At 43.9% G+C, this 57,671-nt stretch carries 49 protein-coding genes (1 of these 49 cut by a window edge); 26 read left to right on the top strand and 23 right to left on the bottom strand.

Annotated features, from left to right (window positions below; all coding sequences use genetic code 11):
- The first annotated feature begins 480 nt into the window (after positions 1-480).
- Both VA249_RS23775 and VA249_RS23770 read left to right on the top strand, forming a co-directional pair.
- Positions 481-1,524, top strand: coding sequence for an alpha/beta hydrolase (locus VA249_RS23775; protein ID WP_221072444.1), 1,044 nt, complete (start codon positions 481-483; stop codon positions 1,522-1,524).
- A gap of 338 nt (positions 1,525-1,862) precedes the next feature.
- On the top strand, positions 1,863-3,533 hold the full coding sequence (locus VA249_RS23770; protein ID WP_225927163.1) for a mechanosensitive ion channel family protein: 1,671 nt from the start codon (positions 1,863-1,865) through the stop codon (positions 3,531-3,533).
- 103 nt (positions 3,534-3,636) lie between these two features.
- Here VA249_RS23770 and VA249_RS23765 read toward each other — a convergent pair whose 3' ends face one another.
- The 7 genes from VA249_RS23765 to secD all read right to left on the bottom strand — a co-directional run bounded on the left by VA249_RS23765 (position 3,637) and on the right by secD (position 11,830).
- The gene (locus VA249_RS23765; RefSeq protein ID WP_221072441.1) at positions 3,637-4,563 is read right to left on the bottom strand and encodes a LysR family transcriptional regulator; all 927 of its coding nucleotides are present in this window, start codon (positions 4,561-4,563) and stop codon (positions 3,637-3,639) included.
- Between the two features lie 382 nt (positions 4,564-4,945).
- Positions 4,946-5,596: a MarC family NAAT transporter gene (locus tag VA249_RS23760; RefSeq protein ID WP_221072439.1), complete on the bottom strand. Its 651-nt coding sequence runs from the start codon at positions 5,594-5,596 to the stop codon at positions 4,946-4,948.
- Positions 5,597-5,632: 36 nt separating this feature from the next.
- Positions 5,633-7,024, bottom strand: coding sequence for a magnesium transporter (locus tag VA249_RS23755; RefSeq protein ID WP_221072437.1), 1,392 nt, complete (start codon positions 7,022-7,024; stop codon positions 5,633-5,635).
- Between the two features lie 44 nt (positions 7,025-7,068).
- Complete coding sequence (locus VA249_RS23750) at positions 7,069-7,725, bottom strand: DedA family protein (protein ID WP_221072436.1); 657 nt, start codon at positions 7,723-7,725, stop codon at positions 7,069-7,071.
- Between the two features lie 57 nt (positions 7,726-7,782).
- Positions 7,783-8,874, bottom strand: coding sequence for a calcium:cation antiporter (locus VA249_RS23745; protein ID WP_221072434.1), 1,092 nt, complete (start codon positions 8,872-8,874; stop codon positions 7,783-7,785).
- 266 nt (positions 8,875-9,140) lie between these two features.
- On the bottom strand, positions 9,141-10,043 hold the full coding sequence (gene secF / locus VA249_RS23740; protein WP_104029171.1) for a protein translocase subunit SecF: 903 nt from the start codon (positions 10,041-10,043) through the stop codon (positions 9,141-9,143).
- Positions 10,043-11,830 carry a protein translocase subunit SecD gene (secD, locus tag VA249_RS23735; protein WP_221072432.1) on the bottom strand — a complete coding sequence of 596 codons (1,788 nt, stop codon included), beginning with the start codon at positions 11,828-11,830 and terminating at the stop codon, positions 10,043-10,045. The genes secF and secD overlap by 1 nt, the downstream gene beginning before the upstream one ends.
- A 209-nt stretch (positions 11,831-12,039) precedes the next feature.
- Between secD and VA249_RS23730 the strand changes: the two genes are divergently transcribed.
- The 6 genes from VA249_RS23730 to VA249_RS23705 all read left to right on the top strand — a co-directional run bounded on the left by VA249_RS23730 (position 12,040) and on the right by VA249_RS23705 (position 18,691).
- Complete coding sequence (locus VA249_RS23730; protein ID WP_225927162.1) at positions 12,040-12,345, top strand: hypothetical protein; 306 nt, start codon at positions 12,040-12,042, stop codon at positions 12,343-12,345.
- Positions 12,346-12,417: 72 nt separating this feature from the next.
- Positions 12,418-13,872 (top strand): DUF1214 domain-containing protein, encoded by a 1,455-nt coding sequence (locus VA249_RS23725; protein ID WP_221072428.1) that lies wholly within the window; start codon positions 12,418-12,420, stop codon positions 13,870-13,872.
- Between the two features lie 128 nt (positions 13,873-14,000).
- Positions 14,001-14,795 (top strand): hypothetical protein, encoded by a 795-nt coding sequence (locus VA249_RS23720; protein ID WP_221072427.1) that lies wholly within the window; start codon positions 14,001-14,003, stop codon positions 14,793-14,795.
- Between the two features lie 328 nt (positions 14,796-15,123).
- Complete coding sequence (locus VA249_RS23715) at positions 15,124-16,170, top strand: alpha/beta hydrolase (RefSeq protein WP_225927161.1); 1,047 nt, start codon at positions 15,124-15,126, stop codon at positions 16,168-16,170.
- 244 nt (positions 16,171-16,414) lie between these two features.
- Positions 16,415-17,635 carry an acyl-CoA dehydrogenase family protein gene (locus tag VA249_RS23710; RefSeq protein ID WP_221072425.1) on the top strand — a complete coding sequence of 407 codons (1,221 nt, stop codon included), beginning with the start codon at positions 16,415-16,417 and terminating at the stop codon, positions 17,633-17,635.
- Positions 17,636-17,662: 27 nt separating this feature from the next.
- Positions 17,663-18,691, top strand: a complete 1,029-nt coding sequence (locus tag VA249_RS23705; RefSeq protein WP_221072423.1) for a ferredoxin--NADP reductase — start codon at positions 17,663-17,665, stop codon at positions 18,689-18,691.
- A gap of 18 nt (positions 18,692-18,709) precedes the next feature.
- On the opposite strand, the gene VA249_RS23700 is transcribed toward VA249_RS23705, so the two are convergent.
- On the bottom strand, positions 18,710-19,633 hold the full coding sequence (locus VA249_RS23700; protein WP_221072421.1) for an AraC family transcriptional regulator: 924 nt from the start codon (positions 19,631-19,633) through the stop codon (positions 18,710-18,712).
- Between the two features lie 108 nt (positions 19,634-19,741).
- Between VA249_RS23700 and VA249_RS23695 the strand changes: the two genes are divergently transcribed.
- The 6 genes from VA249_RS23695 (at position 19,742) to VA249_RS23670 (ending at position 25,582) form a co-directional block, all read left to right on the top strand.
- Positions 19,742-20,935 carry an MFS transporter gene (locus VA249_RS23695; protein ID WP_221072419.1) on the top strand — a complete coding sequence of 398 codons (1,194 nt, stop codon included), beginning with the start codon at positions 19,742-19,744 and terminating at the stop codon, positions 20,933-20,935.
- A 70-nt stretch (positions 20,936-21,005) separates the two neighbouring features.
- Positions 21,006-21,485, top strand: a complete 480-nt coding sequence (locus tag VA249_RS23690; RefSeq protein WP_221072417.1) for a P-loop nucleotide/nucleoside kinase family protein — start codon at positions 21,006-21,008, stop codon at positions 21,483-21,485.
- Positions 21,486-21,699: 214 nt separating this feature from the next.
- Positions 21,700-22,446 carry an Npun_F0296 family exosortase-dependent surface protein gene (locus tag VA249_RS23685; protein WP_221072415.1) on the top strand — a complete coding sequence of 249 codons (747 nt, stop codon included), beginning with the start codon at positions 21,700-21,702 and terminating at the stop codon, positions 22,444-22,446.
- A 178-nt stretch (positions 22,447-22,624) separates the two neighbouring features.
- Positions 22,625-23,374, top strand: a complete 750-nt coding sequence (locus VA249_RS23680) for an electron transfer flavoprotein subunit beta/FixA family protein (RefSeq protein ID WP_221072413.1) — start codon at positions 22,625-22,627, stop codon at positions 23,372-23,374.
- Between the two features lie 9 nt (positions 23,375-23,383).
- The gene (locus tag VA249_RS23675) at positions 23,384-24,343 is read left to right on the top strand and encodes an electron transfer flavoprotein subunit alpha/FixB family protein (RefSeq protein WP_221072411.1); all 960 of its coding nucleotides are present in this window, start codon (positions 23,384-23,386) and stop codon (positions 24,341-24,343) included.
- 75 nt (positions 24,344-24,418) lie between these two features.
- A complete protein-coding gene (locus VA249_RS23670) occupies positions 24,419-25,582 on the top strand; it encodes a helix-turn-helix transcriptional regulator (protein WP_317984259.1) in 1,164 nt (387 codons plus the stop codon).
- A gap of 170 nt (positions 25,583-25,752) precedes the next feature.
- On the opposite strand, the gene VA249_RS23665 is transcribed toward VA249_RS23670, so the two are convergent.
- Entirely contained in the window at positions 25,753-26,529 is a 777-nt protein-coding gene (locus tag VA249_RS23665; RefSeq protein ID WP_221072408.1) for an enoyl-CoA hydratase, read from the bottom strand.
- 145 nt (positions 26,530-26,674) lie between these two features.
- On the opposite strand from VA249_RS23665, the gene VA249_RS23660 reads away from it, so the two are divergent.
- Genes VA249_RS23660 through VA249_RS23625 form a run of 8 tightly spaced genes read left to right on the top strand, consistent with a single transcriptional unit; the run spans position 26,675 to position 34,689 of the window.
- Positions 26,675-27,439 (top strand): SDR family oxidoreductase, encoded by a 765-nt coding sequence (locus VA249_RS23660; protein WP_221072407.1) that lies wholly within the window; start codon positions 26,675-26,677, stop codon positions 27,437-27,439.
- Positions 27,440-27,478: 39 nt separating this feature from the next.
- On the top strand, positions 27,479-28,450 hold the full coding sequence (locus VA249_RS23655) for an OB-fold domain-containing protein (protein WP_221072405.1): 972 nt from the start codon (positions 27,479-27,481) through the stop codon (positions 28,448-28,450).
- The gene (locus VA249_RS23650) at positions 28,450-29,559 is read left to right on the top strand and encodes an acyl-CoA dehydrogenase family protein (protein WP_221072404.1); all 1,110 of its coding nucleotides are present in this window, start codon (positions 28,450-28,452) and stop codon (positions 29,557-29,559) included. Before VA249_RS23655 ends, VA249_RS23650 begins: the two co-directional genes overlap by 1 nt.
- On the top strand, positions 29,540-29,962 hold the full coding sequence (locus tag VA249_RS23645; protein ID WP_128813593.1) for a MaoC family dehydratase: 423 nt from the start codon (positions 29,540-29,542) through the stop codon (positions 29,960-29,962). The genes VA249_RS23650 and VA249_RS23645 overlap by 20 nt, the downstream gene beginning before the upstream one ends.
- A gap of 11 nt (positions 29,963-29,973) precedes the next feature.
- Positions 29,974-31,149, top strand: coding sequence for a lipid-transfer protein (locus VA249_RS23640; RefSeq protein ID WP_221072401.1), 1,176 nt, complete (start codon positions 29,974-29,976; stop codon positions 31,147-31,149).
- Between the two features lie 8 nt (positions 31,150-31,157).
- Positions 31,158-32,324, top strand: coding sequence for an acyl-CoA dehydrogenase family protein (locus tag VA249_RS23635; protein ID WP_221072399.1), 1,167 nt, complete (start codon positions 31,158-31,160; stop codon positions 32,322-32,324).
- A gap of 16 nt (positions 32,325-32,340) precedes the next feature.
- On the top strand, positions 32,341-33,549 hold the full coding sequence (locus VA249_RS23630) for an acyl-CoA dehydrogenase family protein (protein WP_221072397.1): 1,209 nt from the start codon (positions 32,341-32,343) through the stop codon (positions 33,547-33,549).
- 12 nt (positions 33,550-33,561) lie between these two features.
- Positions 33,562-34,689, top strand: a complete 1,128-nt coding sequence (locus VA249_RS23625) for an acyl-CoA dehydrogenase family protein (RefSeq protein ID WP_221072395.1) — start codon at positions 33,562-33,564, stop codon at positions 34,687-34,689.
- A 129-nt stretch (positions 34,690-34,818) separates the two neighbouring features.
- Here VA249_RS23625 and VA249_RS23620 read toward each other — a convergent pair whose 3' ends face one another.
- The 3 genes from VA249_RS23620 to cysD form a co-directional block, all read right to left on the bottom strand.
- Entirely contained in the window at positions 34,819-36,543 is a 1,725-nt protein-coding gene (locus VA249_RS23620) for an SLC13 family permease (RefSeq protein WP_221072393.1), read from the bottom strand.
- Positions 36,544-36,607: 64 nt separating this feature from the next.
- A complete protein-coding gene (gene cysN / locus VA249_RS23615; RefSeq protein WP_221072391.1) occupies positions 36,608-38,059 on the bottom strand; it encodes a sulfate adenylyltransferase subunit CysN in 1,452 nt (483 codons plus the stop codon).
- 45 nt (positions 38,060-38,104) lie between these two features.
- Positions 38,105-39,013 carry a sulfate adenylyltransferase subunit CysD gene (gene cysD, locus VA249_RS23610; RefSeq protein ID WP_221072389.1) on the bottom strand — a complete coding sequence of 303 codons (909 nt, stop codon included), beginning with the start codon at positions 39,011-39,013 and terminating at the stop codon, positions 38,105-38,107.
- Positions 39,014-39,569: 556 nt separating this feature from the next.
- Here cysD and VA249_RS23605 point away from each other — a divergent pair.
- The 4 genes from VA249_RS23605 (at position 39,570) to VA249_RS23590 (ending at position 45,145) form a co-directional block, all read left to right on the top strand.
- Positions 39,570-42,470, top strand: a complete 2,901-nt coding sequence (locus VA249_RS23605; RefSeq protein WP_225927160.1) for a PEP-utilizing enzyme — start codon at positions 39,570-39,572, stop codon at positions 42,468-42,470.
- Positions 42,467-43,096, top strand: coding sequence for a gamma-glutamyl-gamma-aminobutyrate hydrolase family protein (locus VA249_RS23600; RefSeq protein WP_221072386.1), 630 nt, complete (start codon positions 42,467-42,469; stop codon positions 43,094-43,096). Before VA249_RS23605 ends, VA249_RS23600 begins: the two co-directional genes overlap by 4 nt.
- Entirely contained in the window at positions 43,093-43,872 is a 780-nt protein-coding gene (locus tag VA249_RS23595) for a phosphocholine cytidylyltransferase family protein (protein ID WP_221072385.1), read from the top strand. Before VA249_RS23600 ends, VA249_RS23595 begins: the two co-directional genes overlap by 4 nt.
- A 190-nt stretch (positions 43,873-44,062) precedes the next feature.
- On the top strand, positions 44,063-45,145 hold the full coding sequence (locus VA249_RS23590) for a CDP-glycerol glycerophosphotransferase family protein (RefSeq protein WP_221072384.1): 1,083 nt from the start codon (positions 44,063-44,065) through the stop codon (positions 45,143-45,145).
- Between the two features lie 26 nt (positions 45,146-45,171).
- On the opposite strand, the gene VA249_RS23585 is transcribed toward VA249_RS23590, so the two are convergent.
- The 11 genes from VA249_RS23585 to VA249_RS23535 all read right to left on the bottom strand — a co-directional run.
- Positions 45,172-45,786: a 3'-5' exonuclease gene (locus tag VA249_RS23585; RefSeq protein ID WP_221072383.1), complete on the bottom strand. Its 615-nt coding sequence runs from the start codon at positions 45,784-45,786 to the stop codon at positions 45,172-45,174.
- Between the two features lie 125 nt (positions 45,787-45,911).
- A complete protein-coding gene (locus tag VA249_RS23580) occupies positions 45,912-46,925 on the bottom strand; it encodes a glycosyltransferase (protein WP_221072382.1) in 1,014 nt (337 codons plus the stop codon).
- A 34-nt stretch (positions 46,926-46,959) separates the two neighbouring features.
- The gene (locus VA249_RS23575; protein WP_221072381.1) at positions 46,960-47,829 is read right to left on the bottom strand and encodes a glycosyltransferase family 2 protein; all 870 of its coding nucleotides are present in this window, start codon (positions 47,827-47,829) and stop codon (positions 46,960-46,962) included.
- 12 nt (positions 47,830-47,841) lie between these two features.
- Positions 47,842-48,939 (bottom strand): glycosyltransferase family 4 protein, encoded by a 1,098-nt coding sequence (locus tag VA249_RS23570; RefSeq protein ID WP_221072380.1) that lies wholly within the window; start codon positions 48,937-48,939, stop codon positions 47,842-47,844.
- A 15-nt stretch (positions 48,940-48,954) separates the two neighbouring features.
- On the bottom strand, positions 48,955-50,124 hold the full coding sequence (locus tag VA249_RS23565) for a glycosyltransferase family 4 protein (protein WP_221072379.1): 1,170 nt from the start codon (positions 50,122-50,124) through the stop codon (positions 48,955-48,957).
- 23 nt (positions 50,125-50,147) lie between these two features.
- Positions 50,148-51,377 carry a glycosyltransferase family 4 protein gene (locus VA249_RS23560; protein WP_221072378.1) on the bottom strand — a complete coding sequence of 410 codons (1,230 nt, stop codon included), beginning with the start codon at positions 51,375-51,377 and terminating at the stop codon, positions 50,148-50,150.
- A gap of 5 nt (positions 51,378-51,382) precedes the next feature.
- The gene (locus VA249_RS23555) at positions 51,383-53,263 is read right to left on the bottom strand and encodes an XrtA/PEP-CTERM system amidotransferase (protein WP_221072375.1); all 1,881 of its coding nucleotides are present in this window, start codon (positions 53,261-53,263) and stop codon (positions 51,383-51,385) included.
- Between the two features lie 14 nt (positions 53,264-53,277).
- Positions 53,278-54,702 (bottom strand): exosortase A, encoded by a 1,425-nt coding sequence (gene xrtA, locus VA249_RS23550; RefSeq protein ID WP_221072373.1) that lies wholly within the window; start codon positions 54,700-54,702, stop codon positions 53,278-53,280.
- 4 nt (positions 54,703-54,706) lie between these two features.
- Positions 54,707-55,924 carry a TIGR03087 family PEP-CTERM/XrtA system glycosyltransferase gene (locus VA249_RS23545; protein WP_221072371.1) on the bottom strand — a complete coding sequence of 406 codons (1,218 nt, stop codon included), beginning with the start codon at positions 55,922-55,924 and terminating at the stop codon, positions 54,707-54,709.
- 3 nt (positions 55,925-55,927) lie between these two features.
- Positions 55,928-56,971 carry a FemAB family XrtA/PEP-CTERM system-associated protein gene (locus VA249_RS23540; protein ID WP_221072370.1) on the bottom strand — a complete coding sequence of 348 codons (1,044 nt, stop codon included), beginning with the start codon at positions 56,969-56,971 and terminating at the stop codon, positions 55,928-55,930.
- A protein-coding gene (locus VA249_RS23535) for an XrtA system polysaccharide deacetylase (RefSeq protein ID WP_221072368.1) crosses the window boundary here: on the bottom strand, positions 56,901-57,671 show its 3' portion. Its footprint extends 168 nt past the window's final position; the window shows 771 of its 939 coding nt (coding positions 169-939); its start codon lies off the right edge, out of view; the stop codon is at positions 56,901-56,903. Before VA249_RS23535 ends, VA249_RS23540 begins: the two co-directional genes overlap by 71 nt.

Raw genomic sequence — 57,671 nt, 5'->3', positions numbered from 1 at the left:
GTTTATTTTGTTCGGGTCCATTATGGAGAGCACTTTTGATTACCAAGGGCATTTCTAACTCGAAAGTGCCCCATTCCATACATCAAGCTAGAGTACTCGCTAATCGCAAAACAATTACGCTGACATAAGCCTACATTTTCTAATGTTTTGAACCAATATAAACTCAGCTTTTTGATAATGAGTTCGCCTAGCTTGTAATGTCTCAGAGCTAACTACTTAGTCTGATGACCAAGAAGAAAAAGAAGGCTAGGTAACTTACAAATATCATGGTTACAGGTAAATACTTCATGCTCAATCCTCACTTTTAATGGGTTGATTATGAATAATGCGATAGTTATAGAATAGGAATTAGAGAAATTCATAATTGGTCATAAGTGGCGTACAAATTTGAATTTCTCTAATTCATAGTCGCTATTATTTGAGCAGTTAATAATAGTTCCAGTTAGCCAACAGCGGCTTTAAAAGACAACTGGAGTTATTATGAAACTTAAACCACTACGCACTATCATTCCTGCATTGCTAATTGGCCTATCAAGCACAACGGTTCGGGCTGATATGGTAATGAAAGAGCGAACACTGCCAACCCCGGCAGGGATTTCGTCAGAGTTTGCTCAAATTTTAGAGAACAGAACGGTTCCAGCCCCATTGCCAGTGCCGACTAACACAGAAGAGTGGTTAACGCTGCAAACCCAGTTTGATGCGCCAGGAATCGAAGTTACCCGTAAAGCGCTAGAGCGTTCGGATGTTACTTATGAAACTAAACAAATTGCAGGTGTTGATACATTCTTTGTAACTCCAAAGAACGTAGCACCAGAGTATCAAGATAAATGGTTAGTTCACATTCATGGTGGTGCATTCGTTTTCGGTGGTGGAGAGGCTGCACTGCGTGAAGCGATATGGGTCGCTGATGGACTTGGGGCACAAGTGATTTCCATTGACTACCGTCAACCACCTTTACATCCATTCCCTGCTGCAGTTGATGATGCAGTCGCCGTTTGGAAAGAACTGATTAAAACCCAGTCTCCAGAGTCAACCGCTATGTTTGGTACCTCTGCTGGTGGTAACTTGACCTTGGCGACAACACTCAAATTACAAGAGTTAGGCGTGCCGACACCAGGAGCACTATTTGCTGGTACGCCTGCGGTTGATTTGAAAGAGACATCAGATTCGTGGCTCACTCTTCAAGGGCTTGATCCTCTTGGTCAGCGAGCTGGGATGATTGACGGAACATTTAAACTTTATGCTGCTGGAGAGTCACTTGATAACCCAATTATCTCCCCAATTTATGCTGAGATTGATGAGTTCCCACCAACGATCTTTATTTCGGGCACTCGTGATCTATTGCTCAGTGACACCGTTCGCATGCACCGCTTATTGCGCAGCGTGGACGTAGAAACCGATCTTCATATCTACGACGGCCAATCTCATGGTGATTATATGAATAGCCTTTTATTTGATATGCCGGAGTCAGATGATGCAATTAATGAACTAAGGAAGTTCTTTAATCAGCACATTAATCATTAATTAAAGAGATCTTAAGCAGACAACTATTCACAGGGATGTGGCTTCTTATTTTAGGAGGCTGTGATGACCAAAGTATTCACTTCTATTTTCAGGTGTATCGTTTCGCTATTACGTGCGAGTTACCATTATTCTCAACATCAATCCACATCTGATCATTCATATTCAATAGCGCCGATGCTGGACTTATCCGAACAGACTAGCAGGAGAAAAAGGTGATCAGAATACTATTCAAAACACTGTTTGGGTTGTGCTTAACGATATTCAGTTCATTAGCGACTTCAAGCACAGTCCTGGAGCTATCAGACACCTCAAGCCCAAAAAAGACTCTTGCAAGTTTTATGAGAGATTCTAACGTTGTCATTGAACACTGGCAGCAAGAGACATTAGATTCCAAAGAAGCCCAATACGCCTATTCACAAGTTCAACGAACCATGGATCTCTCTATGGTGCCAAATCGCAGTAGAACCGTTGTGGTGATGGAAAAAGTGATTTTACTGAGGGAATTACTTGACCGAATAGACCAAAAGACTCTATTGCTTTCTCCTAGTCTTGATCAAGTTGTAGAGCAAGGGATTGATCACTGGCGATTTGGAAATACGGAAATCGTCATCTCACGTCAGTTGGAGGAAGACCGTAGTGACCAGTTTTTATTTAGTTCAAGTACCATCCAGAGTTTACCTCGTTGGTATCGTTCGATGTCAGCGTCACCGTATTATGAAGAGCACCGTTCCGATTATTATCAAGAGTTTCTGATTAGCCCAGGCCCACTATTTTCAAAGCAATTTATCTTATCGTTACCTCAATCGTTTAAAAAGCTTCATGGCCCTTTACCTTTATGGCAATGGTTTGCTCTTGGTGGAACCCTCATCGTGTGTCAACTGCTAATGAAAGTCAGTTTTCATTTGGGGGAGCGTTGGAATCAGCGCTGGGAGAGTAGGGGATTGAAGTGGCGTATGGGGAGATTGTTCGCACTCGTTGGTGTTGTGAACTTACTCTTTATCGCAAGATGGATAATTGACGATGGTGTATGGATTACAGGGGGTGTTTACCAACTGTTCACCACCTTATTTTTGCTTGCACAATTTTTCTTTGTTTCATGGCTTATCATGGCGATATTTAACTATTTAGCCAACATATACGCGTTTAAAAAGCATCAAGGTAAGCATGTGGATTCATCATTGATTACGGTACTTGCCCGTATCTTTGGTGGCCTTACAATTGTTATTCTTGGTGTTTATGTTATTGAGTTCATGGGTTTTTCTATATCACCAATTCTTGCTGGTTTAGGTGTTGGTGGTTTAGCTGTTGCTTTGGCGGTTCGACCGATCTTAGAAAATGTAATTAATGGTTTAACGCTCTATGCGGATGGTGGCGTGAAGCTTGGTGAGTTTTGTCGATATGGGGATAAGCTTGGCACCATAGAGAGTATTGGTTTACGTTCAACACGTGTCCGAACCTTAGAACGCTCTTTGATTACTATCCCCAATTCTGAATTTGCCAATATGGAAATTGATAACTTAGAACGACGTGATAAACGACGTATGGATCATATTATTCGGCTCCGTTCAGAAACGACACTTGAACAGCTGCGGGTACTTATTGTTAATATTCGCCGTTTGTTATTGCAGCACCCTATGATTGAAGAAGAACCAGTTCGGGTTCGATTGATGGGCGTAGGGGAGTACTCCATTAATATCAATATGATGGCTTACATTAGTTGTCGTGACCATGAGGAGTTTATGGCCGTGCAAGAAGATATTCTGTTCGCAATGCTGACTCAGGTCGATAGCGTTGGCGCGAAGATTGCGCATTCAACGCAGTACCAGTTGTTTGATAAAGTATCAGCAGATAACCAAGAACAGAAGCAGAAAGCGGAGCAAGTGGTTGCTCAGTGGCACGAAGACCAAACTTTCCCGTTCCCTGATTTCAGTTATGAATATAAGTTCGAAATTAAAAATACCATCATGTATCCAGCAGCAACCTCTGCGGTACGCCCATCTTCGGCTTAATGTAATCTAGGTATTGTGTACCGAAAGCGATCTATTGGTCGCTTTCGGTAATAGATATCTTAGTGGATAGTAAACGTAACCCGCTGAGACTGATGAGCCAGTATTAGTCTGGTTGCACTACGCTATCAAAGAAACTTTGCATGGTTTGATGAAGTAGTTGATGGAGAGGGAAGCCTCTTTTGGATTGGAGGTAGCCCCCTTCAATTCCAATTTGGCGTAACTCTTTAGGCAAATTAGGAAGTGGATAACAGCTCAACTCGGGTTCATTTTCGGTCATAATGCGGCTACCAAAAGAGATGGCGTCAGTATTTCTAAGTTTGCTGAGTAGAACGGTTAGGCTGTGCGTGGAAAGTGCCATGTTTGCTTTGTAACCCTTAGAAATGTAAACATCTTCCACAGGGGCTCTTTTGGTGTTAATGCCATCAATCATTATTCTAGTGAGTGGTAAATGATGAATGTCTTCCCATTGACTACTTTTTTGCAATACAGGGTGATCTTTGCGCGCGATTAAACACAACTTTACTTCCTGGAGCTTATGTAAGTAGATATCTTGTGGTAAAGGGATACCCGCAAGCTGTAACAAATAGTCCACTTGACCATTTAACATTTCAGCCAGGTTTTTGTCTTGCCAATACACCATTTTGAAGCTTGCACGCGGTAAGGCTTTTTGTAGTGCTTCAAAGATGCGATCCCCATACAGTTCGAGCAAAAATATGTTCAAGGCAATGGTGATTTCACCAGTAAATTCTTTTGGATCAAAGTTGTGATAGGACTCAACCACTTTTATCAAAGGGGAGTACATTTCATCTGCCGCTTCGGCTAGTTTCTCTGCTAGCTCAGATGGCTCAACCCCGTGAGCTTTACGAATAAAAAGTTGATCGCCAAACGTCTCTCTTAACTTAGCCATCCCTCTACTGACACTAGTTTGTGATATACCAAGCTTGTCTGCTGCGGCATGAGTATTACGAGTTTCAACAACCGCCTTGAGCAACTTGAGCAGATTTAGGTCTAAGTCTTGAAGTTCTTTCATGAGTTACCCTTCGTAATGATGTTTGAAAGCATTATTTAAGAATAAGGGAAATTGGTCTTTGTTCAATAGTTTAGGGATGACATAGGTTAAAGAATATTTGACTCGCCCCGCAGGATGAGCTGTGAACAGAAGTTCGCTTTCAAATAAAGGTGTGATTTTACGAGGGTAAGCAAAAGGAGGGCTAACAACACCCGTGTTACAAAAGGAATATTAGGATTTTTAAGTGGAATATGAGGGTTGAGTTAGAGAACATAGGTTTTGTTCGGCACATTTAAGTGATTAATGAACCAAGTATATGGAGCGTCGATAGATAATAGAATCAATAGACATAAAAATCCCCAACCACAATTGGCTGAGGATCAAAACTGGGCTGTTTGTTTACTTATAAAAGTTCGTTGATCTCAAGAACGATTTCTTGAATCCCGAGAGTGAAAAACTGCACTCCCATACAGATCAATAGGAAGCCCATAATTCGGGTAAATGCGTTAATGCCATTTTGACCAAGCGCTTTGAGCAGAGGGTACGCCATAGTTAATGTGAAGGTCGCAGTAAGTGCGACGAGAGCAAGCCCTGCGACGACACCACCATAGACGCTAGTCATACTTGTATGGTTTTCATAAGTAGCAATTTGAGCGGCTAGGCTGATGATCATCGCCATAGAACCTGGGCCACACAATGAAGGAATGGTTAAAGGTACCAGTGCAATTGAATCTTGTCCGGAGGGGGAGGCTCCATTGTCGGGGCGAGGAAACAGCATATTGAAACCAATCGCGACAATGATGATGCCACCACCTAAACGTAAGCTCGGTATTGAAATACTGAAGAGTTCGAGTACCGATGCACCAATGAAGAAGGTGATGCACAAGGCAATGAAAAGATAGATTCCAGTTGTTTTGGCTTGCGACACAATATAGCTCTTATCTCGACCTTTGCTCAAACCGAGTAAAACCGTTGCTGCTGCGGGTGGGTTCATGATGGGTAACAGGCCAAGAACCGTGAGTGTCATATAGGTGAACAATGTTTCTAAATGCATAGGAATCCCCATTTTGTGGTGGAAAAGCAAGTTAAATCACAGCAAAAAGGCGTGTGCTAGATACAGAACACTGAAGAACGAAATTGCGTCGGTTAAGGTTGTCAGCATTGGGCTTGACAGCATGGCTGGGTCGAAGTTGAGCCGTTTTAGTAGCAATGGCAATGTACCTCCAATCACGACAGCAAGAGTGGAAGAAAGTGTGTAAGCAATCGCGATTACCATTGGCAATCCGGAATGACCCCCGCCAAGCGTGAATAGCGTAAGCAGAGCCAAAACTCCACCAATTAGCATTCCATTGATCGCGCCGATTGGAATCTCTTTCACCACTACATACAGCAGATCTTTGGCTGAGATCTGTCCCATCGATAATTCACGTATTGATACTGCAACGGATTGATTCCCAGCTGCACCAGAAAGATTGGCGACAAGCGGCAACACGGCCGCTAAGACGGCAATTTGTTCAATGATGGGTTCGTAAATCGCAATGATTGAAATCGCGGCATAACTTAAAGCGACTGAAGGCAATAAAAAGGCGAGTCGACGTAGGTTACGTTTTAGTACTGGCATGGTGCGAGACTCATCACCACCGAATACTCCAGATTGCTCCAGCATTTGCTGCTTAGAACGTTGATACAGAGCTTCATTGAGATGCTTAAATCCGACGATCCCAATTTGGAACCCTTGTTTGTCAACGATCGGAATAACGGGATGCAAAGTTGTATCCAAGGTGCTTTTTATCGTATTGAGGTCAGTTTCAGGGCTGATAGTTGGCAATGTGGCATCGATATACTCCTTTAGGAACGCACCGCGTGGTAACAGCAATACATCTCGAATCTTAAGTCCACCCAAATAGCCACCTTTAGTGTCATGCAAGTAAACGTAGCGCCACTCTAGACGATCTAAGCTGTGTTCTTCCGTGTTTAATATGGCGCTCAAACTATCAACGGTTGCGTCTTCTTCCAGTTTGAGGACTTCGCTCTTGCAAATCCCTCCCGCAGAGTCTTGTGGGTATTTCAGCGCAGCACGCTCCTCGTCTTTCCATACTGGTGGTAGCGCATGTTTGAGGAGTTTTGTTAGATCGCTGGGCAGTTCATTGAGCAGTAAACGACGATCAGCAGAATGTAAATGCTGAAACAATACAATGGCTCGGTTTTCTGGCAACTGGCTGAACAACCATAGCAGTTCAGAGTCTGAAAAGTGATCAAGTAAGTTGGCAGCAAGGCTTGGGTTTACTTCGCTTAAGAGAGTCCAAGTGGCGATACGTTGCTGGTCAGAGAGTTTCCTTAATACTGATGGCAGTTCGACGGGTTCAGCCTCTAGAAGTGTTTGATTCAGTCGTTTCGCCTTTCTTAGAGTGAGAGACTCCAGTATTTTGAGGTACAGCTTTTCCGCCCCTTCTGATGAAAAAGCTAATGTGATTAATGTCATATGTTAGACCTTTGACAATAAGTGAGAATACGATTGAAGCGATTTCACTCGGATGTTTGTGGTTGTCGCCTCTTGGTCACAAGCCGAATAAAGAGGGCGATAAATGCGGTGACCATCAGGATTAAACTGCCCATTAAGAACCACTTTGTAATCAACTCTTGATATTGAGAAATGAATGGGTGGCGCATGATCCACTTTCCTAGCAACAATAGACTGAAGATCCATGTAATCGAACTCGTGAAACTGACAACAAGCGTTCTAATTACACTTAGCTGTGCAACGCCCATTAGCATTGGGGTTAATACGCGGACAAATGGAACGAAACGTGAAACGAATAAGGATAAAAAACCGTATCGGTTTAATAGTCTCTTTGCCTTGGGTAATGATTCATCTGGAAGGGTTTGCTCGGCTTTACGCATGAATTGAGTATTGTGCAGCCAACGCCCTTGTAGATAAGCAATGATACTTCCAAAAAAAGAGGCACTAGTGAGAAGTACTAAAGCACTTGAAAAATCAATCGCGCCCAAACCAACCATCCCTCCGACAAACAGCACTAGGCCATCACCGGGTAGTGGTAAGAAAACAAAACTCGACTCAAGGAAAAGCACGACGCCAAGCAAAAGCAATAAAATGTGCAGTGAATTCAATTCAAGTAAGGCATCAAAGTCTTGCAGCCAAATTGCGGAAATAATCTCTTGCATGGAAACTCCAAGTTAACGTGGGCTCTGGCTGTCGAGTACTGGAGCCCACAATGCGTTTTAATCAAACATTAAGATGATGTAGGCAAAGAACAGGATGAGGTGGGTTGCACCATTGAGCGAGTTGGTTCTTCCGCTGCTAAAGCTTACGCTTGTCATTAATAGCGTTGCACCCAATAACACCATTTCAGCAGGGGCGAGTCCGAGCTGGATGGGTTCGTTCATTACCCCAGAAATCAGCAAAACAGCGGGAACGGTTAGTGCAATTGTGGCGAGAACCGAACCAAAGAAGAGGTTCATCGCGCGCTGTAATTGATTGGTCACGGCAGCTTTAACGGCACCAACCGCTTCTGGTGCGAGAATTATCAAAGCAACAATCAAACCACCTAGAGCCGCAGGTGCCCCCATTTCCGTGATGCCATCGTTAATTGGAATCGCAAGGCTTTTCGCTAATAAAATTACGACGACTAAATAGCTCACCAACATAATGGTATGGAAGATGTTGCTATGCAGTGGTCCGTGGTGTTCATGATGATCTTCGTTATCACCATCAATGAAGTAGTCGGTATGGCTGCGCGTTTGAATGAACAGGAATACGGCATACAAAGCGATTGAAGCGAGTACCAATGTCCAAGTTAGACTGGCCGACATATTACCCAGCGGATCCATACTGGTGAAATTAGGGAGTACCAAACACAGTAATGCAAGTGGGATAATGGCGACTAAGTACGCTTTTATTCCATCAAGGTTGTAGGTTTGAGTATGGTATTTCATACCACCGATCAACAAGGTGATACCAACAAAGCCATTAAGCACTGCCATCACGACAGCAAACATGGTGTCACGTGCTAAGAAGGGGTTCGATTCGCCTGTTAACATAACCGACGAGACCATGATGACTTCGAGTAAGACAACAGATAGCGTCAATATAAGTGTGCCGTATGGGTCGCCAAGCTTTATCGCCAGAGCATCTGAGTGGCGAACAACAGAAAAAATCGCGCTCATCACCGCGTAAAACAGCACAGCAGTAATCATTATGTAGGCGAACTGAGAGAGTGCACCAGTGAGTAAATTGTCGCCGATTAGCTTAAAAAATAGAACGGCAACAATGCCAAGTGGCAGTTTGTATTCTTGTTTGAGTACGTTGAGCATGTTGAGCCTTTACTGAGTAACCGAAGGCTCGCTAATGTCCTTTAACGAGAGTAAATCGGGTGAATACTGCAATTTCCTGTGCAGCAAACGGTTCGTTTCAAGTTATGTGTTTAAGCTTTTGCATCTAAAACGAAATCTACAAAGCTATGCGTCTAACCATGTTGTTAACTTAAGATGAACAGGTGGTTCAGACCATGAATTAGAGAAATTCTTTGTTGCTATCAGACGAGCGAACGTCACCCGATAGCGTTCTAAGTCATTAACAGCTAAGGCATGCTTTGAAGGGAGTCAGCTTCTTCTTGCTTATAGTGGATTGGTTTGAGACCCACCCAAGTTGGTAGCAACGTACCTATCGAGATAGAAGACCATGTCCCACTGAAAATACCGACGCAAAGTGCAATGGCAAAGCCTTCTAGTGCACTCCCGCCTAATAGCCAAAGTGATGAGACTGTGACTAAGGTGGTGCCTGATGTGACCAGTGTCCGTGACAATGTTGATACGATTGACTGATCGAGAAGGGCATTAGTTTCACCGTTTGGCTTCGAGCGAAATACCTCGCGGATTCGATCTGAAATGATGATCGAGTCATTGAGGGAGTAGCCCATCACAGCCAATAATGCAGCCAACACGGTTAGGTTGAATTCGATTTGGGTCACTGCAAATAGTCCTAGCACAATGACAATGTCGTAAACCAACGCCGCAACAGAACCTAGCGCTAATCGCCACTCAAATCGGTAGCTCAAGTACAGCAAGGTAAGTACGAAACAAGCCAAAATCGCCAAGCCGCCTTGTTCGACCATTTCTAGTCCAACCTGAGGGCCAATCACGCTGCTGTTGGCAATGTGAAAATTGCTGTCTATTGGCAACAGTGCTTGGTTCAGTGCTTCTCGCAAATCGTGGTCTGTATGATTGAAACGCAGTTGCCAATTTCCCTCGCTGCCTGCTGCCGTCACTTGAACATCTTGGCTCAGTTCCGAGTCGAGGTGAGACTTGATCACAACCTGAGATACATTTGGGTTAGTTTGAATATCGGCGACGACACCTCCCGTAAAATCGAGCCCCCAATTGAATCCCCTTGAGACGATAGAAGTAATGGAAAGTGTCAATAGAATCAGAGATATCATCGTCATCAATTGACGTATTTTTGTGACGTGAATTGATTTAGTCATTACAGTTTCACCTCATGTGAGGTGTTTCTTCCCCACAGATAGTTGATAAGAATTCGAGATGCAAATACGCCAGTAAACAAGCTGGTCAATAGCCCTAGTCCAAGTGTGATAGCAAAGCCTTGAATCGGACCGTTACCTATTGCATACAAAGCGATGGCGACGATCATGGTGGTGAGGTTGGCATCAAAAATTGAAGAGAAAGCACTATCGAAGCCTCTGTCTATGGCTTGGGCAAAGTTTCGTCCTTCTCGCATCTTGTCTTTGATGCGTTCAAAGATGAGTACGTTGGTGTCGACAGCCATACCTACAGTTAACACAAGCCCTGCAATACCCGGAAGTGTCAGTACTGCCCCCGGAATGAGTGCCAATAGACCAAACAAACATACTAAATTGATAGTCAGTGCCGCATTCGCTACCCAGCCAAGGCGTCGATACCAACAAGCGATAAACACCAAAGTAAAACCCAGACCTAAAGCGAGTGCGGCAAAGCCATTTTTGACGTTTTCAGCACCAAGCGTTGGGCCAATCGTACGTTCTTCAACAATGGTGACAGGGGCGGTGAGAGAACCCGCTCTCAAAAGAAGAGCTAGATTTTGCGCTTCTGACATGGAACCTACGCCTGTGATGCGAAAACGGTTGCCTAGTGTAGATTGAATCGTTGCGACGCTGATGACTTCATTTTGTTCAATGGATTGCCCAGTATCAGACTGACTGTATTCGTTATACACAGTTGCCATTGAGTTGCCGATATTGCGACGCGAATGATCAGTCATAAGACGCCCGCCCGTACTATCAAGGGTGATGTTTACTTCGGGTGTCCCCATTTCTCCCAAGCTAGCGCGAGCGTCGATAATATGCTCGCCGCCTAAGATACTATTTCTTTGAAGAGTGACAGGTCTACCATCTTGATCATTGATGGATTTTGTTCGCACGCTGGCATTAGGCTCTACATGGTAGAAAGCTAATGATGCAGTGGCACCAATGATGTTTTTTGCCGATGTCGGATCTTGTACTCCTGGTAGTTCGATACGAATTCGGTTTTCACCTTGGCGTTGGACGGATGCTTCTGTGATACCTAACTCTTCTATGCGACCTCGCATTGTTTGAAGGTTTTGCGTCACAGTCAGAGTTTGAATCGCACGCCTTTCTTCCTCATCCAATGACACCACTAAGCGCTCACCAGATTGGCTCAGCGCCCAATTTGGGTACTGTGTTCTTAAATAGGATCGAATGTCACTCAGTCTCGCATCATTATATTGAGTAATGGTCACTTCACCGTTTTCTACACGACCACGTACTCGAAACTCTCGACGAAGATCGTCTATGGCAGATTGTGCGTGAGCATTGAAAACGGGGACGAGATCTACTTCTAACAGAAACTGAACGCCTCCACGAAGATCTAAGCCAAACTTAATCGGTTGAAAACCCAGCGAGGTTAGCCAAGAAGGAGCCGATGGTTCGAGTGCGAGTGCAACAGTTTCAAATGATTGTTTGAACTCGGACATTAAAGCTTGTGCGGGAGCTTGTTGTCCGCTGGACGCAAACGTCACAACTAACCTGTCGTTACTTTCACTCACGCTATGAACATCAATATCGTTAGCTATTAGATAACGATACACCTCATCAGAGTGTGCCGAGTACGATTGTTTTGAAATATGCAAAGCTTCACGTTCACCAAATGCAGAGGGTAGGGCACTGAGTAGCATCAAAGCTACAGTCACCGCGAGAACGATAACTTTCCATTTGGCGGAGTAATTTATGGTTGCGATTGAGCGCTTTAACTTCATGTCGGTTACATCTTATTGATTAATTCATACGTAAATAGCGTCGGGCCATATTATTTTCTTTATTAAATATCACTATGGTTTTGAGAAATTCATATTTGGTTAATAAGACACTTCATATATGAATTTCTCTAATTCCTATCGGTTAATCAATTTTGTTTGAATAATGGGACCAAGATAAACAATCAGGGTTAATTCAAGTGGAATACACAATGTATTTAAACGACCGCAAATACAGAGTTTGCGATATTGGAGAAGGGAATTGCACTTTATTACTTAGTTACGCTCAAGAAATTGAGTCATTACATGAGCACTTTAGCCATCAATTTCTAGAAATAGACAGAATGATAGTTATCGATATATCAACATGTTGGAGTGTAGATATTGACCTTCTAGATGAAAGCGAACGCTGCGAGTTAATGAAAGATATTCGGTTGCTAGCGGATATTTACTGGCTTGAAGATTACGAAATTAAAACAGATAAAGGGCTGGAAATTTATCAAGTCATACCTTTGTGAAATTGATGGTCTGAATTAATAAAAAGAACATTTGAAAAATATTGAATTACTCAAAATGATTAGGAACAGATAATGAAAAAATTGACGACAATGATAACGCTTGTCTCTGGCTTGGCTTTTACTGGGCTGGCGTACTCAACCGAACGTGTAGAGCTCACTGATGAACAGATGGATAACTTGGTCATGCGAACCTATCCCTACGTGGCGATGTTTAATGTGAACAACAAGTTTGCGTTAGACGAAAGCAACCCTTTGAATACGGGTGGGTATAACCAATACCGAGCTAACACAGAACTGGCCGATCATACCTTGAAAGCCATCGCGAGACCGAACAACGATACACTCTACGGAATTGCTATGGTGGACGTTACTGAAAAGCCGATAGTGATGGAATTTCCGGCGTTCGATTCGAACTACGTTTCGCTGATGGTCACGGCTTATGACCATTACGTCAATGTGCCGATGTCGGTCTCACAGGGCGATTTTAGTCAACCCTCAAATATCCTGTTCTACAGCGAACGTACTCCAGGCTACGATGGCACTCCAATCAAGGGCGTGGATCAGGTGTTTGAGGTATCTGGTGATTTTGTAAACTTAACATTGCGTGTTATGCCACATGCTGCTGAATCGGAGCGCCTAGTGGCAAACCAGGCGGCCTTAAGCAAGGTTAACCTAACCACACTGCCTGAGTTTCTGGGCAACCAGAATGCGGATACGGAGCTATTGGCAATTGACTATTCCAATAGCATCAGCCGTAACTTGAGTGTTGAAGAAGACTCAGCTCGCTTCCCTGAATTTGGCTCTGATTTTCAGATATTTGAAGAGCGTTTTGTTGAGGTCATGCAATTTGTGGTGAATCACACCACTTTTGATGTTAATGATCAGGCTGATCAAGCTCTTCTCAAGGCACTGCTCCCTTTGGGTATCAAACCTGGCCAAGCCTTTAACCCACAAGACGCAGCACACATCGACGGCGTTGCGATGCGCAAAGCGGCACAGCGATTTGCGACGGCCAGCGTGAATAAATTGAGCGATGAAGATTTCCTCGCCGCCAATCTAACTAAAGTCTTCATGCCAAAAGGCGAAATCAGCCCTGAATTACTGGCACTACTCTCCGTAGTAGGTCCCATTGGGCAGCCTGCACAAGAGGCGCTCTATCCGCAACTTGTCACTAATGATGGCCAAGTCATGAATACGATGCACGACTATGAAGTTGTTATGAGTGCCAGTGAGATGCCGCCCGCTAAGGCGTTTTGGTCTCTGACCTTGTACGATTTGAATAACGGTTTCTTCATCCCTAACGAACATAAGAAATACAGCGTGGGTGAAAACGCAGGCTACAAGCTTGATGAGGATGGCGGTATCCGCATCGTTGTCTCTGCAGAGCGCCCAGAAGGCGTGCCCGCAGAAAACTGGCTGCCTATCGAGCGCAGCGACCTTGAAGTCAATATGCAAATGCGTCTTTACAACCCGGACCTTGAAAAATATGAAAACTGGTCAGCGCCAACCGTTAGGAAAATAAACTGATTCGCCTAAGGCATTATTAATGACCCTTACTTCGACTTTGGGTTCGAACAAAATTCACAAATTTAATTAAAAACTTATTTAATATCCGCACAAGGACGTGCCGCTAAATTTAATAAAAGGCACATCTAATGAAAATTAATAAAACGCTTCTATGCATCGGCGCTGCCAGTGCTGTCACTCTTTCTACACATTCAATCGCCAATGAAACAGAAGTTCAAGACATGTCGGATCCACTAGCGGTTTATACCGTCGCAGGATTAGGTTACACAGATAAAGGCTTAAACCTAAAATTTGGCCAAACGTATGATACGGGTAACGAAACAACAATGGGTATGAATGTTCTTGAAGTGAAAGGCTTTGCTGGTGAGGCGCTAGGTTGGAATGGCCGTGGTGCAGACGACAGCATCGACTCGATTCGCTTTCGGAACTACAGTGTTGATTTGCTAAAAGGGCGTGGAACCCAAGTAGATGTCGATTTAGGTTTCACTGATATAGGTACACAAGGCACGGCTTCTTATAGTTTTATCCAAGCACTTCCAAAGATGGGTCCGGTCAATCTTTACCCATTAGCGGGGGTCGGCGTGGCATTTGGTGCCCCACTGGATGGTTCCGGTGAAGGTGCCGCTCAAGCGCAAGACCGTTGGGACCTACATGGCACATTTTATGTTGCGGGTCTGTACGGCAAGTTAGACATAACAGACAACATTTGGTTTAACTACAACCCGATGTATACCGGAACCATGTCAGGTTCTGATGCGTTTAAAAACTATGGCATGGAAGGCAAAGATAGTGTTTTTTTACACGAAGCCGCGTTGAGCTATCAAATTAACCCGCGTACTAACGTTCGCTATTTTGCAAATTGGACAGAGCGCACCAATTATGCAGATGGTGACCACCGCATAGAAGTGAACTACCAGTTCTAAACAAACTGCCATCCCATAGGGCTAACTGAACAGTCTTAAGTACTTACCGAACCTGTGTACCAGGCGTTGTGCTTATACCAACTAAATAAATAGCCAGTAGTGTCTAACAACGACTGGCTATTTGCGATCTGAATTTAGGTGGGCAGTTTTAGTAGTACTCCGCTTTATCAGGCTATTAATATTTGTAATTTCAAAAATGCATTTCTGTAATTCATAGAGTTACATATTCGCATCTTATAAAGTACTTATCAGAGCACAACAGGCGGTAATGGAAGACTAACTGCGAGTGAAATACTTGCTTAATCCGATTACTTAATAGGTGTTAAAAATGATGAAATTGAAAAAACTAAATATCGTTGTTCCCGCGTTAATTCTTGCTAGCTTCAGCACAACGGCAATAGCGAACTTAAAGATGGATGAAAGAGTCATTCCGACGCCTGCAGGCATTTCTACTGAGCTCGCGCACATCATTGAAAATCGAGTGATGCCACCTGCTATGCCAGTACCAAACACTACACAAGAATGGTTAGATGCACGCGTAGTTGCTGACCAACCGTCAATTGACATGGCCAAAGATGCGGTCGAACGCTTGGGTGTTAGCTACGAAGAAAAACGGTTCGCTGGTGTCGACACATTTTTTGTTACTCCTAAAAATGTCGCACCGGAATATGCGGACAAATGGTTGATACATATTCATGGCGGTGCGTTTGTTTTAGGTGGTGGTGATGCAGCATTGCGTGAAGCAATTTGGTTGGCAGATGGCATTGGAGCAAAAGTGATTTCTGTTGATTACCGCCAACCTCCTTTGCACCCATTCCCGGCAGCAATTGACGATGCTGTGGCGGTTTGGAAAGAGTTGACCAAAACACAGTCACCGGAATCAACGGCAATATTTGGCACTTCTGCAGGTGGTAATATCACTTTAGCCACCGCGCTCAAGATTCAAGAGCTTGGTTTACCTGAACCTGGAGCCTTATTTGTTGGCACCCCAGCAGTTGATCTAAAAGAGACGTCAGACTCATGGCATGTACTAAGAGGGCTTGATCCTCTAGGGCAGCGAGAAGGCGCGATAGATGGAGCTTTTGAAGTCTATGCTGGTGGGGAACCAATGGATAATCCTTTAATTTCCCCTATCTATGCGGAAATCGAAACATTTCCACCAACCATTTTTATTTCGGGTACAAGAGATCTGTTGCTGAGTGACACGGTGAGAATGCACCGCAAGCTTCGAGCACTGGATGTTGATACGCATTTGCACGTCTACGATGGGCAAGCGCATGCTGACTATATGACGGGTTTAATTACTGATGTGCCTGAATCTGAGGATGCGCTAAAAGAGATTGGTCAGTTTTTTAATCAGCACATAAACAGGTAGAACCACAACAACTATATCGTTTAAGCATGACTTCATCTTCTGGACTCTATCTTCAGATCTACCTTTAACGCACTTTCCAACAACTGTATTTAGGTAGTGTTGCTTTTACGGACGTGACTCTATTTACCCTTAGTCCGTATTGACGATGAGAGCACACAACAAGTGTGGAAATCTTTCAGTGTCTAATCAAAAGAGAGTAACGCCAATACCGTCTAGATTTGACGGGGTGTTTAGGAGAATAAACATGGCTATTTATGAAGAAATCACCACACACGCCGTCAAAGAAGATTACCTCACACCAGAGGCACTCGATCTGATCGAAAAGGCAGAAGCACTCATCCCAAAATTGAAAGAACGCGCTCATCAAGCAGAACTTGATGGCAAAGTCCCAAGTGAATCAGTCACGGATATTGAAGCTGCGGGTCTTTTTCGTGTGTTGCAACCAAAGCGCTGGGGCGGTTATGAGTTGGACCCACGTGTATTCTATCGAATTCAGATGACGCTAGCGAAAGGTTGTATGTCTACCGCTTGGATTTATGGTGTCATCGGCGTTCATAATTGGCAATTACCGTTGTTCCCTGAGCAGGCGCAGCAAGATGTTTGGCAAAATGATAGCAGTACGCTGATTGCGTCCACTTATATGCCTGTCGGTAAAGCGGAGCAAGTTGAGGGAGGATATCAATTCTCTGGGCGTTGGGGTTTTTCGAGTGGTTGTGAGCATTGCGAATGGATTTTCCTTGGTGCTCTACTTCCAAAAGAGGATGGCAGCGGTGATTTAGAGCACGCGACATTCCTCTTGCCTAAATCGGACTTTCAAATTGAAAAAAATTGGGATGTTCATGGACTAAGAGCGACAGGCAGTCATGATATTGTGGTTGATAACGTCTTTGTCCCTGCGCACCGTATTCAACGTACCAATAATCATAGTGATGAGGGTTGTCCGGGCCGTGCCACAAATTCAAGTTGGCTATATAAAATTCCTTTTACACAAGTTTTCCAACGTGCGGTTTCCTCTGCTTGTATTGGTGCATTGGATGGTGCAATAGAAGAGTTCAAAACTCGAGCAAGTGCACACATGGGCAAGCACGGCAGCAAAACTGCAGAAGATCCGAACGCCCAGTTTGCAGTTTGTGACGCGATGATGGTCAGCGACCAGTTGAAGTTGGTTCTGTTTAGAAACTACGGTCGAATTGTAGAGAGTATTCGTGATGACCGAACCTTAGATGTGAATGAACGCTTACTGCAACGAGCTCAGTCTTCTGCGGTTCCTAAATTATGTGCAGAGCAAGTTGATGGCTTGTTGCGTGCGTGCGCCGCGTCCGGTTTGTATCGTTCAAACCCCATTGAACGTATTTTCCGTGATATTCACCAAGCTCGCGGTCATATTGCAAATAATACAGATACCTATATGAGAGCTCATGGCGCTGTGATGCTCGGAATGCCAAATATGGACCCATTTGTCTAATTGTCCTCAGCTTTAGGAGACGTCTTTATGCAGGCAACTCAGTATCATTCGCTCGTGGTTAAGCATGTTGTTCAAGAAACGGAAGACGCGATTTCGCTGCAGTTTGATGTACCGCAAGCTGCGCGATCGCTCTTCCATTACCAACCAGGTCAGTTCATTACTTTGCGAGTCACCATTAATGGGGAAAGCCAAGTTCGTTGTTATTCGATGTCGAGCTCACCAGAAGTTGATGACTTCTTACAGGTATCCGTGAAGCGAGTGAAAGATGGCCGAGTGTCCAACTACCTGTGTGACAACATAAAGTCAGGTGATGTCGTTGAAATAATGCCCCCATCGGGCGTGTTTGTTCCTAAGCATTTTAATGACGAGTTGTTGCTGTTTGCCGGGGGAAGCGGTATTACTCCGGTCTACTCGATTTTACGTACAGCCTTAACGCAAGGAAACGCTCGAATTCGTCTTATCTATGCGAATAGAGATCAGCAATCGGTTATATTTAAAGACGCACTCAAGACACTGCAGGCTGACTACCCTCAGCGTCTTGAAGTTATTCACCTGTTAGAAAGTCTTAGTGGGATCCCTAGTCAATCATTGTTGACTTCTTTAGCGAGTGGAATGCAGTCTTCCTCTCAAGTGTTCATCTGCGGCCCTGGTCCGTTTATGGATGCGGTCGAGAGTGCACTTGTGAATGTCGATATTCCATCTTCTGCCATTCATCTGGAGCGATTTGTTGCGTCTAGTTCTAACGACAAGCCTATACAATCAGGGCCTGATGATGAGATCACAACTTGTGAGACGACATTAGAAATTGGACGAGAGACGCACCAGTTTTCTTGGCAATCAGATGAGACACTATTAGATGCTGCTGAGAAAGCAGGCCTTGAGTTACCGTATTCATGTTGTAGTGGTCTATGTGCTTCGTGCATGTGCGAAGTTGTTGATGGGGAAGTGAGTATGCTGGTTAATGAAGTTCTTGATGAACGTGACATTAAGCAAAATCTGATTTTAAGTTGCCAAGCGATACCTCATTCAAAAACCGCAAAGATCCGCTTTACGTAACGTTTCTCAAATCTTGTTTCAACTAAACGGGAAGGGGCACTTCTCGTTTTTATTTGAATATTCATTCCTATACTGCTTAGGAGTTTGCTTATATAAGCCTCGGAATTTTTTGGCAAAATATGCAGGGCAATTGAAACCGCTTTGTTGAGCAACGTCTGTAATAGGGATACTGGTTTCAATCAGACGAGTAGCTGCGAAGCGCAGTCGATAGCTAAGTAAGTAGTGGTTCGGCGTACAACCCAAGGCATTCTTAAACAGTCTGTAGCACTCACTGGCGCTAATATTGACCGAGCGGCTGATATCCGAAACTAAAATTTCGTTTGGGAATTGGTCATGAATGTAACGTAAAGCCGAAAGGATACGTTTTTCAGTTTTTGATGAGACGTTTTTTGTTGATAGCAGGTCTCGATCGTTCTCGCACAATAGTTGCCAGAACTGCATTAAAGAAAACGTCATGGTTAGCTCGTACCCGACTTGGTTTTGCCAAGCATTGAATCCTTGCATGATGGCGCTAATTACTCGCTTGTGCCAATCTACGTTGTCGGTAAATTTATAATACGAAAGTTCAGCGTTATGAGTGATTGGATAAACGTATTTTTTGTAAATAAGACTAAAGTGTTCACCCCCTAATATTCTGGGGTTAAACACCACGTTTAATATGCGAGAGTCTTCATTAGAGTCGTTACTTAGTTTGTGCAGCACACCTGAGTTAATCAAAATGAGATCACCTTGAGTTATGACCTCACTTTTACCGATGCACTCCAGCCTTACTTGTCCATAAACAACGAGTACTATTTCGAGCTCTTCATGCCAGTGCCAAGGCACTTCACCACTTAGAAATTCAGAAAATTTTTCATCATAAAATGCACATGGGAAATCACTAGAACCATGAACAGTGAGTTCTTTTCCTTGCGCGTTTGTTTCAATGTTGTAAATCTGCATTTAATACGTATTGATAGGATAATCATATTTTTTAGCAGTATAGCCATATTTTAGCTAAGTAATCAGCAGTATATTTCTAGTTCTTTTTTATACTTCACAGTTTGAATTATGTTATTACTGCTTACTATTATCTACCTTGCTTTTATTAGTCTCGGTTTGCCTGATGCCGTTCTCGGCTCGTCATGGCCTGTCATTAGTCAAGATTTAGATACAACGCTGCAATTCGCCGGTCTTGTTTCTATTGTTGTTACGTCAGGGACGGTTATCTCTAGCTTGTATGCGACAAAGCTTATTCGTCGTTTTGGCGCCGGAAAGGTTGTGGCGTTTAGTGTCTTAATGACAGCCGTAGCCCTTGCGGGTTTCACCTTGTCCTATCATGTTATTACTTTAATGTTATTGGCTATTCCTTTAGGTCTTGGGGCGGGGGCCGTTGATGCGGCGTTAAACAATTTTGTTGCCGTTCATTATCAGTCTAAGCATATGAACTATCTCCATTCTTTCTGGGGTGTCGGCGCGACGGCAGGGCCATTGATCATGGCTACGTACCTAACGCTAGAAAATGGATGGCGTTATGGGTATGCGACGCTCGCCGTTGTACAATTTCTCCTTGTTGTTGTGTTGTTCATAACATTACCGTTGTGGAAAAAAGCCCTTGAATCACAAAGTAGCGAGAATGAAGAGGCGGAATCAACCGCTTTACTTTCTAACCGTGAAGCTTTGAAGGTGAACGGAGTGAAAAAACAATTGGTTTTGTTTTGTTGTTATTGTTCGATTGAAGCGGGTACGGGTTTGTGGGCGGCGAGTTATTTGACTGAAGTAAAAGGCGTATCGGTATCGGATGCTGCATTTTGGACGGCAGTTTACTATTTTGGCATTACGGCCGGTCGTTTCTTATGTGGAATGTTGGCAGATAAAATCAAAGAAGAACAACTGATTCGGGTTGGTATTTGTACAATTCTATTTGGTGTCTTAACTCTGATTGCACCTGTTCCGACTTTTATCAATCAAATGGCATTACTGTTCATTGGTTTTGGCTGTGCTCCTGTGTATCCGAATACGATTCACTTGACGCCAAAGCGTTTCGGTAAACAGGCATCACAAGCGGTAATTAGTTTATCAATGGCAACGGCTTATACCGGAATTACTATTGTTCCTCCGCTTATTGGTGTCGCACTTGGTTCAATCTCGTTTGCTTTATTTCCATATCTGTTACTTATCATGAGCGTTGTTATGTTTGTGATGAGTGAACAACTTTCAAGTATGAGTAAAGACAGCGAAATGCAAGTTCAGCTAGAAAGGTAAGTGCAAGTTGGTAACGGGTTGTTTTTACTGTCGCATCATTTTAAAAGCGTGGAAAATGAAAGAGAACAATATGACTAAAATCTACTTCGTATGCGGTTTTATTGGGTCGGGAAAAACAACCTATTCCAAAACCTTGGCCGAACAGAAAGGCGCTTTCCGATTCTCTATTGATGAGTGGATGATTCCTTTGTATGGCGAACATATGGAGCGAGAAGTGTTTGATCGTCGGTTGTCGACGCTGCAAGACTTGTTTAAGGAATCTGCTTTACAACTTTTCGCTCTTAATATCCCTGTTATTTTTGACTTTGGATTTTGGCGAAAAACGGATAGAGATACTTTTACTGATTGGGCCTCAGAGATGGGGATTGATAGTGAAATCCATTATTTGGATGTTTCTTTTGATATTTGTAGGCAGAGAGCATTGGCGCGCAATTCCGAGTTAGGTGGAAAATCGTATGAAATGACACCTGAAATGATAGCGCTATTTTGGTCTTGGTTTGAAGCTCCCACAGCAGACGAAAGTGTCCTTTTGATTCATCAACCACAATGAACTTAACGTTACTTAGCTCTACTGCTTGTCTTTTTATCTTTTCACAATCGATTGTCACAATGAGAGTTAAATTGAGAGAAGTGATGTTTTTACTGACTCATTGCGAACTGTTGTAATATTTTTACCAAAATTTCAATCGCTTAATCTTGGTGCGATGAGTGGCATATCATTTGCGTTGTTTCAGAAAGTAAATCAATGTTCATAGGATGGAACGATGCACTTATTGAAACTCATCTCATTATTAATCACGTTTTTATTTTTTGCACCTGTTCAGGCAGGGCTTATTTTTACGATTGACTCACCCGGAGTCCAACGTTCACAAGTGGACGGCACTAAACTCGTTGAAACTTTCGACGATTGGTCAAGAGGTAACATTTCTTCGGATCAAAGCGCTGACTTTGGCACCTATTATATTCAAGGCACACCCAAGATTCTTTCTGCTCGACTATGGGGAGGTGCCGATGGTATCGGAAATTATTTGTTTGTGAGCCCTAGGAATAATTCTGCAGTGACGCTCGAGTTTGATAATCCTGTTGGTTACTTTGGCTTTTGGTGGAGTGCAGGTGATCGTGGCAACTTGCTACAGGTGAATACACTCTCGAACGTATACGATTTCACAACACAAACCATTTTTGAGTCAATCGACGATTTAACCCCTTACAATGGCAACCCAACGAACAATTTTTTAGGGCAGAATGGTTCAGAACCTTATGGTTTCATCAACATTTTTGCTGAGTCAGATGCTTTTAAAATTGAGTCGATTCGATTTTACGGTTCGAACTTCGAAACGGACAATCATACGACGATTAGTGACATTCAAGATCCTACCGGAATCGTCATTACAGCGGTTTCTGAGCCTTCAAGTTGGGCAATATTTGGGCTCTCTTTATTACCTATTCTCTACATTTCACGTCGTCGTCAGTCGCTGGCAAAAGGTACGATTAATAAAAGAGCAACATAATGCCGTTGTCAGCCCTATTATCCCATCGATGTGAAACTTTTAACGCTAGTCTCAATGGACGATGTTTAATGCGTTACTTTTTCTTACGCTTGCTGAAACTTAGGGAAAACCCGATACATCGATGATCGCCATTAGTGAGTTGAATTATCGATGCCAAGTAATAGTGAGGGAGTAACACATGAAGATTCTGGTTCCCATCAAACGTGTCGTCGATCATAACGTTAAAGTAAGAGTAAAATCAGACGGCTCTGGCGTTGATCTTGATAACGTTAAAATGTCGATAAACCCATTTGATGAAATTGCTATTGAAGAAGCGGTTCGACTTAAAGAAGCTGGCACTGCTTCTGAGGTTGTTGTGGTGAGTGTTGGTAGCCAAGGTTGTCAGGATATCATCCGCACGGCACTTGCAGTGGGTGCTGATCGAGGTATCCATGTTCTTGCTGAAGATGGTATTGAGCCACTAGCGATAGCGAAAACCCTAAAAGCCGTTGTAGAGCAGGAACTGCCAAAGCTGTTGTTGCTTGGTAAGCAAGCGATTGATGATGATAGTAATCAAACCGGCCAAATGCTGGCGGCGTTACTTAAATGGCCACAGGGCACGTTTGCGTCAGAAGTTCGTGTAGAAGACGAGCAACTGACAGTAACAAGAGAAGTTGATGCTGGTTTAGAAGTATTGACGATGCCGATGCCTGCCGTGGTGACTTGTGATTTACGATTGAATGAGCCTCGCTATGCGTCTTTGCCAAATATTATGAAAGCCAAGCGTAAACCGATCGATTGTATCGAAATCGACAGTTTAGGTATTGATACGACTCCTAGGTTCAAAGCGGTGGCATATACCGTTCCTGAGCAGAGAAAAGGGGGAGTAATGGTGTCAAGCGTGGATGAGCTAATCGAAAAGCTGAAGAATGAAGCAAAGGTGCTTTAGGGGGAAATTATGAAAATACTAGTTGTCGCAGAACACCTTAATAATCAGCTCGTGAGTGCAACATGTAATGCAGTTGGTGCAGCTCAGAAATTGGCAAGCTTTACGGAAGATTCGACCATAGACTTACTTGTCGCTGGATATCAGTGCGAAGACGTTGCCCAACAATGCCGTCAAATATCCGGTGTAAATCGCGTACTACAAGCAGATGCAAAACATTATGTTGGCTTAGTGGCGGAAAATGTTGCAGAACTGGTGGTCGAGCTAGTTGAATCAGAACGCTATGACGCGGTTATCTGTGCAAGTTCAACGTTTGGTAAAAATGTCTCGCCTCGCATTTCCGCACTTCTTGATATAGCTCAAGTTTCAGACGTTATTAGTATTGAAAGTGTTGGCATATATCAGAGACACATATACACTAGTAACATATTGTTAACATTAGAATCAAAAGAAAATATTCAGATCTTAACCGTTAGAACGACTGCGTTCGAGAAAGCAGCCATGGAAGGTGAGGCTGAGTTAGTAAGTATTGCAGCTGGAGCAGACTTAGGTCTTGTGCAGTTTGTGAAGACAGAATTAGTTGAATCCGATCGTCCAGATCTCAACACTGCGTCAGTCGTGGTATCCGGGGGAAGAGGGCTTGGTAGTGATCAAAATTACCGCACTCTTTTAGAGCCACTTGCTGACAAACTGGGTGCAGCGCTTGGCGCTTCACGCGCTGCAGTGGACGCTGGCTATGTACCTAATGATTATCAAGTGGGGCAAACTGGCAAAATTGTAGCACCTGAGCTTTATATAGCTGTGGGGATTTCTGGCGCCATTCAACATCTTGCAGGGATGAGCGATTCCAAAGTCATAGTAGCCATCAATAAAGATCCTGATGCGCCCATTTTTCAGTTTGCTGATTACGGTCTTGAAGGGGACTTATTTACCGTGGTGCCTGAACTCACGGAGTGTCTTGCTCAGTCATAGTGCGATCCGCAGTAAATCATTACTGCGGGTTCCTACCCTTGAATAATTAGTATAACGGAGGGTATTTTGGCGGACGTGTCTTTTAACCTAAATCAATACAGCGGATTGATTGAAACCATCTATGATCTCTCACAGAGCAAGTCTGTATGGTATAAGCCGCTGCAAGCTTTGCGTGATTGCTTTGCCGCAAATTACGTTACTTTGATCCTCAAACCGACGTTTGAAGAGGAAGAAGAAGAGCTTGGTCTAATGATTGCGATAGGAAGTGGTATTAGTGCAGAGAAGAAAGTCCAGTATCTTCCTTATCGATACCACATTACACCATTTAACAATCAGCAACCCGATACCGTTTTTACCGTCGATGATTTGATGGATGAAGAGGCTTGGGAGCAAAGTACTTATCGAAAGTACTGGTGCGCGAACGTTGGTGTTTATCATGTCATGTCCGTTGATATCGCTACTCGAGATGGTGGCATCGTTAAACTTCGAATTACCAGACCAGAATCTGAACCTAACTTCAGCAATGAAGAAAAAGTATTGTGTCAGATGTTGGTTTCCCACCTTAAGCGTGCTTTAGATATTCATCAGCAACTGGATAGAAGTAATTCCCTTGGCACTATGTATAACGAAGCGATCAGTCGATTATCGATTGCAACGGTTCAAATCGATGAGTCTGGACGGATTTTGGAGCAGAATGTTTTTGCGAATGAATTGTTGACGCAAGAAGATGGGTTGAAGGTTCAGGGCGGCAAGCTGACTGCGCACTACCCAAATGATAATCGCGAGCTGAAACAGTTAATCCAAAACTCTTTTAAAATGGTTCGTGAATCAGACAGGCCGATTCTTCCTGAAGCCATGTCCATTGCGAGACCATCAGGAGAGGTGAACTTAGGCGTGGTGGTTGAAGTCATTCCGTCACCAGCTTGGGAAAACAGCATTGGTCAGGGCAAGGCCGTGGTTTATATTCGAGACTCCGTTGCTAAATCACAAGCAAGCAGTCACGTGGCGAAAAAAATCTTCGGTCTTACAACCGCGGAGACGGCACTGACGCTCGAATTGGCAAATGGCTTGTCTTTAGAAGAAGCGGCAGAAAGGCTCAATATTCGTCGTAACACTGCTCGTGCCCACTTGCGCTCTATTTTTTCAAAGACCGGTGTAAGAAGACAAACTGAATTGGTACGTATTCTTCTAAATAGTGTTGCTCCGCTTGCCTGCAATGACGCTGATGTAGGTATTTAATACTAGCACCTAACACAGCGAATACTAAATCGTTTGTCAATATTTTTTTATACCTCAAGGTACTTTCAAGTAAGCACCTTGAGGTTTTTTGTTTGAGATGGTTTGTTGCTTCTATATAGCCGTCAACCTGCACACAAAAATCATCGGGTTAGAAGTTGACCTTGAAGGTGCTATCTCCCTTTGAACTCCGGGTAGCGCTTTTCTATAAAGGCTTGCATGCCCTCTTTTTGATCGCATGAAGCAAACAGCAATGCATTGGCTTTTCGTTCAATGGCTAATGCGGCATCCAAAGAGGTGTCCATACCTGCGTTAATGACTTCCTTGATTTGTTCTGCGGCAAGTGGGGGCATACGAGCAATTCGCTTTGCCATCGATAGCGCGTGTTCTAGCACATTTTGATCGGCGCATATTTCACTGACTAAACCGGCGATCCATGCTTCGTGGGCGGTGATGGGTTTCCCAGTTAAAGCCATTTGCATCGCTTTGGCTTTACCGACGGCACGAACCAAACGTTGAGTACCACCAATACCCGGCATGATTCCAATGTTAATTTCGGGCTGACAGAATGATGCACTCTCGCCAGCAAGAATGATGTCTGCATGCATCATGAGCTCACAACCGCCACCATAAGCGTATCCGCATACCGCGGCGATAATTGGTTTCGGACAGTCAGCGATCGGAGACCACAATCGCTCGGTGTGACGTTTGTATATGTCAATTGGACTGCAATCGACCATGCTATGGATGTCACCTCCTGCAGCGAAGACTTTCTCTCCTCCGGTTAAAACAATGCACCTCACATCTGGATTTTCAGATAACTGCGCAAAGTGATCGGCTAGCTGTTGTTGAAGCTCAAGACTCAGTGCATTGGTCGCATTTGGTCGATGCAAGGTAAGTTGTGCAACACCCTTGATCGGGTAAGTCAGTAAAACCGGTTTGTCGTCCATCAGAAACTCCTTCTCTTTAGCGCAAATTCTCTATAACTCACCATTTTTTTCATCGTCCATTTAGACGACGAAAGCAGGAGTCAATCCAGTGAAAATACAATCAGGACAGTTCCCTTAGGTGGAACATTGGCAATAGGGAGTGGATATGCAGTTTGATAATCAAGGCAAAACGGTGCTGATCACTGGAGGTACTAAAGGTATTGGTGCAGGAATCGCGCGGTCTTTTCTTAAAAGTGGCGCAAACGTCATTGTTTGTGGTCGCAGAGAGCCAGAGGCGCTTCCAAGTGATGGAGAGCGATGCGCAAGGTTCCTACCCGTTGATGTACGAGATTTAGATTCTATCGACACGCTATTTGCCATTATTCAGGCTGAATATGGCCAATTGGATGTACTCGTCAATAACGCCGGAGGCAGTCCCTTTGCACTGGCAGATAAGGCATCTCCGAGATTTCATGAAAGCATCATCCGTTTAAATTTGATCGCGCCTCTAAATGTCGCTCAGCGAGCCAATGCATTAATGCAATCCCAACAGAGCCAGGGGGTGATCATTTTCATTAGCAGTGTGAGTGCGCTAAGACCATCTCCAGGGACAGCCGCTTATGGTGCTGCCAAGGCGGGTGCTCTGTCGTTGGTGCAATCTCTGGCGGTTGAGTGGGCTCCTAAAGTTCGTATTGCAGCGGTGACTCCTGGATTGGTCGAAACTGAGCAATCTGAACTTCATTATGGCGACGAGGCCGGAATTAAAGCGGTGAGCGAAACAATACCTCTTGGACGAATGGCTCAGCCAAGTGATATCGGTGGGGCTTGTCTGTTTCTCGCTTCAGACCATTGTTTGTATGGCAGCGGTTGCAACCTCGTGCTCCATGGCGGCGGAGAGAAACCCGCTTTCTTATCTGCAGCACAAGCATAAACACAATATTGAGTTGTTTTGAATAGTAGGAGAAAGACATTGGCTGAAAATAACTGGTTAACCCCATTACGTGAAATGGTCGGTAAAGAGTTCGGTCGTATTTATGCGTGGGATGATGTAAACCCAGCGATGGTTAGACAGTGGTGTGAAGTCATGGGAATAAATAACCCTTTGTATACTGATCCTGAGTATGCACTTCGAACTGAGTTTGAGGGACTGGTTGCACCACCGGCAATGCTTCAGAGTTGGTGTCAATCGGGGTTATATCAAAATAATTACCCCCCGGGCTCGACCGATGACAACCCATATGGTGTGTTGAGTTTACTTGAAGAGCAAGGTTATCCATCCGTTGTGGCGGTAAATTCTGAGCTTAGTTTTGATCGTTACCTAAAAATGGGTGAGAAACTGTATTACATCACTCGTTTTGAGCACCTTAGCGAAGAAAAACAAACCGCGTTAGGCACGGGCTTTTTTGTTACCTTGAAGATGACTTATTTCTCCGAACACTCGAGTGGTGACGAGAAAGTCGGCGAGTTACTATTTCGGGTATTTAAATTTAAACCAGCGCAACCCGTTGAAGCGAAGCAAGAAAAAGAATCAGCGATTCCTACTATTAAACGATCGAAACCTGGAATCAGTGATGATACACGCTTTTTCTGGGAGGGGTGTGATGCGCACGAATTGCGAATTCAACATTGTCAATCTTGTCATCAGCTTCAACATCCTCCGGCACCTGTATGCACCCGTTGTCAGTCCTTTGATCTTGACTACAAAGTGGCCAGTGGTAAAGGCGAACTCTATTCTTACGTTGTTATGCATTACCCAGAAATCCCACCTTTTGATTACCCAAATCCAATCGGCTTGATTGAGCTTGAAGAGGGGGTGCGACTAACCGCAGGTTTAGTTGGTATGGATCCAAAAAATATTGCCATTGGTACACCGGTCGAAGTCTGCTTTGAAACCTTCGATGGGGATCTCACGTTACCAATGTTTAAAGTGAAGGAGGCGTAATGGATTTTTCTCTTTCTGATGACCAACGTGCGATTCAAGAACTGGCTCTGTCGGTATTTAGTGATTATTGCACCGACCAGCAACTGTGTTTGTTTGCAGATTCGGACGAATCGCGTATGACGCCTTTATGGCAAACCTGTATTGAGACCGGATTGCATTCTCTGCTCATTCCTGATTCTGTTGGCGGAAGTGGTCTTAAGATGACGGAGTTGATGGTGGTGCTTGAAGCGCAAGGTAAGTCACTTGCAATGGTGCCTTTGTATCGTCATCAATTAGCGGCTGCCGCCATTTGTAATTTCGGCGAGTCGTCGTTAATACCGCTAGCAATTACCGCAGCAGAGGGTGCGAATGTTCTCACTATTGCCAGTTTGAATGAATCACAACTCGTGGCAAAAGTACACGGTGAACAACTTATTTTGTCTGGTCGTGTTGATGCTGTGCCAGAAGCTAGCGCGAGCGAGTGTGCATTGCTTTCGGTCAATATTGATGGAATGAAACGCTTGATCATTGTTGATCTTAGCCTGTCTGAGATTGAACGCTTTGATGGTGTCTTGACGCACGGTGAGTCAGTATCTGACCTAATATTCAATGAAGTATGTATCAATGCGAATCAACTATTGTCTGAGGGAGCCTATGATTGGCTAAGTCCTCGTTTAGTAGCCGCCCAATCTGCCATGATGCTTGGTTTATGCCAGCAACAACTCAAACGAACAGTGGAGTATGTGACAGAACGTCGTCAGTTTGAACGTCAAATTGGTGCATTCCAGGCGGTTCAAATGGCATTGGCTGATTGTCAGATTTCATTGGAGACTCTACGTTCGACTTTGTGGCAGTTGACCTATCGTTTAGATGCTGATCTTCCTGTAAATGCGGAATCAACGTCAACCGCTTGGCACGCATGTGAAGCGGGTCATTTTATTTGCCACAAAACACAACATGTTCACGGTGGGTTTGGTGTCGATATTAGCTCACCGACTTACCTTTTCCTCTATTGGAGCCGCGCACTTTCTCTTGCCCTTGGTGGCAGTAGTGACAACTTAGAGCGCTTAGGCGATTGGTTAGCAGAAAACAATACACTCGGGTGGAAATATGATCTCGAAGAAAAATAATCAAATTAGCGATATTCATGTCGGTGACACGTTGCCTGAACTGAGTATTCCGATCACCGTTGCACTTATTGCTGGCGGTGCTATTGCAACTCGTGACTACTTCTCCGGACATCATGACAAAGACGCAGCGCAAGCGGCAGGTACACCTCACATCTTTATGAATATTCTGACCACGAATGCCTTGGTTCAGCGTTATGTAGAAGAGTGGGCAGGTCTTGGAGCACGCTTGAAAGACCTCAAGATCAAGCTTGGTATGCCTAATTACCCGGGAGACACCATGGTGTTTAACGGAGAAGTTACAAGTATCGACACAGAAATAAATGAAGTGGTCGTGAGTGTTGCTGGTAAAAATAGTATGGGTACTCACGTAAGCGGCACGGTTTCGTTGTCTTTGCAGGAATAGGGAGAGTAAGAATGGATTCGTCAATCAGTGGAAAAGCAGCCATTGTAGGTTTAGGTGCGACTGAATTTTCTAAAAACTCGGGTCGAACAGAGCTACGTTTAGCGATGGAAGCGACACTCGCGGCACTCGAAGATGCCGGTATCTCCCCATCAGAGGTGGATGGCTTTTGTAGCTACTCAGTAGATAAAGTGCCGGAATACGAGCTCGCTCGTCTGTTGGGCTGTGAAAAAGTTACCTTTTTCTCGCAAATTCCTCATGGTGGAGGTGCTGCTTGTGCTCCCATCATGCATGCGGCTATGGCGGTTGCATCGGGCGTCGCGAATACCGTGGTTGTATACCGCGCAATGAACGAGCGTTCTTGGTATCGATTTGGTAGTGGCGATTATGGATTTGGTTCAACGCCTATTTTTGAAAATGTAAATTATGGTTGGTACTTACCTCACGGTTTCCATACGCCTGCCGCTTGGGTTGGCATGTTTGCTCAACGCTACATGCATGAATATGGGGCAACATCAGAAGATTTTGGTCGCGTCGCGGTTGCCGCTCGGGATTTTGCTTCCACGAATCCGAATGCATTCTTTTATGAAAAACCACTGACGTTAGAAGAACATCAAGCCTCACGTTGGATTTGCGAGCCTTTGCATCTATTTGACTGCTGTCAGGAGTCTGATGGTTCGGTAGCAATGGTCATCACTCGAACTGAAGTGGCAAAAACCTTACAAGTGAAACCGGTGATCATTAAAGGTGGTGCGCAAGGTATTGCTGATGGGCAACAATCCATGACGTCTTATTATCGTGATGACATTACGGGGTTACCTGAGATGGGCGTTGTAGCAAAAGAGCTTTATAGCCAATCTGGTTTGACACCAGAAGACTTTCAAACCGCAATCATTTATGACCATTTTACGCCTTTTGTTTTGCCTCAACTTGAAGAGTTTGGTTTTGTACCGAAAGGTCAGGCGAAAGAGTTTATCCGAGCAGGGCATCATGCAAGAGGGGGCAAATTACCGATTAACCCTCACGGTGGCCAAATTGGTGAGGCTTACATCCATGGCATGAATGGTGTGGCGGAGGCTGTCAGACAAGTAAGAGGGACGGCAGTAAACCAAGTTGATGACGTTCAAAACGTACTTGTTACTGCAGGTACCGGAGTGCCAACCAGTGGACTTATTTTAGGTAGCGAGTAGGAGGCAGTATGTTTGTCGATTTAACACCAGAACAGAAAGCGTTGCGCTGCACAATCCGCGATTATTTTTCTACCTTAATGACGCCGGAACTCAAAGCGAGATTACGAGGTGCAGAAAGTGGTACCGAATATCGAGATGTGATTCGTCAAATGGGGAAAGACGGTTGGCTCGCGGTCGGCTGGCCAAAAGAACATGGCGGTCAAGGCTATAGCGCGACGGAACAATTACTGTTTTTTGAAGAAGCGAATATCGCAGGTGCGCCTTTACCTTTTGTCACGATTAGCACGGTAGGTCCTGCGCTAATGACATTTGGTACCGAAGAGCAAAAAGAACGATTTTTACCAGGTATTGCTCGTGGTGATATCCATTTTGCTATTGGTTACTCTGAGCCAAATGCGGGCTCGGATCTGGCAAGCTTACAAACTGTAGCGCGTGATAAAGGTGATCACTTTGTTGTCAATGGCACCAAATTGTGGACCTCTGGCGCGAACGAAGCCGATTTTATCTGGCTAGCCGCTCGTACCGACTCTGAATTGCCTCGCCACAAAGGCATTTCGATTATGATTGTCGATGCGAAATCTGATGGTTTTTCCCATACCCTGATCCCAACCACATCGAATACCACGACATCGACCTACTATGACAATGTCGTGGTGCCTAAATCGATGTTAGTGGGTGAGCTTAATGGTGGTTGGAAATTGATGACCGCACAATTGAACCACGAGAGGCTTGGTCTTGGCTCTTGGTCTGATAAAGTAGTGGCATTGTTTCGCCGAGTATTTTTGTGGGCCAAAACGCCAGATGAGCAAGGTCGGCGAGCGATGGACAAAGCGTGGGTTCGTACTGGGCTTGCTGAATGTTATGCACGCCTTGAAGCCATGCGCATGATCAATTTCCGCATTGCAGCTGAACTAGAGGCAGGTGCACTTGATGCTGCATTAGCATCAACCACCAAAGTCTATGGGTCGGAATCAGCGATTGAGATATTGCGAAAACTTCAAGAGATCACGGGCGCAAATGGTATGGTTCGTCAAGGTTCGGCAGCGTCGTTACTTGAGGGAGAGCTGGAATATGAAGTACGCGCATCGGTGACACTCACGTTTGGTGGTGGGACGAATGAAATTCAACGCGAACTCATAGCGCAGTTGGGGCTTGGGTTGCCTCGCGCTAGATAAATCAAGGAGAGCATGGATGAGCGAGAAAGAAACATTTCGACAGGAAGTCCGAGCATGGCTTGAAGAGAACTGTCCGGCTTCATTGAGAACACCAACCCCAGATGATGAGCTTGTATGGGGCGGCAGCCAGATAACATTTAAAACACAAGACCAACGAGTGTGGTTTGAGCGAATGCGAGATCAAGGTTGGTTTTGCCCGAGCTGGCCAAAAGAGTATGGTGGCGGTGGTCTTGATGCAGCACAAGAGAATATTTTAGAGCAAGAAATTCGTCGTCTTGGTTGCCGACCTGCACAAATAAACCTCGGTATTTGGATGCTAGGTCCAGTGGTATTGAAATATGGAACAGAAGAGCAAAAACATCGCATTCTTACCCCAATGACGAAAGGTGAAGTCCGTTGGTGTCAAGGGTTCAGCGAGCCTAATGCCGGTTCGGATTTAGCGAATATTAGAACAACAGCAAAAGAAGACGGTGATGAATACGTCGTTAATGGCGCTAAAATTTGGACTTCTTATGGCAACAAGAGTGATTGGATGTACGCATTAGTTAGAACCGACAGTTCTGGTTCTAAACATCATGGTATCTCTTTATTACTGATCGATATGCACGCACCTGGCGTCACAGTGTCACCTATCGATTTAATTAGTGGTAAATCATCATTTTGCGAAGTGCATTTTGATGAAGTTCGCGTTCCAAAAGACAATTTGATCGGAGAACAAAATTTAGGTTGGTCATTAGCGAAACAATTATTGCAGCACGAACGTGCGGCGATGTCGAAGTTTGGAGAGTTCAGTTTACCGACGCACTATGACTTATTGGCGTTGAGTAAAGCCTATTTATCGAAAGCACCGTCGATGAAAGCGCCAGCATTACAAGCTCGATTGATTTCTGCCGATATGGAAGAGCAAGCTTACGCACTCACGGTGGCTCGCATGACAGAAGAGGCGCGTTCGGGTATTGATGTAAATGGCACGATGTCGATCATGAAATTGGTCCATACAGAGCAAGAAAAAGTGAAGTTTGAACTTCTCCTCGATGTGATGGGTTATCGCGGTCTCGGTTGGGACGAAAATACATTTACAGAACAGGAATTGGGCGTGACCCGTGCATGGCTCAACAGTTTCACTCAAACCATTGCCGGAGGCTCTTCAGAGATCCAGTTAAATGTCATCGCGAAACGTATCTTGAACTTGCCTGATGCAAGTAAAGTCGATAAGACGCAATAAGGGAGAGGTAGAATGAGCTTAGTATATTCTCAAGATGAGTTGATGTTGCTGGAAAGTGCTGAGGGTTTATTGGGAGAACAGAGCCCAGTTTCTGAGCAACGAGCCCTGCGCGATGCCAATACCGATCAAGCGTATAATGATGAGCTTTGGCAAAGTATGGTTGAAATGGGATGGACGGCGATTCCATTTGCAGAGGAGTATGGCGGTCTAGCCTTTGGTTACAAAGGTCTAGGAGCAGTCTTTACTCAGATTGGTCACAACTTATCGGCATCTCCGCTGTTATCTTCAGTCGTTTTATGTGGTTCTCTCATTGAAAACCTTGGCACAGAATCACAGAAAGATCAGTGGCTGACCGGGGTTATTAGCGGAGACCTCCGTCTTGCGTTGGCATCTGAAGAAAGCCATATCTATGACCCAAAAACGGTCGAGAGTACGCTTAAGCCAACCGCAGACGGCTATGCCCTTAATGGTAAAAAAGTACTCGTTGCGGATGGCGTTGGTGCAGATGGGTATCTTGTTGTCGCCAAATTGAATAGTCAACTTCGTCTTGTTTATGTGTCGGCCAACAGCGCTGGCGTGTCTGTTGACGCCACTAAGTTAGTGGATGCACGAAATATGGCAAAAGTAACGTTTGATGATGTTGTTATTGGAGAGGATGCCGTACTAGGCAATGCGCAGCAAACTTTCTCAGCACTAGAACTGTCACAAGATTTGGCGAATGCATGTTTATCTGCTGAAATCTTTGGTGCAAGTGAGGCGCTGTTTAATACGACGTTAGAGTATTTAAAAACACGCAAGCAGTTTGATCAATTCATCGGAAGTTTTCAAGCTCTTCAACATCGTGCCGCTGAGTGTTTTGTTGAGATTGAACTTGCGAAAAGTACCTTGATGAACGCGCTTGCCGCCATTGATGGGGCTGTGGATGACAAATCCAGAACGAAAGCGGTGAGTTTAGCAAAGTGGAAAGTCAATCAAATGGCTGATCTGGTCACTAAAGAGGCCATTCAAATGCACGGTGGAATAGGCGTGACGGATGAACTGGATGTTGGCTTGTACCTTAAGCGAATCCGTGTCGCACAAATGCACTTAGGTGATGCTGATTATCATCAGATGCGATATCAAGCCTCTTTGGAGGACTAGGCATTTGAAATGAATCGCACTGAATGTCATTGAAGTAAGAGTTCGATGTTTAGTGCTGCTAAGAGGCGTCATTTAATATCCCCCTGCTTTATACAATAAGCAGGGTTTGTTATTTCTGTATCAAAGAGACTAAAACGGAAAAAAGACAGGGATCAAGGTGAGTACTAAGATCGAGTACACAATCGAGATTGGTACACCCATGCGAATGTAATCGGATAACTTGTAGTTGCCTACACTATAGACAAGTAAGTTGGTTTGATAGCCATATGGAGAAATAAAGCTAGCGCTTGCGCCAAATAGGACCGCCATGATGAAAGGCATAGGGTCTACCCCATAACCCACGGCCATGCTGTAAGCGATGGGAAAACTGAGTGCGGCGGCCGCATTATTGGTGACTAATTCAGTCAAAATTAGTGTCATCAAATAGGTAGCAACCAAAGCACCAAACACACCTGAACCATTGAATGTATTGATGAAGAGAGAGCCCATTTGCTCTGAAAGCCCCGACGTTATCATCCATTGGGCGATGGAAAGTGCTGACCCTACAATCATGACGATATCCGTTGGGAAACGTCGTTTTAGATCTGCGATGTGAATAATATCAAAGGCGGTCAATGCGATGAGATAGAGTGCGAGTCCTTTGATTATTGGTACAAGATCGAGCAAGGTTAATGCGATAACAGTAGCAAAACCTAGGAGTACTCCCGTTGATGTTTTTGCGTCCAAGCGCGTACCGGCGTCAAGATCACTCACCATCATGAATTCTTTTCTATGCGCTTTACGCTCGGACTCAAAGCGTTTGCCAGGCAGCAATATCAATGTATCTCCTGCTTCTAGAGTGATATTACCAAGTCCTCCGTCTAAGCGCTCATGACCCCGCCGAATCGCTACCACGGCAGCGTCAAATCGGTCTCGAAATCTGCTTTCTTTTAGCGTTTGTTGGCATATAGAGGCAGAAGAGCTAACGAAAACCTCGATAAAGTTTTGGCCGTTGACGCTTTGGTTGCCAAAGAGTGTTAAACCTGGAATATCTTGTAACGTGGCGACACTGTCCACTTCGCCACAAAAGAGTAATCGGTCATTTGCCTGCAGCACAAAATCAGGGCCAATCGATGGCATACTGACGCCATTACGCACGACTTCGGCCAAAAAGAGCTTTCGCAGTGCGCGTAGTTTATTTTCGCTGATTGTGCGTCCGACTAAATTGGAATTTGGTTCAACTCGAGCTTCTAAAAAGTAGGGCAGTTCACCATGACCCTGATCATCATAATTAGGGAGTAAGTAACTAAGAGGGATCAACACTAATACTCCACCAACGAGAATACAAAGGCCAATGAGTGTCGGAGTGAAAAACGTTAGGCTAGGCAATCCTGCATCTTCTACAAAGCTGTTGATGATTAAATTCGTTGATGTTCCGATGAGTGTCAGCGTTCCTCCAAAAATGGCCGCGTAAGAGAGAGGAATAAGAAGTTTTGACGGGGCGTGCTGTTGATTGCGTTTTATTGCACCGAGCATAGAAACCACGACAGCGGTGTTGTTGGTGAATGAAGAAAGTAGCGCTGTCGAAATGCTCATCTTTGCAATGACATGACCAAGACGTCCCTCAGAGATGTTGCGACTGACCCAACTGATTAACAGCGTTTTCTCAAGCGCACAGGACACAAGAATGAGCATAACCAAGGTTAATAAAGACGGGTTGGTAAAGTTGTTAGCAATCGTTTTTAGCTCAACCATCCCTGTCATAAATGCAATAAAAGCGGCACCCGTAAAGATATAACTTGGCTTTATTTTTGTTACAAGCAGGCAAGTAATGATGCCGAATAATATGGCGAGTACGAATCCTTGTTCCCACATTGTTCTTCCTTAGAAGCCAGCGCTCGAACACATCAACGCTAACTGATTCAGCGTTTAAATTGATTTACTTTTTTGGTAGTTCACGGATGTCTTTGGCTCCCCAATGAGGGAAGTGTTTACGAATTAGTGCATTGAGTTCGAGTTCAAATGATGAAAAATGATGTTCTGGGTGATGAGTTGAACTGACGGTTTTCAGTGTTGAGGCGAGGCAAGCTTTTATCATTCCTGCACCGACTGTGACGTTGGTTAATGGGTCGATAACAATGAAGCCTCCCGTATCCGCACATTCTTGATAGCTATCGATAGGCAAGTCATCAGAGAATTCCCATTCACATAAACCTATTCCATTCAATGGTAACTCTCTTGTTTGATGTTGGGATAGATTATTGATGTCGTACTGATAATGGATATCGGTAACGCGACCGTTCGTTTTTTTGCCTGCAATTTTGATGTAGTAGTTTCGGTCAGTGGCAAGTGGCTGTTCAGTCATCCAAACGACGTTAGCGACGAGTCGGTTACTCAGTGTGATGTTGGCATGTTCTTTTACCAATAAATCGCCACGGCTAATGTCAATCTCATCATTGAGTGTGACGGTGATGGCTCGGCCTGTGCTTGCTTGTTTGAGGTCGCCATCAAAAGTGACAATACGGGCTATTGAAGATGTCTTCCCTGATGGAAGTACTTTAACCGCGTCCCCAACGTTTAAGGTACCTGAAGATACGGTCCCTGAAAAACCGCGAAAGTCTAAATTCGGACGGTTTACATATTGTATTGGTAGGCGAAAATTTGTTTCCGTCTTCACTTGGTGAATGTCGACACTTTCTAGTAGATCTAACAGCGCTGGCCCATCGAACCAAGATAAGCGATTATTTTTCAGAACGACGTTGTCTCCCTCAAGCGCAGAGATGGGAATAATATGGATATTGGTTTGTCCGTTTAGGTGTTTTGAAAAGGCGAGGTAATCATCGCGAATAGCCTCAAAGCATGGTTGGGAGTATTCGACTAAGTCCATCTTATTGATAGCAACCACAAAGTGCTTAATCCCAAGCAGGTTCGCGATAAATGAATGACGTCGGGTTTGGTCGAGCACGCCTGTCCGAGCATCGATAAGGATTACCGCAAGCTCACTGGTTGATGCGCCAGTTGCCATATTCCTTGTATATTGCTCATGGCCTGGTGTATCTGCGATGATGAACTTTCTTTTTTGGGTTGAGAAATAACGATACGCCACATCAATGGTGATTCCTTGTTCTCGTTCAGCTTGCAGGCCGTCTACAAGTAATGCTAAATCTGGCCTTTCTCCTGTCGTCCCGACTCGTTGGCTGTCTGAGCGCACAGCAGCAAGCTGATCTTCATAAATTTGCTTTGAGTCATGAAGCAGCCTCCCGATTAACGTACTTTTGCCGTCATCGACAGACCCACAGGTTATAAACCTAAGCATTGATTTGTATTGATGCTGCTTGAGATAGCCGTCAATACCCAGTTCAGCTAATTGAGTTTCTATCGTGCTATTCATTTACTATCCTTAGATTTCTAGCCTTAGGTTTTTAGCCTTAGACTTTCAGAAATAGCCTTGACGCTTTTTGAGTTCCATTGAGCCAGAGTGATCGTGATCAATGGCTCTTCCTTGGCGCTCGCTTGAGGTTGCAACGAGCATTTCTTCAATGACTTCTGTCAGTGTTTTTGCATTAGATTCAATAGCACCGGTCAGTGGGTAGCAACCTAATGTACGAAAACGTACGCTCCTGTGCTGGATGGATTCACCAGGTTTTAGTTTCATGCGATCGTCGTCAACCATAATGAGCATCCCATCGCGTTCAATGACGGGCCGTTTGTCAGCAAGGTAAAGGGGTACGATCTCGATATCTTCAAGGTAGATGTATTGCCAAATATCAAGTTCAGTCCAGTTTGATAAAGGGAAAACTCGGATACTTTCTCCTTTGTTGACTTGGCCATTATAAGTTTTCCAGAGCTCAGGACGTTGATTCTTTGGATCCCATGTATGATTTTTATCGCGAAATGAATACACGCGTTCTTTGGCTCTAGATTTTTCCTCATCACGCCTTGCTCCGCCAAAAGCCGCATCAAAGCCATATTGATTTAGAGCCTGTTTTAAACCTTGTGTTTTCATGATATCGGTATGCTTCGATGAGCCGTGAACAAAAGGGCTGCACTCCATAGCCAATCCCTCAGGGTTTTTATGGACCAAAAGGTCGAAGCCATATTGTTTGGCAATCCGATCGCGAAAAGCGATCATTTCCTTGAACTTCCAATCAGTGTCCACATGGAGGAGAGGGAATGGAATTTTCCCGGGAAAGAACGCTTTCCTTGCGAGATGTAACATCACCGAAGAGTCTTTCCCGATGGAGTACAGCATCACTGGGTTATCAAATTCAGCAGCGACTTCGCGAATAATATGAATGCTTTCCGCTTCGAGTAGCTGGAGGTGGGTTAGGCGTTGTGGTTCCATACACTTACATTCCTTGTAAAACTTAACGGCTTGGTCACACCATGTAATCAGATAGGCATCATCGATAAATGATTTACTCTGAAATTTACTATTGCCCTTATATAAAGGTGGTTAATAAATATGAAATTGACAAGTCAAAATGTGCGGTATGGTTTTTCAATCACAATTATGTAGTGAGCCTCTTAAAAGCCAAACTCTCCAGAGGTAGCTATGCATAAACATCGTACGTTGTTCTATTTGTTGTGGGCAGTGAGATGTTTTTACGCATAACCGATAAGTTCGTTCTACTATATTACATAGTGTTTTGGAGAAGCTGGGTTATTTAATATTCGATTTGTTTTTTAGGTTGGTAGGCCTTGTCCTTTGGTATCGATGAAAATAGTTATGTCGTGCAAGTGATTCGCTTACTTATCGACTCAGTTCATACCGCACACTGATTAATCTATGGATGGAATTAGGATGGTGGCGAGTGAATGTGTATATATTGGGGGCGGGAGCCCCAAAGCGAGGAAATAAACCTTCTGCATTAATCAACATCTCTGCAAATATGAGGGCAATGGATTGGCAACTTCATAGTTTTGAAAGCATCGCTCAGCCTACTCATCTCTTTTTTTTGGGTGGCTATCAGATAGAGGAAATTGCACAGCAATATCCAGAGCTTAATTTCGTCATCATGCCTGAATGGAAAAGCTCTACGCCACTCGATACTTTTTTATCTGCTCCGCATTTTGACTCATCTTGCATCGTGACTTACGGGGATACGATTTTTAGGCATGAATTTATTAAAGAATTTAGGGAACTAGAATCAGACGTCACGGTGGTAGTGGATTCTCACTGGCTCGACAGATATTACGGTCGAAAAAGAGAAGACATAGAAAAAGCAGAGGTGTTGATAGTCGAGAGTGAACTGTTTGAATTTACAGGTTTGATGTATTTCGGTAAGCGAGCCGTGAGTCTCATTAACCGCCTTTCGGACGAGGAAAAACGCCAACTAATCGGTAAAAAATTACTCGATATTATTCCCGTTCTAGAAACTTATGGTTTGACGATCAATTATCGCGATGTCAACGGAGATTGGACGGAGTTTAATTCTCCCAGAGATATCGCTAATTTTGTTATGGGGACGAAAGCAGACACACTTTCCCGCTTAGAGGGGATGGTTAAAAGTAGCTTTATTGGCGAGCAATACAGCTTTACCGTTGACCAGTGGATAGCGGACTATCGCACGGTATTACATGACATCACGCAGCGCTTTGCCAACAAACGTCTTGTGGTAAGAAGCAGTTCCAAAGGGGAAGATAACTGGGGCAGCTCTAATGCCGGCGGTTTCGATAGTATTCTTGATGTTGATTGCGATGATGCCATACAAGTGAACTCCGCTATCGAAACCGTGATTGATTCTTATGGACCTTCACTAGGGGCTGGAGAGCAAATTCTGATCCAAGAATTTTTGCATGATGTCGTTATGTCTGGGGTGGTATTTACTTGTACTCTGGAATCTGGCGCGCCCTACTATCGGTTTAATTTTGATGATTCGACGCAGTCTACAGAGTCGGTTACTTCTGGGAAAGGTTCGGATTTAAGAACGGTGTTAGTTTGTAAGTATAAGCCAGACATGCTTAGTGATGTAGAGCCCAAGTTAGCTCCCGTATTGAAAGCGGTTCAAGAGCTAGAGTCTCTACTTGGTTTCGATAAGCTAGACATTGAGTTTGCTGTTGACTCCCAGGGAAACGTGCACATATTTCAAGTCCGACCGGTGTTACTAAAAGAAGACGATGCTGAAATCGAACAAGACAAAATCATAGACGCTCTTCAAAGTAGTGTGGCTCGCTTTACTGAATTGCAAGCAAAGCCTCCTTTTGCGTTTGGTGATAAAACGATTTTTGCCAATATGCCCGATTGGAACCCAGCGGAGATCATCAGTACACGACCAAAACCGCTGTCTCTTAGCTTGTACCAATACCTTATCGTCAATGATGTATGGGCCAAGCAAAGAGCCGAATATGGATATAAAGATGTGCGCCCATTGCCGCTAATCGTCAGTTTTGTGGGGCACCCATATGTTGATGTTCGAGCCAGTTTTAGCTCTTTTATTCCGGACTCTGTGCCCGACGAATCTGCAACGAGAATTGTGAATGCTTATATTAATATACTAGGTGAAAACCCAAGCTTTCACGATAAAGTGGAATTTGATATAGCTTTTACAATATGGACGCCGGAGTTTAAGCGTGAGGCTGTGAAAAGGCTGAAACCTTATGGCGTTTTGGAATCGGATTTGTCTCACCTAGAGCAAGGCTTAAAAGTCATTACCCAACGCGCACTTACTCGATTAGATGCGGATATTGCTTCCGTTGCTCACCTTCCTAGTCGACGACAAATATGTCTGGATTCGACTGTCCCTGACTTAGATAAAGCATTTACCTTGCTCGATGATGCCAAGCGCTATGGCACTCTTGCATTTTCTCATGCTGCAAGAGCAGGGTTTGTGGCCCGGACATTACTGAATAGCTTGGTGCAAAGTGGAGGCATATCTAAAGAGCGAAGTTTGCTGTTTATGAGCAGCTTTGACACTGTTGCTGGAGAGTTTGAAAAAGATAAAGCTCGATTCGCGTTGGGTGAATTAACGCTCGGAGAATTGCTGGACTCCTATGGTCACTTAAGGCCAGGAACTTATGAAATTACAACACCCGCTTATTGGGAGAGGCCAGAGCAGTACTTGATACCGAAAGATGCGCATTCTAATCACCAACAAACTGGGGTAGAAATTGAATTCACTGGCTCTGAATTGCACGCCTTGGGGGCTTTACTAGAAGAGTTAGAATCGGTGCTTAGTACTGACGCTTTTGTTGAGTTTTTAATTCGAGCCACACAAGAGCGAGAAAGGGTGAAATTTGAAGTCACCAAGAACCTAAGTAAGGCGTTTGATTGCTTAGTGAAATGGGGACAGAGTGTTGGATTAAGTCGTTCGGAACTGTCTTATTTAACCCATTCTGATATAGAAAGTTTACGCTTAAATCGCATCAACACCATTGATTTGCCAAAACTCGTGAGCCAAAGAAAGGCGGGTTATCAAGTCACTAAGTTGATAGAACTCCCTTCGCTCATTAATGATGTGTCACAGTTTTACTGTTTTGAAAGGCATTCATCGCTGCCCAACTATATTGGTTTAAAAAGCGTGACTGCTGAGGTGGCAATACTCTCGGATGAAAAAACGTATTTTAAAGGAAAAATTGTCATGATCCCTCAAGCTGATCCTGGGTATGACTGGCTTTTTGGGCACGAAATCGCAGGGCTCATTACTCAATTTGGTGGCGCCAATTCACATATGGCGATACGTGCCGCTGAGATTGGTCTACCAGCTGCCATTGGTGTAGGAGAGAAGCTTTATGAAACCCTTCAAGCTTTCCATAAATTGCGTTTGGACTGTTTAGGTCAAACGTTGCGGGCTGTTAAATGAGACGGATCGGCATTACTCAAAGAGTCGATGTTATCGAAAGCTATGGTGAGCGGCGGGATGCGCTTGATCAGCGTTGGTATGAGCTTGTTGTTGCTCTAGGGTGTATGCCAGTGCCCCTTCCCAATATTCCTCGTCATTTGGTCAGGGAACTAATGGATGGGCTTAATCTAGCGGGCGTTATTCTGTCGGGGGGGAACAACATTGCAGAACTGGATTACCATGCCTTGGATATTGCGACAGAGCGAGATGAATTCGAGCGAGCTTTGATTCAATACACAATAGAGACTGATATTCCTCTACTTGGGGTCTGCCGCGGCATGCAATTCATCAATCATCACTTAGGTGGCAGTGTGGTGAGGATTAAAGGACATGTGGCTGTCGAACATGAACTGATCATGTTAAAGCGAGAGTTTGATCTACCTCGAACGGTGAACAGCTTCCACCACTGGGCGATTCCAAGTAATGGCCTTGCACATGGGCTAGTGCCCTTGGCAGCTGACACTCAAGGTAACATTGAAGCATACATGCATAAGGAACGTAATGTCGTCGGGATCATGTGGCACCCGGAACGCGTTAAAACCTTTGATGTACGAGACATTAACTTATTGAAAAGAATCTTTTTATGACAAAAGCATTAATTTTAGCCGCAGGAGAGGGGACGAGACTGCGTCCACTGACGGAGAATAAACCCAAATGTTTGGTCAAGCTAATAGGGAAATCCTTGCTCGAGAGGCAAATAGAGAGCCTGACAAGTCAAGGTATTGAAGATATTCACTTGGTAACGGGGTATTACGCAGAGCAACTTGAAGCCCTTGGGTTTAGTACGAGTCACAATGAAAATTATCATAAAACAAACATGGTAGAGAGCTTGTTCTCTGCCATGACGTTTATTGCGAAATGCAATGAAGATCTGATTATTAGCTATGGTGATATCGTGTATAGCCCGGCTAACTTAAACGCGCTTCTCGCTTCGCAGGCGGATGTCTCACTAATGATCGACAAAAATTGGCATGAGCTTTGGTCACTGAGAATGGAGAATCCGCTTAATGACGTAGAAACATTGGTTTTAGATGACGATGGGTACATCGTCGAACTCGGTAAAAAGCCAGAAAATTATCAGCAAATTCAAGGGCAGTACACGGGGCTTATTAAGATAAGAAAAGATAAAATTGAGGATTTCGTCAAGAGTTATCAAAATTTGGACCGCCGCTCTCTCTATGATGGGAAAGACTTTTACAATATGTACATGACCAGTTTTCTTCAAATCCTTATTAATCAACACTGGAAAATTAAAGCGGTGGAAGTGAACTCTGGTTGGTTAGAGGTTGATTCTATTGATGACTTGAAAGCGTATGAAACTCTCCATGCGAACAATCAGTTAGACGCTTTGTATAAGGTTTGACTTTATGTTGATTGATGCCATTTCGTCAAATTCCGTTGCACGAAAGGTGTGGGATAGAGTTAAGAAGTATCGAACAATGTTAAAGATCTCTGCCTCTAAACCCTATCATTACATGGAAATAAAACGGGTTAGGAAGAAAGTGCGGCAAGGGGGGAGGGTCAATGTTGTTTTTCTCGTACTAGAAAAAAGTATGTGGAAAACGGATTTGCTTTATCAAGCAATGGAAAATCATCCTGCATATTGCCCATCTATCCTAGTTGTACCCCGTTGTAATGCTGATGACATCGAAGCCAATACGAAAAGAACAGAATTACATTTTTTAACCAAAGGTTATCGAGTGAGAATGGTGATGACGGGGAAAGACAGTCACACAGACGATGAACTGCTCGATGATGACATTATTTTTTTTACTCACCCCCATAATGACTCTCTAGAACGGTTTTCAATCGCTCATCTTAGAAATAAGCTCACTTGCTATGTACCTTATTTTGAAATGTTGGATGTGAATTACTCAATTCACTTTAATGGCCCAACGGAAAACTTGGTTTGGAAGTTTTTTCAAATTAATGAACTGCACAAACACATTGCTGAGGAGCATGCTTATAATCGCGGTCGTAATATTGATGTGGTCGGTTACCCTGCAACCGAAGCTTTATACAACGATCAATCTTACGACAACCCTTGGAAGCGCCCGGAGCTGAAGAAAATCATTTTTGCGCCTCATCACAGCATTTCGAATAGCAGCTTTTTGTCTAATTCCACATTCATTGAAAACGCAGATTATCTTAGAGAGTTAGCGATTCGATATTCAGGACGCGTTAATTTTGCTTTTAAGCCTCATCCATTATTGAAAGATAAGCTCTATCGACACCCAGATTGGGGAGTAAAAAAAACGGATGAATACTGGGCATTTTGGTCATCGAAACCAAATCTGCAATTGGAAGAGGGGGAATACGTTGGCTTGTTCAGAGAGTCAGACGCCATGATCCATGATTGCACATCGTTTATTACTGAATATTTGTACACGGGTAAGCCTGCGCTTTACCTCAACCCGTCAATTAGAGATCGCCTAAATGATTACGGCAAGTTAGGGTACGATGCTATCTTAAAAGTCAATGAGCCCGTGGACATTGATATGTTCATTCGCTCAATTATTAATGGTGACAGCGTAACGCAAAATTCCGAGTTACAGGAAAAGCTAAGGCCCGTGCAGTCACCAACGACTCACATTATGCAGATTCTTAATAAAACCTTTCTCGAAACTCGCGGATAATGGATTATCGTTTGAGTAAGAGTGCACTAAGTTCTATTTTTATTGAGCAGCAGATCCACTTTGCCTTTAGCAGTTTTGCTAATGGTTTGCATAAATTGAAAGCTTGGTTTTTCGACCCCGTATTGCTCTAGATCCGCGATCATGCTGAGCCAAAGTTTGGATGTCATTTGCGCGTCGGCTAATGCTCTGTGAAAAACGCCGTCGTTATCGATGCTTTTGTAACGAACTAGCTCACCCAATTTGTGCGAAGGAGCATTTTGAATCAGCCTTCTTGCCACCAGTAAGGAACACGCAAACTCGCCTGTATAACCAAGGCTGATTCTATCGAGTTCTGCATCTAAAAATCGTTTGTCGAACGACGCGTTGTGAGCGATAAGGTTTTCACCTGCAATGAACTCACTAAACGATGCCATCACTTCATCGCAACTCGGTGCTGTTCGTAGCATGTTATTGGTGATACCCGTATAACTTTCAATGAATGAACTCACTCGAAAGCCAGGGTTCATGAGTTGTTGAAAACTATCCACTACCTCACCATTGACTAATTTGACCGCACCAATTTCTATTGCGCGGTCACCCAAATTCGGAGAAAGGCCCGTGGTTTCAAAGTCGAGTACGACGACGGAATTTGCTTGAGGCATGAATTTTTCCAACTAACCGTGTTTCTTACTAAGCCGAATGTTCTATTACATCCGGAGTGTCTAACTAAAGAATGATGTGCGCGAGTATCTTCGAAATCAAGAGAAAAGAAAAGGGAGTAGACTCATTAAGAAAAACTCTCGTCGAAGTAATGCTTTACGTTGGTTTCGAATTGAGATGTCAACTCAAGGTATCGGTGTCGACTGTTTTCCGACATGGTTAGGAAATCTTCTAAAGACATCTTGGTCAGTTTTTGGATTGTGTTCTCAAGATCCGTTTGGTCAATTTTGAAGCCTTTTGCTCGGTATTGATTTTCTCCGTTTCGGCAGCTGACTAGGAATCCGCAACTTGGCGTGACGAGTTCATTCATAGGAGCCCCATCTGTTGTTAACACCACTGCACCAGTAGAAAGCGCCTCAACGATGTAGTGACCAAATCCTTCCATTTCAGATACACAAAGATGCACGCCGTGGCTGTTCATTAGCGTTAGTAAGTCTTCGCCCGTTTGGTTTTGGGTGATTAAGTGAATATTTGCGATATTTCTTGCTGCTTGAATATGATCATCAACAGTAGTTTGTAATGTGAGTGTGGGCCATTCGGGATGTCGTTTCCATGCTTCAATCACAGATAATGTGCCTTTCTTTTCACTTTTCCCAGCAAGGTGCAAATAGCGGTTGAAATCTTTCCCACCTTTGTAGTGATGCCGATCAAGAGAACTAAAGCCTAGGTAGTGGGCTCGTTCTTCCATATCCGAAAACGCGCGCAAAGCATCTTTTGTTTTACAAAGAAGTACAATGCGTTTGTTAGCTAACGTGGTTTTCTCAGTGTGAGAGCGAAACCAGTCCTGATTGGGTATCAAATAGTTCTGAGAAGCAGCCCAAACTAATTTAGATTGCACTTCTTCCATATGAATAAAAACAAGCGTGTTTCCTCGTAATCTTTGCGCGAAAAGCTTAAATAATGCGAGTGCTTTTTGAAATGAACTTTCTTTTCCTAACAACAGGTTTGAGCGGACGTTAGGAAAGGCTTTTCTTAACGCAGACTGAAATACCACGGAGTCATTCTCTAAACCAAGAGAATTGCCACTGAGTATCGCAACATAAATGTTTTGAGCGTGTTTGGTTGTCGGTTTTTTCTTCATTTGTCTCACTTAGGCTTATGGGGGGCATGCTCAGTTAGTTTTTGATCTTTACATAATTGATCATGTCAAAAGGGCTATTTTTAGATTTCAGCCTGAGGTGATTTAATTTTACGTTGCAGTAAATACGGTCAATGTTGTCTGGCAGCGATTCAAAGGTATCGTAGTAATTGAGATGCTCGCGTATCGCACTTTGTTGGAGGTGACGCAAGCTGTAGCGATGCAAACGTCGAATGTACTGATAAATATTTTTAACACTGGTTGGTGTGAGGCGGTGGTAGTAAAACTGAGCGCCTTCACAGCCTTGCAAGAGGCCATGTGTCACACCGTTAGATAATCTAAAATTGTGGCTTGCTACCCAAGCTAAAAGGCTATCATCACCAATTAATCCAACAGGCAATCTAAAGTTGAGTTGATATAACCTTTCCAAGAATCGTGGAGTGAGTGCATAAAAATTGCCGCTCAAGGCCTCCCCGTTGAGTGTTTTTTGGATAGTATCGTTAGTGGTTCGGCCTTGTGTTTTTGGAATACCTGCAATGATATAACTTTCAGGGTGATCTGAATAAAACTGGGCAATACTTATAAGTGACTGAGGGGTAATTGTACAATCCCCATCAATAAACACACTGGTTAGTAATGCTCGCTCTCCGAGCTCAACAGCGAAGTTCCATGCGTTTGCTTTGTCACCAAACTTGAGGTGATAAACATTCCATCCGGCTTTGTCTTTTACGTATTGTTCTGATACTTGATAGGTGTTATCAGTACACCCATTACAAATGATATTCACTTCTGTATGGTGGCAGTCCATTTGTAAGATCGATTGAGAGATAGAGTCGAGGCAGCGTTCAATAAAGTCTTCTTCATTGTAAGCGAGCACATTAATTCTCATTTTTAGCGGTTTATTCATCGCCGGCTTACCTCATAGTTGATGGATCATGGATGTCCATTTTTGAATGATAATATCAGGGGTGTAGTCCTTTGATCTTTGGTGGGCTAACTCACCAAATTGCGCCCTAAGAGAGGGGTCCAATAAAAAGCATTCGATGGTCTTCGCCATAGTATCGATATCATGATGAGGAAGCAGTTTCCCAAATTGGTCGGCAATGATTTCCGATGGCCCCATTGGGCAATCAAAAGCGATGACGGGTAACCCTTGGCCCATTGCTTCAATAAGTGTTAATCCAAACCCTTCATAGCGAGAGCTCAAAACATACATAGATGCATGTTTGTATTCGATTTCAATATTGTTTGATTCAGAAATAAGCTCGACGTTGTTTTCTAACTTAAGAGCTTTGATCAGTCGTTCTAACTCTGGTTTGGCGCTTCCGGTAGGACCGACGATTCTTAGCTTCCAACCTATTGTTGAGGCTTGGTCTATTTTTGCCCAAGATTGAATGAGTAAGTCAAACCCTTTTTGTGCGGTCATACGGCCCACGGCCAACACGATATTTTGTCGATCTGATGTCTGAACATGATCAACGCGTGTAACTGGAAGAGGGTTCGGGATCACCGCTATTTTTTGAGGAGAGGCTTGCAGTGTGTTAATCCAGTGCTGTTTGTCTCTGTTGGTCAGTACAATGATTTTTTTACACAATAGAGAAGCCATGCGGCGACCAAACCAACGACTACCAAATCGGGTACAAATTTCGGAGTTAAAGTGCTCCCATGCAATATGATTTTTCTTAAATAGCGGAATGGCTGAGTACAAGCACATTTGAGTATCACAACTGATGATGAGATCTGGCTGATGCTGTTTAACCACGCGTGAAATAGCAAATGGGAGCATTAAGTGGTGATGTCTCGCTGGGGACTTAGCAAATAATTGCTCGCGACGAACGGCTTTATCGAGAGGAAAAAATGGTGCGAGTTTCCCCTCGTGGCGACTGATGATGGCCACGTCAAAACCAGCAGCACTCAACTCATTGGCGATCATGGTACACATTCTTTCAGTACCGCCAAGCGCTGTTATATCGTTGATCAAAAAGAGGACACTAACTTTGTTACTCGTTTCGTTCACATGCACATCCTTGCGCTATTTTGTTTCCTTAAATGGAATCGAGACATGATCGTTTAGTGTAGAAAAGAGTTGCTCGATACGTTGGGCATTGTTGTTCCAAGTAAGTCCTTTGTCTTGGATAGTCTTTATGGCGCCTTGTTTGAGCTGCTCTCTTAGCTCATCATTTGAGATGATTCTCTTTACACACTGTAAAATTTCTTCCGGAGCACTCATATTGTATAAAAGGGCGTTATGAGTATCCGTCAGCAGTTCTCTAATATTTTCTGTATTCGGTGCGATAATCGCCTTTCCTTTAGCGAGATATTCGATCAATTTAAGCGGGGAGCACCAAGGCGTAGCTGCAGGTTGAAGTGCAATGTCTACTTGATCTAGCCACGCTGACATATCTTGTCGTTCTATCAACCCTGTGATCGATAATCTGTCCTCTATACCGAGTTTCTTTGCTTGTTCTTGCAAAGGCTCTGCGGCTGGACCATCGCCAATAATGAGCAACATCAGTTCTGAGTTTTCAGTCTCTGCTATTAATGATAGTAATTTGTCGAGCTGATGCCACTCTCTGCAAAAACCGACAAAGCCGATAGTAAGGCGCCCCTTAAACTTGCTTTCTCGATCACCCGCTTCGGATGGAGAAAACTTTTCTGGGTCAATCCCGTTCGGAATGACAGTGATACGCTCTTTCGGGACACCTGCTCGTTCAATATAACCCGATAAAACATGGGTGACAGGGCAGACATGATCGGCATTTCGCCAAGTGTAATGTTCAGACCATTTCGCAAGTGAATGGAGTGTAATGCCTCCATATTGCTTTCTTTCATCGTAAAGAGGCGAGTTCACTTCGAGAATAAGTTTAAGGCGAAATATTTTCTTGGCCCAAATGCCGGCAGGCAAAAAAAGGTTATAACGTTCATAGATAGCATCAGGTCTATGCTGAATGATGGCTAACAAGAGTTTTCCCAAAACATAGAAAGCGTATCCAAACTCAAGTATTTCAGAACAAAATTTGGGTAACGATTTTCTAAGTGCGGAGACCCATCCACCATCACTGCCGAATTTGCTTTCTTCAGCAATCCTTGGGCCGACAATGATGATTTCATGTCCCCGTTTTTCTAGAGCATGAATGATCTCCTCAACGTGAACATATTGACCATCTTTAGAGGCAATTCTGTGGTGATAAAGTATCTTCATTTGCAGCTCCCCTTACATAGCCGTTATTGGTTTGCGTCGATGATAGGCTCACTACTCTTTTGGCTTAAAGTCGAGCGGATAACAGAATGAAAGATCTCATACTGCCCTTGAGACGTTGAAAACCAATCGAATTGCTCTGCGTACCTACGGGTTGCATACCGAAAGGGTGGGTTGGCCAGAAGATGACCGGCTCCTTGCGCAATAGAGCGTGCAGTTCTGTCCACCAAAACGCCTGCATCGTGATGTTGAACGACTTCCGGCGTTCCCCAAATATTGGTTGCTACTACAGGAGTCCCACAGGCCATCGCTTCCAGAAGTACATTCGCCCAACCTTCTCGACTTGATGCCAATACAAGTGCGTCTGACGCACCATAGTAGTTAGCGAGCTGCATTTGACTCAGACTGCCCAAAAACATCACGCGAGATTGCAAGTGCTCAGAGCTCACTAGCTGTTTCAGTCGTTTTTCTTCAGGCCCGTTGCCCGCGATAAGCAGTAGCGCTTGTGGTAAGTGTTTTAGTGCTTCTATGACAAGATGGTGACCCTTGCGCTCTATTAAATGGCCCACCGAGATCAAAATTGGATTTCCCTGTGGCAGCTTTAATTGGGTTCTTAATGCTCTTTTTTGTAAATCATCAACGAAAGGAAATAGATTTAGGTCAACGCCATTTCTTAGTGTAGTAACGGAATCTTGACATGCACCCAGTTCGATCATCTCTTTCCTTAATGCTTCACAAACTGCCATGTTGTGATCACTATGTTGAAGTACCGCCTGGATATCTTTTTTAGGTTTCGTGAATTCGGGGATGAGGTTGATATCAGTCCCTCGAGCCGTGACAGTAAAGGGTTTACCCAGTTTTGTTGCTGCCTGAGAAATAGCGACCCCATCAGGATAGAAGTAATGACCATCAATCAAATCAAAGTCGAAGCCACCTTGTATTAGTTCACTGGCTTTCTTGTAAATCGTTGACGCAAGAGTATGCGGTGTCAGTGTCATCCCAATTTTAGGTACGACAACATAGCGTGGATGATACACATCCATACCAAAACGGGTTTCATGCAGTGGCGCGTTAGCGTAAGAAGCATAGGCCCCAAAAATTGACTGACGAAACGGAAACCAAGGGATAGGGGCGATGACTTTGATCTCAACATCAGGAAAGTGCTGTTTTAAATGACGTAATCGTGTCTCAATAAAGACCCCGTGTTTGGGATTGTTCGCATAGGGGAATAACGTGGTTACGGTTAGAATTTTCATTGTCATCACTGCCTATTCATAAATTTCGCAAACATCAGTAAACACCAAAGCGCATCGGCGTGATTTGCCCGTCCGGCTGTATGCTCGTTAATGATGTTTTTCAGTGCTTGAACAGAAAAGAAACCGCTATCTAGCATGTTATCTGACAGGATTGTTGTGCTTAGACTCTCTTTTAGGGGGCCGCGAAACCATTGTGCGATTGGAATACTAAAGCCCATCTTTGGACGATAGAGAATACTGTGGTCAACGTAAGGCTCAAGCGCTTTTTTGAATGCATACTTGCCCTCATGACCTCTGATATTATCGGAGCTTTGGATAGAGAATGCCCACTCAACGAACACATGATCGAGCAAAGGAGACCTAACCTCTAGTGAATGCGCCATGCTTGCCCGATCAACTTTGGTGAGAATATCCCCAGGAAGCCACGTCTTGAAGTCTAAGTACTGAATTTGCTTCAGTGGGTCGTCAGTAGGCGCTGCTTTAGCATGTTGCTTCATGATTTCTAAACCAGTGTAGCCAGAAAGTTCGCGCAGATAGTTGGGGCTAAACAATTGTCGACGTTGACCAAGCCTTAGCTTTGACATGGTATTTGCGTAAGCTTCTACGGTATCCATCGCAAGTGACTGTAGTGTTGTTTTCGCTCTTAGAGGCTTTGGCGCCCAGTCGGCTTTTGGGTATACACTAGCTAATCCGCCAAACAGTGGCTTTCGGACTTCAAAAGGGATGCTATCTCTGAAGCGCTGTTCTGTAATGTGCATACGTTGTCGTCGGTATCCAGCAAAAATTTCATCCCCACCATCGCCAGACAATGCTACTTTTACGTTCTGTCTGGCGAGTTGGCATACTTGATAAGTTGGCAGGGCAGAACTGTCTGCAAACGGTTCATCATAGATGTTGCTTAACTCGTCGAGCAGATGGTAGTCGTTAGATGATACGATTTGACTGACGTGATTGGTTTGGTATCTGGCCGCAATTTGGTTGGCGTATTCGCTCTCATCATAGTGAGCTTCGTTAAAACCTATTGCACAGGTATTGACAGGACTATCTTGAAGCCCAGCCATCAGCGCGGTGATCGCGCTTGAGTCAACTCCTCCAGACAGAAACGCCCCTAACGGAACATCAGAAAGTAAACGTATTCGGACCGATTCATTAAGCCTTTCAATTAATTCAGTTTGAACGTTTTCCCAAGAATGATGTTGAATAGGTGCAGTTAAATCCCAATAAGCTTGCTGCTCAATATCTGAGCCTGGCGTCAATAACATGAAATGCCCAGGGTTTAGTTTGAATACATTTTTATAAGCACTGTAGGGGTCGGGGATATAGCCATACATGAAATATTCTTCGGCCATTTCTGAGCGTAACGTCTTATCAACATCTGGGTGAGAAAGAACAACTTTTAACTCAGAACCAAAAACTAATTGCCCAGCCGAAGTTTGAGTGTAATACAGAGGTTTCTTGCCTAGGCGGTCTCGTGCGATTAATAGTTGGCGTTTGTTTCGGTCCCAAAGTGCAAAGGTGAACATTCCGCGAAATCGATTAATGCAAAGCTCTCCCCACTCCTCCCATGCATGAACAATAACTTCGGTATCACTATGAGTAGAAAAGCGGTGACCAAGATGTGTGAGTTCAGCAACTAGGGACTCAAAATTATATATCTCACCATTAAATACTACGCAAACAGAGTAGTCCTCATTAAAAATAGGCTGCTGGCCGCTACTTAGGTCAATGATGGATAGTCTGCGATGACCAAGTCCAACGTGCGCATCAATAAAATACCCCTCGTCATCAGGCCCACGATGAGATTGGGTACGGTTGATGTGTTTAAGTAAGTGGCTATCGATAGAGGAGTAGGCTCTAAGATTAAATATTCCTGATATCCCACACATATTATGACTCCTTGTCAGTCTCTTTCATTGGCAATCCATGCCTTAGCGAGATTTAAAAGATGCTCATCGGTTGAGTTGTAACTGGCGATAGCCCAAACATCTGCTGTGCCTGAACTTTCTGTCATCAACCTTGTTGCTTTAAACAGTTTCACTTCAAGAGGATTGCTGGAGCAAAAATCATTAATGCAATACCAGTAGAGGATTTTCATCGATTGGCCGTTGAGATTTGCAACGGTTAACTGTGTCGCTTTGAATGCCTCAGTTAAGTCTGGTGTTATGACCTGTTTACTATTCCTATTAATTGACCACTGTTGTTGGTCGTAAATGCGGTTAAGAGAACTAATTAGTTCTCCATTCTTTTGACTAAGTGCATAGCGTGCCGAAAAGTATTCGACACTGCCATCAGGGGCGACTCCTCGCGAGACTTGTTGTGCTTTGGGGAAAGAAATTCCCCAGCTTGAAGTCTCTATATGTGTGGTGTTTTTCGGTAAGTTTACGGCGTTTACGATTTGGTTTCCGTTTAGATCTATTGATCGTTGCCATTGGTATAAAAACGCATAAACACCTAAAAAGCACAGGATGAGCATGACGTTTTTTACGGGTATTGAACGAGCATACATTCGAGGATATGGGGGCGACTGGGTATTTTTCTTGTCTGAAAACTTGTCAGCAATAAAGAAGATGATACCGATGACAAAACTGAAGAATACCCAACCATAAACTAAATGATCGGCACCTGTGGCGTATCGCATATCACTAAGGTAACCAATAAGAACGATGCCATAGGCGCGGATGCCATTAGCAATAATTGGGAAAATAAAAGAAAAACCAACGAATATTGCTATTTTCCACCATTTGTTGAAACTCAAATAAGCGAACAGCGTGCCGAGTGCCAAGCTAGAGATTAAAAAACGTATCCCTGAGCATGCTTCAGCAACTTCAAATAATCCGTTAGGAATGGCCAAATACAGCCCTTCTCTATAGACGGGGATATTAGTAATTTGTAACGCGAAAACAGTGATGTCTGCGGTGATCAATTGGAGGTAAGGAACCAGTTCTTCACCAAAAGGGATACAGAACACTAAGTAAAATATTGGAAAGAAGAGGACTTTTGTTAGCGGGTTACCTAATAATGCCCACAGCATGAGTTGTAAACTAAACACCGCTGCGACATGTTCAAATAGCGCGACGTCGGCAGCTCTGCCTAGCATCCATAACGCGGAAGGTAAGACTAATATAAAGACAGGCAACCAGCTGGTTTGGACCGGAGCACTTCTTATTTCATCTTTTTTTCTCCAAGTCAGCCATAGAGCGATAGGGAGGATAATGAAGCAGTGCTCAAATGTTTTAGACTGCATCCATACTGTCACCATGCTTGATAACGACTCGAAGTAAACAAGTCCCCATGCTAAAAAGGGTAAGGCAAAACGAATAACCATTCGACTACTCACGGCTGTCCCCAAGGTAATCGAGAAGTGGGGTGAGCTTCGCATCCCAACTATAGTGCCGCTCTAGCCACGCTCTGGCGTCTTTTGCGCTGCTTTGTGGGTTATTGAGTTTTTCGCAGACCCAATCGATCATCTCTTGTTCTGAATCAGTGACATATAAATTATCGAGCGGGCAGTTTTCTAACCCCTCAACCCCTCGTTGTGATGTCATTACAGGAAGTTCCATTGCCATCGCTTCTAAAATTTTATTTTGGATCCCACGAGCCATGAGCATCGGCGCAACAGCTGCCTTTGCATTGGATAGATAAGGTCTAACATCATCGACTCTACCGGTGACCACTATGCCTTGAGTTTTCTCTAGTTCAAGGACCGCTTTTGGTGGTGAAGAGCCGACGATATAAAACTTACTTTTAGGACAACGGGCAACGACATTTGGCCATATCTGTTGTGAGAACCAGATAACCGTTTCTATATTAGGGCGATAATCCATCGCTCCAGTAAATACGATATAGTTATCGTCCTTTATGGAAAATGGTTCGCCCAAGCTTGATTGTTCAGTCGGTGAGAAGTAATCGCTATCTATACCATTGCTTAAGGTTTTAACCTTTACTTGGATACCCTCATCGACCAATTCTCGAAACAGCGACGCTTCGGTATCTGAGATGAAGCAACTGACAGAAAATTGCTCCGCTACGTATTTTTCATAGTCAGCCAGTGTGTAGTATTCACGCATGTAGATCTTACTCATGATACCGTTAGATGCATTGGCATACTGGCGCCATTTATCTGAGTCGATATCAGCAAATTGCATGACTTTATAAAGATGTTCGGTTTCTGGTGTAAGCACGTACTGAGCCATACATCCTGAATAAATAAACGCTTTTTTAATGTTGTGATCCGCGATGGTTTTGTTCACCCAATCAGACATTTTTGAACTGCGATAGTAAGGCAGTGTAATTGGCTCTCCTTTACCAAAGGCCGTTAACCCCTTGAGCTTCGAAATTTTAGGATTTAGATCGACAAAAAAGCACACCTTGCACATGTCCGCGACACGCGCTTTATATTGATTGTCTAACGGGTCATCAATGAAACAGCCAACGTAGAGGTCATAGTGTTTATTTAAAAACTTTAGAATATTGAATGTCGTGATCTTATCGCCTTTATTAGGCGGATATGGAATCCGGTGGCATAGATACAATAAAGGCTCTTTCATGTTCTACCCTAGATACTTGGAAAGCTGTGGACCAATTTGACGAGAAAGGGCAAGTGGCATTTTCTTCCAAAGCCCGATAAGCAATTTATATTTGGGATTGTTTGGCGAGAGGTTGGGCAAATCTTTTGCTTTAATGAGTGCAATTCGATAGTGCAGGTTGTCTTCTTGCATGCCCCAGTGTTTTTTATACTTGTAAGAGCCAGAGTCCTTTTTACTTCGGCCAAAATCAAACTTCGACATGCCTTTGCCACGCGCCATACACATCAATTGATAGTACATATAGTCGTTGCTTTTTAACTCGCGGGCATCTGTTGTTCCGCCGCCATAGTAGGGGAGAACCGTGTCTTTATAATAAAAACTCAATACACTCGAGACAGGATTTCCATTGTTATCGTTAATCACTAAGGTTTCACATCGATGGCCAAACGTGTCTTTGAGAGAATCAAATAGCTTCTTATTAAATACCGGCGTACCTAAGTTGCGAACACTTTGAGCATATACGTCGTAACACAACGTTGTATTGTCTTGGTTGTCCCATTGCAGCTCATTGTTTAACGAGTGGCGTATAACCGCTCGTTGCTTTCGCTTAATGTCGGTAAGGATTTGATCTGGCGTGTCGTTAAGAACGGATGAAAATGTGGCATGTTGGCAATGTGTCACCCAAGGCTCTTCTGCCTCTCGTTGGTCTTTATCACGCAATTCGACATAATCAACGTTAAGTGATGAACCAAGTTTGAGTGAAGCTTTCTCAAGCTTATGCCTGATAGCGTCGGAATCCGCTAACACACCACCATAAACACAAAATGGAGTCGAGATAAGCGCATGCCCAAAAAAGTGACTTTTTTGCTCAAAAAGTGGCAGAACACCAACTATAGTGCCCTCATTTTCTGCGAGTAAATAGTGGGGTGTGTGTTTGAATACGGATTGGATGACCTTGTACCAACCCGTTAGATGAAAAAAAGTGCCATCTTTATGATTATCGACATATTCGTCCCAAGCTTGCATATCTTGGGGTTTCAGTTCTCTGATCTGCAGTGGTAGAGTCATTCGTTCGTCCATCCAGTTGGAAAACATGGCTCATCGTATTCCATGAAAAATCCGTTAATAGATACCTAACTCGATCTTCCATTTTGCCGAGGTTTAGGTAGTGTCGAAAATGTGATTTTAAGGGCACATCGGCGATACGCGGTTGGTGTTCATCAATCTCCCAAGGGTGAAAGTAAAAGCTATAAGGTAAGCCCGTCCTATTAATATAGTTCGTAATCAGCGCTTTACTTAATTGATATGGATAAAGTCGGAAAAAACCACCTCCCCCAATAGGGATACTACGACCAAACTTAAAGAGCGTTGGAATTGGTAGTTCATATATGCCTTCAGGCCGCAGATACTTTGATTTTGGCCAATCTGGCGCACCATAATGGTCATGCTTTACAGGATAAGTGCTGCTGCTGTACACAAACCCTAATTCAGCTAAAACGCTAAATGCCCATTCATTGGTTGGGTTGATAGAAAAGCTTGGTGCTCGGTAGCCGTTGATCGGTACCCCTGTAATGTCTTCGAGCAAGGCTTTAGAGCGATAAACATCATCGCGAAAGGCTTCTGGCGACTGTGAGGTTGCTTTTTGATGATGAGTACCATGGCTTGCTAGCTCATGCCCATTGTCTACGATTTCTTTCGCTAGACTTGGGCACACGTTTGCCACCCAACCCAGCATAAAAAATGTTGCTTTCACGTTATGCTCATCGAA

The organism is Vibrio alfacsensis, assembly GCF_019670485.1.
GTDB lineage: Bacteria > Pseudomonadota > Gammaproteobacteria > Enterobacterales > Vibrionaceae > Vibrio > Vibrio alfacsensis.
Note: the sequence above shows the minus strand (reverse complement) of the source record. Positions and strands in the feature narration are given on the sequence as shown.

What these genes read in the sequence shown, in the direction of transcription:
- VA249_RS23725 (WP_221072428.1), top strand. Translation starts at nt 12,418, where the DNA reads ATGAAAAAATTGACGACAATGATAACGCTTGTCTCTGGCTTGGCTTTT.
- xrtA (WP_221072373.1), bottom strand. Translation starts at nt 54,702, where the DNA reads ATGGTTATTCGTTTTGCCTTACCCTTTTTAGCATGGGGACTTGTTTAC.
- VA249_RS23595 (WP_221072385.1), top strand. Translation starts at nt 43,093, where the DNA reads ATGACAAAAGCATTAATTTTAGCCGCAGGAGAGGGGACGAGACTGCGT.
- VA249_RS23590 (WP_221072384.1), top strand. Translation starts at nt 44,063, where the DNA reads ATGTGGAAAACGGATTTGCTTTATCAAGCAATGGAAAATCATCCTGCA.
- VA249_RS23585 (WP_221072383.1), bottom strand. Translation starts at nt 45,786, where the DNA reads ATGCCTCAAGCAAATTCCGTCGTCGTACTCGACTTTGAAACCACGGGC.
- VA249_RS23580 (WP_221072382.1), bottom strand. Translation starts at nt 46,925, where the DNA reads ATGAAGAAAAAACCGACAACCAAACACGCTCAAAACATTTATGTTGCG.
- cysN (WP_221072391.1), bottom strand. Translation starts at nt 38,059, where the DNA reads ATGAATAGCACGATAGAAACTCAATTAGCTGAACTGGGTATTGACGGC.
- VA249_RS23685 (WP_221072415.1), top strand. Translation starts at nt 21,700, where the DNA reads ATGCACTTATTGAAACTCATCTCATTATTAATCACGTTTTTATTTTTT.
- VA249_RS23765 (WP_221072441.1), bottom strand. Translation starts at nt 4,563, where the DNA reads ATGAAAGAACTTCAAGACTTAGACCTAAATCTGCTCAAGTTGCTCAAG.
- VA249_RS23770 (WP_225927163.1), top strand. Translation starts at nt 1,863, where the DNA reads ATGAGAGATTCTAACGTTGTCATTGAACACTGGCAGCAAGAGACATTA.
- VA249_RS23775 (WP_221072444.1), top strand. Translation starts at nt 481, where the DNA reads ATGAAACTTAAACCACTACGCACTATCATTCCTGCATTGCTAATTGGC.
- VA249_RS23565 (WP_221072379.1), bottom strand. Translation starts at nt 50,124, where the DNA reads ATGAAGATACTTTATCACCACAGAATTGCCTCTAAAGATGGTCAATAT.
- VA249_RS23650 (WP_221072404.1), top strand. Translation starts at nt 28,450, where the DNA reads ATGGATTTTTCTCTTTCTGATGACCAACGTGCGATTCAAGAACTGGCT.
- VA249_RS23645 (WP_128813593.1), top strand. Translation starts at nt 29,540, where the DNA reads ATGATCTCGAAGAAAAATAATCAAATTAGCGATATTCATGTCGGTGAC.
- VA249_RS23720 (WP_221072427.1), top strand. Translation starts at nt 14,001, where the DNA reads ATGAAAATTAATAAAACGCTTCTATGCATCGGCGCTGCCAGTGCTGTC.
- secD (WP_221072432.1), bottom strand. Translation starts at nt 11,830, where the DNA reads ATGAAGTTAAAGCGCTCAATCGCAACCATAAATTACTCCGCCAAATGG.
- VA249_RS23760 (WP_221072439.1), bottom strand. Translation starts at nt 5,596, where the DNA reads ATGCATTTAGAAACATTGTTCACCTATATGACACTCACGGTTCTTGGC.
- VA249_RS23715 (WP_225927161.1), top strand. Translation starts at nt 15,124, where the DNA reads ATGATGAAATTGAAAAAACTAAATATCGTTGTTCCCGCGTTAATTCTT.
- VA249_RS23545 (WP_221072371.1), bottom strand. Translation starts at nt 55,924, where the DNA reads ATGAAAGAGCCTTTATTGTATCTATGCCACCGGATTCCATATCCGCCT.
- VA249_RS23750 (WP_221072436.1), bottom strand. Translation starts at nt 7,725, where the DNA reads ATGCAAGAGATTATTTCCGCAATTTGGCTGCAAGACTTTGATGCCTTA.
- VA249_RS23695 (WP_221072419.1), top strand. Translation starts at nt 19,742, where the DNA reads ATGTTATTACTGCTTACTATTATCTACCTTGCTTTTATTAGTCTCGGT.
- VA249_RS23605 (WP_225927160.1), top strand. Translation starts at nt 39,570, where the DNA reads ATGGATTGGCAACTTCATAGTTTTGAAAGCATCGCTCAGCCTACTCAT.
- VA249_RS23730 (WP_225927162.1), top strand. Translation starts at nt 12,040, where the DNA reads ATGTATTTAAACGACCGCAAATACAGAGTTTGCGATATTGGAGAAGGG.
- VA249_RS23630 (WP_221072397.1), top strand. Translation starts at nt 32,341, where the DNA reads ATGAGCGAGAAAGAAACATTTCGACAGGAAGTCCGAGCATGGCTTGAA.
- VA249_RS23690 (WP_221072417.1), top strand. Translation starts at nt 21,006, where the DNA reads ATGACTAAAATCTACTTCGTATGCGGTTTTATTGGGTCGGGAAAAACA.
- VA249_RS23710 (WP_221072425.1), top strand. Translation starts at nt 16,415, where the DNA reads ATGGCTATTTATGAAGAAATCACCACACACGCCGTCAAAGAAGATTAC.
- VA249_RS23665 (WP_221072408.1), bottom strand. Translation starts at nt 26,529, where the DNA reads ATGGACGACAAACCGGTTTTACTGACTTACCCGATCAAGGGTGTTGCA.
- VA249_RS23555 (WP_221072375.1), bottom strand. Translation starts at nt 53,263, where the DNA reads ATGTGTGGGATATCAGGAATATTTAATCTTAGAGCCTACTCCTCTATC.
- VA249_RS23560 (WP_221072378.1), bottom strand. Translation starts at nt 51,377, where the DNA reads ATGAAAATTCTAACCGTAACCACGTTATTCCCCTATGCGAACAATCCC.
- VA249_RS23600 (WP_221072386.1), top strand. Translation starts at nt 42,467, where the DNA reads ATGAGACGGATCGGCATTACTCAAAGAGTCGATGTTATCGAAAGCTAT.
- VA249_RS23660 (WP_221072407.1), top strand. Translation starts at nt 26,675, where the DNA reads ATGCAGTTTGATAATCAAGGCAAAACGGTGCTGATCACTGGAGGTACT.
- VA249_RS23540 (WP_221072370.1), bottom strand. Translation starts at nt 56,971, where the DNA reads ATGACTCTACCACTGCAGATCAGAGAACTGAAACCCCAAGATATGCAA.
- VA249_RS23680 (WP_221072413.1), top strand. Translation starts at nt 22,625, where the DNA reads ATGAAGATTCTGGTTCCCATCAAACGTGTCGTCGATCATAACGTTAAA.
- VA249_RS23635 (WP_221072399.1), top strand. Translation starts at nt 31,158, where the DNA reads ATGTTTGTCGATTTAACACCAGAACAGAAAGCGTTGCGCTGCACAATC.
- VA249_RS23705 (WP_221072423.1), top strand. Translation starts at nt 17,663, where the DNA reads ATGCAGGCAACTCAGTATCATTCGCTCGTGGTTAAGCATGTTGTTCAA.
- VA249_RS23675 (WP_221072411.1), top strand. Translation starts at nt 23,384, where the DNA reads ATGAAAATACTAGTTGTCGCAGAACACCTTAATAATCAGCTCGTGAGT.
- VA249_RS23745 (WP_221072434.1), bottom strand. Translation starts at nt 8,874, where the DNA reads ATGCTCAACGTACTCAAACAAGAATACAAACTGCCACTTGGCATTGTT.
- cysD (WP_221072389.1), bottom strand. Translation starts at nt 39,013, where the DNA reads ATGGAACCACAACGCCTAACCCACCTCCAGCTACTCGAAGCGGAAAGC.
- secF (WP_104029171.1), bottom strand. Translation starts at nt 10,043, where the DNA reads ATGACTAAATCAATTCACGTCACAAAAATACGTCAATTGATGACGATG.
- VA249_RS23625 (WP_221072395.1), top strand. Translation starts at nt 33,562, where the DNA reads ATGAGCTTAGTATATTCTCAAGATGAGTTGATGTTGCTGGAAAGTGCT.
- VA249_RS23700 (WP_221072421.1), bottom strand. Translation starts at nt 19,633, where the DNA reads ATGCAGATTTACAACATTGAAACAAACGCGCAAGGAAAAGAACTCACT.
- VA249_RS23620 (WP_221072393.1), bottom strand. Translation starts at nt 36,543, where the DNA reads ATGTGGGAACAAGGATTCGTACTCGCCATATTATTCGGCATCATTACT.
- VA249_RS23640 (WP_221072401.1), top strand. Translation starts at nt 29,974, where the DNA reads ATGGATTCGTCAATCAGTGGAAAAGCAGCCATTGTAGGTTTAGGTGCG.
- VA249_RS23575 (WP_221072381.1), bottom strand. Translation starts at nt 47,829, where the DNA reads ATGAATAAACCGCTAAAAATGAGAATTAATGTGCTCGCTTACAATGAA.
- VA249_RS23755 (WP_221072437.1), bottom strand. Translation starts at nt 7,024, where the DNA reads ATGACATTAATCACATTAGCTTTTTCATCAGAAGGGGCGGAAAAGCTG.